The 57671-nt window shown below is 44.1% G+C and carries 53 protein-coding genes and 2 tRNA genes (1 of these 55 running past the window's edge); 34 read left to right on the top strand and 21 right to left on the bottom strand.

From position 1 onward, the window contains the following. Positions 1-154: 154 nt before the first annotated feature. Positions 155-340 carry a hypothetical protein gene (locus IE165_RS16935; RefSeq protein WP_189627840.1) on the bottom strand — a complete coding sequence of 62 codons (186 nt, stop codon included), beginning with the start codon at positions 338-340 and terminating at the stop codon, positions 155-157. Between the two features lie 308 nt (positions 341-648). Between IE165_RS16935 and IE165_RS16940 the strand changes: the two genes are divergently transcribed. Further along, positions 649-795, top strand: a complete 147-nt coding sequence (locus IE165_RS16940; RefSeq protein WP_189627841.1) for a hypothetical protein — start codon at positions 649-651, stop codon at positions 793-795. Between the two features lie 95 nt (positions 796-890). After that, a complete protein-coding gene (mnmL, locus tag IE165_RS16945) occupies positions 891-1838 on the top strand; it encodes a tRNA modification radical SAM protein MnmL/YtqA (protein ID WP_189627842.1) in 948 nt (315 codons plus the stop codon). Positions 1839-1899: 61 nt separating this feature from the next. On the opposite strand, the gene IE165_RS16950 is transcribed toward mnmL, so the two are convergent. Together IE165_RS16950 and IE165_RS16955 are read right to left on the bottom strand one after the other, a co-directional pair. Next, positions 1900-2373 (bottom strand): pyrophosphohydrolase domain-containing protein, encoded by a 474-nt coding sequence (locus tag IE165_RS16950; protein ID WP_189627843.1) that lies wholly within the window; start codon positions 2371-2373, stop codon positions 1900-1902. A gap of 71 nt (positions 2374-2444) precedes the next feature. Next, positions 2445-3818 (bottom strand): pseudouridine synthase, encoded by a 1374-nt coding sequence (locus tag IE165_RS16955; RefSeq protein ID WP_189627844.1) that lies wholly within the window; start codon positions 3816-3818, stop codon positions 2445-2447. Between the two features lie 306 nt (positions 3819-4124). On the opposite strand from IE165_RS16955, the gene IE165_RS16960 reads away from it, so the two are divergent. The 7 genes from IE165_RS16960 (at position 4125) to IE165_RS16990 (ending at position 10827) form a co-directional block, all read left to right on the top strand. After that, the gene (locus tag IE165_RS16960) at positions 4125-4886 is read left to right on the top strand and encodes a lytic transglycosylase domain-containing protein (RefSeq protein ID WP_229826624.1); all 762 of its coding nucleotides are present in this window, start codon (positions 4125-4127) and stop codon (positions 4884-4886) included. A 179-nt stretch (positions 4887-5065) separates the two neighbouring features. Then, positions 5066-7204, top strand: coding sequence for a cytochrome-c oxidase, cbb3-type subunit I (gene ccoN, locus IE165_RS16965; RefSeq protein WP_189627846.1), 2139 nt, complete (start codon positions 5066-5068; stop codon positions 7202-7204). 15 nt (positions 7205-7219) lie between these two features. Beyond that, positions 7220-7411, top strand: coding sequence for a hypothetical protein (locus IE165_RS16970; protein ID WP_189627847.1), 192 nt, complete (start codon positions 7220-7222; stop codon positions 7409-7411). Between the two features lie 4 nt (positions 7412-7415). Further along, positions 7416-8285: a cbb3-type cytochrome c oxidase N-terminal domain-containing protein gene (locus tag IE165_RS16975; protein WP_189627848.1), complete on the top strand. Its 870-nt coding sequence runs from the start codon at positions 7416-7418 to the stop codon at positions 8283-8285. Between the two features lie 42 nt (positions 8286-8327). Next, the gene (gene ccoG / locus IE165_RS16980) at positions 8328-9701 is read left to right on the top strand and encodes a cytochrome c oxidase accessory protein CcoG (RefSeq protein WP_189627849.1); all 1374 of its coding nucleotides are present in this window, start codon (positions 8328-8330) and stop codon (positions 9699-9701) included. A 7-nt stretch (positions 9702-9708) separates the two neighbouring features. After that, complete coding sequence (locus tag IE165_RS16985; RefSeq protein ID WP_189627850.1) at positions 9709-10131, top strand: FixH family protein; 423 nt, start codon at positions 9709-9711, stop codon at positions 10129-10131. A gap of 3 nt (positions 10132-10134) precedes the next feature. Then, positions 10135-10827, top strand: a complete 693-nt coding sequence (locus tag IE165_RS16990) for a sulfite exporter TauE/SafE family protein (RefSeq protein ID WP_189627851.1) — start codon at positions 10135-10137, stop codon at positions 10825-10827. Positions 10828-10893: 66 nt separating this feature from the next. On the opposite strand, the gene IE165_RS16995 is transcribed toward IE165_RS16990, so the two are convergent. The 3 genes from IE165_RS16995 to IE165_RS17005 all read right to left on the bottom strand — a co-directional run bounded on the left by IE165_RS16995 (position 10894) and on the right by IE165_RS17005 (position 16777). Then, positions 10894-12354 carry an efflux transporter outer membrane subunit gene (locus IE165_RS16995; RefSeq protein ID WP_189627852.1) on the bottom strand — a complete coding sequence of 487 codons (1461 nt, stop codon included), beginning with the start codon at positions 12352-12354 and terminating at the stop codon, positions 10894-10896. A gap of 3 nt (positions 12355-12357) precedes the next feature. Next, a complete protein-coding gene (locus IE165_RS17000) occupies positions 12358-15519 on the bottom strand; it encodes an efflux RND transporter permease subunit (RefSeq protein WP_189627853.1) in 3162 nt (1053 codons plus the stop codon). Positions 15520-15616: 97 nt separating this feature from the next. Continuing rightward, positions 15617-16777 (bottom strand): efflux RND transporter periplasmic adaptor subunit, encoded by a 1161-nt coding sequence (locus IE165_RS17005; protein WP_189627854.1) that lies wholly within the window; start codon positions 16775-16777, stop codon positions 15617-15619. 173 nt (positions 16778-16950) lie between these two features. Here IE165_RS17005 and cls point away from each other — a divergent pair, with 173 nt between their 5' ends. Continuing rightward, on the top strand, positions 16951-18426 hold the full coding sequence (cls, locus tag IE165_RS17010; RefSeq protein WP_189627855.1) for a cardiolipin synthase: 1476 nt from the start codon (positions 16951-16953) through the stop codon (positions 18424-18426). Between the two features lie 66 nt (positions 18427-18492). Then, positions 18493-21213: a carboxypeptidase-like regulatory domain-containing protein gene (locus IE165_RS17015; RefSeq protein ID WP_229826625.1), complete on the top strand. Its 2721-nt coding sequence runs from the start codon at positions 18493-18495 to the stop codon at positions 21211-21213. 71 nt (positions 21214-21284) lie between these two features. On the opposite strand, the gene IE165_RS17020 is transcribed toward IE165_RS17015, so the two are convergent. Then, on the bottom strand, positions 21285-22235 hold the full coding sequence (locus tag IE165_RS17020; protein WP_189627857.1) for a YihY/virulence factor BrkB family protein: 951 nt from the start codon (positions 22233-22235) through the stop codon (positions 21285-21287). 6 nt (positions 22236-22241) lie between these two features. Next, entirely contained in the window at positions 22242-24002 is a 1761-nt protein-coding gene (locus tag IE165_RS17025; protein ID WP_189627858.1) for an AMP-dependent synthetase/ligase, read from the bottom strand. A 169-nt stretch (positions 24003-24171) separates the two neighbouring features. Between IE165_RS17025 and IE165_RS17030 the strand changes: the two genes are divergently transcribed. Continuing rightward, positions 24172-24699 carry a hypothetical protein gene (locus tag IE165_RS17030; protein WP_189627859.1) on the top strand — a complete coding sequence of 176 codons (528 nt, stop codon included), beginning with the start codon at positions 24172-24174 and terminating at the stop codon, positions 24697-24699. 53 nt (positions 24700-24752) lie between these two features. Here the strand turns inward: IE165_RS17030 and IE165_RS17035 are convergent, their stop codons facing one another. After that, entirely contained in the window at positions 24753-26492 is a 1740-nt protein-coding gene (locus IE165_RS17035; RefSeq protein ID WP_189627860.1) for a M61 family metallopeptidase, read from the bottom strand. Between the two features lie 136 nt (positions 26493-26628). Here IE165_RS17035 and IE165_RS17040 point away from each other — a divergent pair, with 136 nt between their 5' ends. Together IE165_RS17040 and IE165_RS17045 are read left to right on the top strand one after the other, a co-directional pair. Next, entirely contained in the window at positions 26629-27495 is an 867-nt protein-coding gene (locus IE165_RS17040) for an N-acetylglucosamine kinase (RefSeq protein ID WP_189627861.1), read from the top strand. An 11-nt stretch (positions 27496-27506) separates the two neighbouring features. Further along, on the top strand, positions 27507-28016 hold the full coding sequence (locus IE165_RS17045) for a glutathione peroxidase (RefSeq protein WP_189627908.1): 510 nt from the start codon (positions 27507-27509) through the stop codon (positions 28014-28016). 173 nt (positions 28017-28189) lie between these two features. Here IE165_RS17045 and IE165_RS17050 read toward each other — a convergent pair whose 3' ends face one another. Beyond that, positions 28190-28765: a thymidine kinase gene (locus tag IE165_RS17050; RefSeq protein ID WP_189627862.1), complete on the bottom strand. Its 576-nt coding sequence runs from the start codon at positions 28763-28765 to the stop codon at positions 28190-28192. Between the two features lie 208 nt (positions 28766-28973). Here IE165_RS17050 and IE165_RS17055 point away from each other — a divergent pair, with 208 nt between their 5' ends. Beyond that, complete coding sequence (locus IE165_RS17055; RefSeq protein WP_189627863.1) at positions 28974-29999, top strand: DUF8457 domain-containing protein; 1026 nt, start codon at positions 28974-28976, stop codon at positions 29997-29999. Between the two features lie 57 nt (positions 30000-30056). Here the strand turns inward: IE165_RS17055 and IE165_RS17060 are convergent, their stop codons facing one another. Further along, the gene (locus tag IE165_RS17060; protein ID WP_189627864.1) at positions 30057-30554 is read right to left on the bottom strand and encodes an ABC transporter substrate-binding protein; all 498 of its coding nucleotides are present in this window, start codon (positions 30552-30554) and stop codon (positions 30057-30059) included. A gap of 90 nt (positions 30555-30644) precedes the next feature. On the opposite strand from IE165_RS17060, the gene IE165_RS17065 reads away from it, so the two are divergent. Together IE165_RS17065 and IE165_RS17070 are read left to right on the top strand one after the other, a co-directional pair. Beyond that, positions 30645-30989 carry a YbaB/EbfC family nucleoid-associated protein gene (locus tag IE165_RS17065; RefSeq protein ID WP_262891184.1) on the top strand — a complete coding sequence of 115 codons (345 nt, stop codon included), beginning with the start codon at positions 30645-30647 and terminating at the stop codon, positions 30987-30989. A 10-nt stretch (positions 30990-30999) separates the two neighbouring features. Then, complete coding sequence (locus IE165_RS17070; protein ID WP_189627866.1) at positions 31000-31683, top strand: metal-dependent hydrolase; 684 nt, start codon at positions 31000-31002, stop codon at positions 31681-31683. A 73-nt stretch (positions 31684-31756) separates the two neighbouring features. On the opposite strand, the gene IE165_RS17075 is transcribed toward IE165_RS17070, so the two are convergent. Beyond that, complete coding sequence (locus tag IE165_RS17075; RefSeq protein WP_189627867.1) at positions 31757-32611, bottom strand: N-acetylglucosamine kinase; 855 nt, start codon at positions 32609-32611, stop codon at positions 31757-31759. A gap of 576 nt (positions 32612-33187) precedes the next feature. Here IE165_RS17075 and rho point away from each other — a divergent pair. Both rho and IE165_RS17085 read left to right on the top strand, forming a co-directional pair. Beyond that, positions 33188-34669 (top strand): transcription termination factor Rho, encoded by a 1482-nt coding sequence (gene rho, locus IE165_RS17080; RefSeq protein WP_189627868.1) that lies wholly within the window; start codon positions 33188-33190, stop codon positions 34667-34669. A gap of 64 nt (positions 34670-34733) precedes the next feature. Next, a complete protein-coding gene (locus IE165_RS17085; protein ID WP_189627869.1) occupies positions 34734-35414 on the top strand; it encodes a CDP-alcohol phosphatidyltransferase family protein in 681 nt (226 codons plus the stop codon). A 63-nt stretch (positions 35415-35477) separates the two neighbouring features. On the opposite strand, the gene IE165_RS17090 is transcribed toward IE165_RS17085, so the two are convergent. Beyond that, positions 35478-35846 carry an Hpt domain-containing protein gene (locus IE165_RS17090; RefSeq protein WP_189627870.1) on the bottom strand — a complete coding sequence of 123 codons (369 nt, stop codon included), beginning with the start codon at positions 35844-35846 and terminating at the stop codon, positions 35478-35480. Continuing rightward, complete coding sequence (gene folK / locus IE165_RS17095) at positions 35843-36334, bottom strand: 2-amino-4-hydroxy-6-hydroxymethyldihydropteridine diphosphokinase (RefSeq protein ID WP_189627871.1); 492 nt, start codon at positions 36332-36334, stop codon at positions 35843-35845. Before folK ends, IE165_RS17090 begins: the two co-directional genes overlap by 4 nt. Positions 36335-36422: 88 nt before the next feature. On the opposite strand from folK, the gene sppA reads away from it, so the two are divergent. Both sppA and IE165_RS17105 read left to right on the top strand, forming a co-directional pair. After that, on the top strand, positions 36423-38186 hold the full coding sequence (gene sppA, locus IE165_RS17100; RefSeq protein WP_189627872.1) for a signal peptide peptidase SppA: 1764 nt from the start codon (positions 36423-36425) through the stop codon (positions 38184-38186). 85 nt (positions 38187-38271) lie between these two features. Next, on the top strand, positions 38272-39462 hold the full coding sequence (locus IE165_RS17105; protein WP_189627873.1) for a phosphoglycerate kinase: 1191 nt from the start codon (positions 38272-38274) through the stop codon (positions 39460-39462). Positions 39463-39543: 81 nt separating this feature from the next. Here the strand turns inward: IE165_RS17105 and IE165_RS17110 are convergent, their stop codons facing one another. Further along, positions 39544-42348, bottom strand: coding sequence for a hypothetical protein (locus tag IE165_RS17110; protein ID WP_189627874.1), 2805 nt, complete (start codon positions 42346-42348; stop codon positions 39544-39546). A 645-nt stretch (positions 42349-42993) separates the two neighbouring features. On the opposite strand from IE165_RS17110, the gene mgtE reads away from it, so the two are divergent. Together mgtE and IE165_RS17120 are read left to right on the top strand one after the other, a co-directional pair. Further along, positions 42994-44370: a magnesium transporter gene (gene mgtE, locus IE165_RS17115; RefSeq protein WP_189627875.1), complete on the top strand. Its 1377-nt coding sequence runs from the start codon at positions 42994-42996 to the stop codon at positions 44368-44370. A 113-nt stretch (positions 44371-44483) separates the two neighbouring features. Beyond that, positions 44484-44557, top strand: a tRNA-Asn gene (locus IE165_RS17120). Between the two features lie 268 nt (positions 44558-44825). Here the strand turns inward: IE165_RS17120 and IE165_RS17125 are convergent. The 3 genes from IE165_RS17125 to IE165_RS17135 form a co-directional block, all read right to left on the bottom strand. Continuing rightward, the gene (locus IE165_RS17125; protein ID WP_189627876.1) at positions 44826-45698 is read right to left on the bottom strand and encodes a helix-turn-helix domain-containing protein; all 873 of its coding nucleotides are present in this window, start codon (positions 45696-45698) and stop codon (positions 44826-44828) included. Positions 45699-45740: 42 nt separating this feature from the next. After that, positions 45741-46052: a hypothetical protein gene (locus IE165_RS17130; protein ID WP_189627877.1), complete on the bottom strand. Its 312-nt coding sequence runs from the start codon at positions 46050-46052 to the stop codon at positions 45741-45743. 81 nt (positions 46053-46133) lie between these two features. Then, complete coding sequence (locus IE165_RS17135) at positions 46134-46694, bottom strand: SCO family protein (RefSeq protein WP_189627878.1); 561 nt, start codon at positions 46692-46694, stop codon at positions 46134-46136. A 237-nt stretch (positions 46695-46931) separates the two neighbouring features. Here IE165_RS17135 and IE165_RS17140 point away from each other — a divergent pair, with 237 nt between their 5' ends. The 11 genes from IE165_RS17140 to IE165_RS17190 all read left to right on the top strand — a co-directional run bounded on the left by IE165_RS17140 (position 46932) and on the right by IE165_RS17190 (position 55713). Then, the gene (locus IE165_RS17140; RefSeq protein WP_189627879.1) at positions 46932-47576 is read left to right on the top strand and encodes an SCO family protein; all 645 of its coding nucleotides are present in this window, start codon (positions 46932-46934) and stop codon (positions 47574-47576) included. Between the two features lie 179 nt (positions 47577-47755). Then, complete coding sequence (locus IE165_RS17145; RefSeq protein WP_189627880.1) at positions 47756-47971, top strand: hypothetical protein; 216 nt, start codon at positions 47756-47758, stop codon at positions 47969-47971. Between the two features lie 93 nt (positions 47972-48064). Next, entirely contained in the window at positions 48065-48910 is an 846-nt protein-coding gene (locus IE165_RS17150) for a FixH family protein (RefSeq protein WP_189627881.1), read from the top strand. 104 nt (positions 48911-49014) lie between these two features. After that, positions 49015-49887 (top strand): MbnP family protein, encoded by an 873-nt coding sequence (locus IE165_RS17155; RefSeq protein ID WP_189627882.1) that lies wholly within the window; start codon positions 49015-49017, stop codon positions 49885-49887. Next, on the top strand, positions 49887-51008 hold the full coding sequence (locus tag IE165_RS17160; protein ID WP_189627883.1) for a cytochrome-c peroxidase: 1122 nt from the start codon (positions 49887-49889) through the stop codon (positions 51006-51008). Before IE165_RS17155 ends, IE165_RS17160 begins: the two co-directional genes overlap by 1 nt. Positions 51009-51013: 5 nt before the next feature. Further along, positions 51014-51913, top strand: coding sequence for an MbnP family protein (locus IE165_RS17165; protein ID WP_229826627.1), 900 nt, complete (start codon positions 51014-51016; stop codon positions 51911-51913). 15 nt (positions 51914-51928) lie between these two features. Continuing rightward, positions 51929-52996, top strand: coding sequence for a cytochrome-c peroxidase (locus IE165_RS17170; RefSeq protein ID WP_189627884.1), 1068 nt, complete (start codon positions 51929-51931; stop codon positions 52994-52996). Positions 52997-53006: 10 nt separating this feature from the next. Continuing rightward, complete coding sequence (locus IE165_RS17175) at positions 53007-53957, top strand: transporter family protein (protein ID WP_189627885.1); 951 nt, start codon at positions 53007-53009, stop codon at positions 53955-53957. A 23-nt stretch (positions 53958-53980) separates the two neighbouring features. Continuing rightward, a complete protein-coding gene (locus IE165_RS17180; RefSeq protein WP_189627886.1) occupies positions 53981-54472 on the top strand; it encodes a c-type cytochrome in 492 nt (163 codons plus the stop codon). 192 nt (positions 54473-54664) lie between these two features. Then, positions 54665-54738, top strand: a tRNA-Asn gene (locus IE165_RS17185). Positions 54739-54792: 54 nt separating this feature from the next. After that, complete coding sequence (locus IE165_RS17190; RefSeq protein ID WP_189627887.1) at positions 54793-55713, top strand: PfkB family carbohydrate kinase; 921 nt, start codon at positions 54793-54795, stop codon at positions 55711-55713. A gap of 10 nt (positions 55714-55723) precedes the next feature. Here the strand turns inward: IE165_RS17190 and IE165_RS17195 are convergent, their stop codons facing one another. From IE165_RS17195 to murB, 3 genes are all read right to left on the bottom strand, one after another. Beyond that, a complete protein-coding gene (locus tag IE165_RS17195; protein WP_189627888.1) occupies positions 55724-55969 on the bottom strand; it encodes a cytochrome b5 domain-containing protein in 246 nt (81 codons plus the stop codon). Positions 55970-55984: 15 nt separating this feature from the next. After that, positions 55985-56497 (bottom strand): RNA polymerase sigma factor, encoded by a 513-nt coding sequence (locus IE165_RS17200; RefSeq protein ID WP_189627889.1) that lies wholly within the window; start codon positions 56495-56497, stop codon positions 55985-55987. 268 nt (positions 56498-56765) lie between these two features. After that, on the bottom strand, positions 56766-57671 hold the 3' portion of the coding sequence (murB, locus tag IE165_RS17205; protein WP_189627890.1) for a UDP-N-acetylmuramate dehydrogenase. Its footprint extends 111 nt past the window's final position; the window shows 906 of its 1017 coding nt (coding positions 112-1017); its start codon lies off the right edge, out of view; the stop codon is at positions 56766-56768.

A 57671-nucleotide genomic window follows, 5' to 3' on the forward strand; every position in this document is an offset into this window, starting at 1 on the left:
CCGTAACAGGTGGGAGAGTAGGTCGGTGCCTAATTTTAAACGAAGCCCCTTCAGGAAACTGGAGGGGCTTTTGTGTTTTATGCGCCATCTAATTTCGCATTACCCAATACGCACTACTTTCGATTAACAAAACGGCCTTCAGGAAGCCTGCAATTCACTTTTTAGTATTTTCTAAGCTGTGCATGCTACGTAGCATTCGCTTATCGGCAAACAAATACTTTCCTTTGATGGGCTTCAGAAACGCTCCTTCAGGTGTTTTCTTCCTGTTGTAGGACGTTTTGTTCTCTTCCGTGCCCGGTTTTTCCGTATCGGAGAACAACAGAATCTGCTTGCGCAGCATCAGGTTTTGTTTGACTGATGTCTTAATTGCATCTTCATAGACTTCAGTTATTCATTTTTGCATCAAATTGACAGCAGCGTGCTTCACGATCGGGAGAACGGACGGCTGCGCGCTGTTGGCGTTCTTCAGCATTCCTCAGGAAGGGAACAAAATGTTTGTGACAACCTGTTGTTTAGAGAGGATAGGTGTTTTTTTTAGTTAATTGAATTATCGGCTAAAGAATGCTACGTAGCATTCTTTAGCCGATCTTCGGCGGATCGACGTTGATGTTCAACAAGGTAACATTGATTTTTAAGTTGGTAACATTGATGTCCTACAGAGCCATACTGATTTTCTACAATGGAACACTGATGTTTGGTAACGAGACGTTGATGTCTCTTGACTACGTATTGACGGATGAGAATGTGATTTTGATATCCATGCTTGGATTGTTGAGATTGGGTTTAGCATTGTAAACAGGCACTTTCTACGGGAGGAAGCGGTTGCGTCAAATGAAAAGGGGCTGTACAAGGTCAACCGCTTATGGATAATAATAGTTATCTTTGTGGCGATGAGTACATTATTAGACAGCGGCGTCAAACCATATAATCACTATGGCGCTTATTTAAAGGAAAAGTATAAAGGGCAACGCGTATTTAAGGTTATAGTGGATGGCAACTTTACTTGTCCGAACCGAGATGGAAGTAAGGGCTTCGGAGGTTGTACATACTGCAACGTTGATTCCTTTACACCAGATACTGCACGCAAGATACCATCGATCCGTGAGCAGGTCGAGAGTGGTATTGAAAGAGCCCGGAAGTCCTACGCCGCTGAGAAATTTATCATCTATTTCCAGCCCAACACCAATACTTACGCGCCAACCCATCTACTAAAGATGATGTATGATGAGGCATTGAGTATAGATCCTGATAATACATTGGGACTTTCGGTAGGTACTCGGCCGGATTGTTTGGATTTTGAAAAAATAGCGCTATTGGAATCGTATACTGATCGTTTAGATGTCGATCTGGAAATGGGCATGGAATCGATCCACAATGACACCTTGGAAAGAATAAATCGTGGCTGTTCGCATGACGAATTTCTTGCCGCCATGCGTATGCTGGAACATACCAAACTGGAACTTTGTGTACACACTATTTTTGGCTTTCCGTGGGAAAGCGAGGAAATGATGTTAGCCTATGCGGATGAGATCAATAAGCAGAAACAGATCAAGTTTGTCAAGTTACACCATCTGCACATCGTGGAAGGGTCTATTATGGGCGTAAAATATAAACGTGAGCCTTTTAAGCTCTTTACTATCGAGGAATACACCGACTTTTTAGCGAAGTTTATTCCGCTTCTGCGGCCAGATATTATTATCCAACGCATCTTCGGCATCGCCGATAGGGAACTGTTGATCGCCCCAAATTGGGGATATCCGAAGTCGAAGATTCAAACCCATATTGATAAAGGCCTAGAAAGTCGCGGCGTGAAGCAGGGAAGCCTGTATTTCGGATAGCATAGAAAAAGGGATGCCCCCAAAATGGTACATCCCCCTTTCTTGCCGTATTCGATGTGTCCTACTTGGATCCTGCTAGGATATCACGTAAATTTGCTGGGGAGTAATTGATCGATTTCAGCGTTTTGTTGTCACCTTCTCGAAATACCAAAAATAGACCATCCACTTCCTTGTAATAGGATTGTACACCCTTGGCTAGGTAATGCGCTTGGGTAGCTTGGGCCTCTTCTTCTGATTGGCATGCTTTGCTCATATTGGAGCGCTGAACTTCTTCGAATAGGCTATTGAATTTATCCTTGAGACCAAATTCCAAAACAGCTCCAGATAGTACATATTGGATATCACATAGCGCGTCGGCGATTTCTATCATATCCTGATTTTCTATCGCTTCCTGTAGTTCCTTTAACTCTTCTGCAATTAAAGCAACACGGAGATCACAGCGGGATTGCGATGGAATAGTTGGTTCCTCAAGTATAGGATGTTGAAATGTCTTGTGAAATTCAGCTACGGACGTTAATGTTTTCGGGTCTGTCATGTTTCTTATTTTTTTGTTAAAAATACAAAAAGTTAAGGCAAGAAAAAAGGCACTCGTTGGAGTGCCTTCGGTTACTTTATCAAATGTTTTAGTTGAATAAGCTCACGTTCTTCCAGATATCTCCAGCGGCCGCGTGTCAAATCTTTTTTGGTAAGATTCGCATAAACTACGCGGTCTAGCTTCACCACTTCATAGCCCAAAGATTCAAATATACGCCTAACGACCCTGTTTTTCCCAGAGTGTATCTGTATGCCGATCTCCCGTTTGCTAGCCCCCATTACATAGCTCAGGTCATCAGGTTTAATTAAACCATCTTCCAGTTGAATACCAAATTGGATCTTGTTGAAGTCGCCTTGCGTAAGGTTCTTGTTCAGTTCCACATTGTATATTTTGCTGACGTTATTGCGTGGATGGGAAAGCTTCTCAGCAAGATTACCATCATTTGTCAATAACAATAATCCTGTCGTGTTTCGGTCAAGGCGTCCGACAGGGTAGATTCTTTCCTTTGTCGCTTTGGAAACCAGATGCATCACTGTACGACGTTCTTGCGGATCGTCTGTGGTCGTGATATAGTCTTTGGGTTTGTTCAGCAGGACGTAAACCATCTTTTCGCGTTTCAGACGCTCGTTATTGTATCGTATTTCGTCTGTAGCAGGATCTACCTTGGTACCCAATTCTGTGACGACGACACCATTAACGGAAACTACACCAGATTCAATAAGTTCGTCTGCTTTACGGCGTGAACAGATTCCTGCATTGGAAATATATCGATTTAAACGGATCAATCCATCGTCTTTTGGCTCTGCCGTTGCGATCTTCTTTCTTGGATGAAAAGTTTTTATGCCACTTTCGTTTTCATCAAATCGGTTTTTATAGGGGCGATCTGATTTTTCGAATCGTTTGTTGCTGTCGTATGGCTTGCGTTCGCGATCATCTCTGCCCGCAGAACGGCCTGTGCTGCTCCGTTGATCGGAGTCGCGTCTATCATTTTTCTCGAATTTATTATACGGACGATCATTATCTCTACGCTCACCCTTGTCAAACTTGTTGAAAGAGCGATTGCCATCCCGTTTGTCATTTCTGTCAAATTTGTTAAAGCTGCGATCGCCATCTTTACGTTCGCCTTTATCAAATTTGTTAAAAGGGCGGTCACTGTCCTTTCTTTCACGCTTGTCGAATTTGTTGAAGGGACGATCGTTATCTCTTCTTTCTCCTTTTTCGAACTTGTTGTATGGACGATCGGTGTCGTTCTTTTCGCGTTTGTCAAATTTACCAAATGGCTTGTCGGACGGTTTCCTTGCTGAGCGGTCAGCACTAGATTTACCGAAGCTACTTTTTGACGATGATTGTTGCGAACGACCACTCTTGGACCCGAAGCTGTCGGAGCTGCTTCTACCTTTTTTGGAGTTGTCATCACGACTGTTCCTATTATTGCTGAATGGCATATTTTTTTAGAATTAGGTTACAAAGGTAGTATTTTAATTGGAATACTGAAAAAAAAATGTAGAGCAGTCATTTCCAGTTGCAGGAGGTGTCAGCGGCTTTTTTAAACACGAAGGTCCATGCGGCTGGCTTTGGAAGTTTGGATCGTATAGAAAAGGTTTGTATATTTGTCGGCTGAAAATTGGACCAAGCTATTTTTGATCGATTCGGTGTTTCTTAACGAAGAAATTCCATATCGTGGATAGGTAGCAGTAAGGGATTGAATGATTAAAAAAAAGGTACTATGTTCTTCTATAGTTTTATCAGTGATGTTGCTGTCGAAACTATATACAAATGCAAACGCTTCATCTAAGAGAGACCCGATCAAGAAGGCTCTCCTAGAACAAGTAGAGAAAAAGAAAAAGGCGATCGCGATGTCGCCGGAAAAACAGAAGGAAGCTTACTACAGCTCTATTCGATTTGCCAACAAGCGTCTGCCACTACATAAACATACGGTGGAGACCAAATTTGAAAGGTATCTAGCAACCTTTTCCTATCGCAAGCAACAATCCTACGCGCTGCATGCGAAAGCCGCAAAACATCTTCCGAAGATCGCAACCATCTTAAAATCTTACGGCATCCCTGAGGATTTTAAATACATCCCACTTATAGAAAGTGACATGAATCCGCAAATAACTTCCCATCGCGGGGCAGGTGGATATTGGCAGTTTATGCCCGCTACCGCTCGATTGTATGGCTTGAAGGTTGGAGCAGGACTCGACGAGCGTAAAGATCTCGTGAAATCGACACACGCCGCGGCACGTTACCTAAAAAGCCTATATGGCGAGTTTAACGATTGGACCTTGGTTGCCGCAGCGTATAATATCGGTGGAGGTAGCCTCAAAGCAGCGATCCGTCGACAGGGCACCAGCGATTATTACAAATTGCGGTTAAACCAAGAAACGGGCTCGTATGTCTACAAATTGGCTTCCATGAAACAGGTTATCGAAAATCCGAATAAGCATGGCTATAAGCGTTATGCCAAACTGGATGATAAATACCAAAATATAAACGAACAGAACCTCCTGTAAAAGCAGGATATCTATAAAAAAAAGCCCTCCCGAGGGCTTTTTTTATGCCTTCACTTAATTTAAAAACGTTATAAATAGCCGTTTTTGATAGTGATAAAACTCATTTTTTTCTTGGGTGTCTATCATTAGAATGTCATGTTAAACGCTCTACTTTTACCGCAGAAAACAATAATAAAAGTATGCAGTTAGAGCGTTTTAATTATGACAATAGGATTGTGCGCGACTTTGGGGTAGCCACAATTATATGGGGCTTGGTCGGTATGTCCATCGGCTTGTTGGTGGCCTGTCAATTGATATGGCCAGAGATGAATTTCCTTACGCAATACACGACCTTTGGACGGGTGCGTCCCGTGCATACGAATGCCGTTATTTTCGCCTTTGTGGGGAATGGTATTTTTATGGGCGTGTATTACTCTTTACAGCGTGTGCTAAAAGCACGAATGTTTAGCGACGTGCTGAGTAAGGTCCATTTTTGGGGCTGGCAACTGGTTATCGTTGCTTCAGCAATTACATTGCCCTTAGGCTTAACCTCCTCGCATGAATACGCAGAAATGGAGTGGCCGATCGACATTGCGATCGCTGTGATCTGGGTAGTATTTGGAATTAATATGTTTGGTACTATTATCAAGCGTCGTGAGCGGCATATGTACGTGGCCGTATGGTTTTATATTGCAACCTTCGTGACGGTAGCTGTCCTCCACATTGTCAACTCTATACAGCTTCCTGTAAGCATGTGGAAGAGTTTTTATGTGTATGCCGGCGTACAGGATGCTTTGGTGCAGTGGTGGTACGGTCACAACGCTGTCGCTTTTTTCTTGACCACGCCCTATTTGGGGATGATGTATTACTTCCTGCCCAAGATGGCTAACCGTCCGGTGTATTCCTACAAGCTCAGTATTCTGCACTTTTGGTCTTTAATCTTTATCTACATATGGGCGGGGCCCCACCACTTGTTATATACGTCATTGCCTTCATGGGTTCAATCTTTAGGTGTGGTGTTTTCCATCATGTTGATCGCACCGAGCTGGGGTGGTATGATTAACGGCTTGCTGACACTGCGTGGCGCGTGGGATAAGGTACGGACGGAGCCGATGCTCAAATTTATGGTGGTAGCGCTTACCAGTTACGGGATGGCTACGTTTGAGGGACCAATGTTGTCATTGAAACAGGTGAATGCCATTGCCCATTTTACCGACTGGATTGTGGCGCACGTACACGTTGGCGCTTTGGGTTGGAATGGTTTTATGACCTTTGCCATATTATACTACCTTATTCCGCGTGTATACAAAACGACATTGTACTCCAAGAAGCTGGCCAATGTACACTTCTGGATAGGTACTTTGGGTATCCTGTTCTACGCCATCCCGATGTATTGGGCCGCGGTGGTGCAGGGCTTGATGTGGAAGGAATTTACGCCAGAGGGTGTGCTGAAATATCCCAACTTTTTGGCCACGACGTTGGAGATTATCCCGATGCACATGATGCGGGCCGTTGGTGGTGCCTTGTATTTAAGTGGCGCGATCATCATGACGTATAATTTGGTGAAAACTATCAAACAGGGCAGGCTGTTGGCTGATGAAGCTGCTGAGGCACCAGCCTTACTTCCTTTGATAACCATCGAGCATGCCCCGCATAGGCGATTGGAACGCAAACCTGTGCTTTTCATGGTGCTCGCGTTGATCGCTATCCTGATAGGTGGGATTGTCGAAATGATACCCACGTTCACGGTGAGCAGCAACGTGCCCACTATTGCTTCGGTGAAGCCCTACACCGCACTGGAACTGCAAGGGCGGGATCTGTACCTTCGTGAAGGCTGTGTAAACTGCCATTCACAGACCGTGCGCCCCTTCCGATCAGAGACCTCTCGTTATGGCGAATACAGTAAAGCTGGTGAATTCGTATACGATAGGCCATTCCTATGGGGGTCTAAACGTACAGGGCCTGACTTGCACCGTGTGGGCGGAAAGTATCCGCACAAATGGCATTTCGACCACTTGCTTGACCCCACGATCACTTCTCCAGGAAGTATTATGCCCGCTTATCCTTGGCTCATAGACCAACAGCTGGATAATACACTCTTGCAGGCAAAAATGCGCGCAATGCGCACCTTGGGCGTTCCTTATAGTACGCAGGAGATTGATCAGGCACTCGTCGATTTGGAGCAGCAAGCAGCAGCAATCAGCAAGGATTTAGCGGCTAATCAGGTTGAGGTGCGCCCTGATCGTGAAATTGTGGCAATGATAGCCTACCTGCAACGCTTAGGAACCGATATAAAAGCTGTAGCGAAAGAAGAAGCCACGGCGAACGCAAACCAATAATACAAAGGAGTAACTATGTTCAAGCAAATAACAAACCTACATGGTGATGAGATTTACCTCATCACTTCCTTATGGATTTTTCTGGTCTTTTTTATCCTAGTGGCCTGTATGCTCGTATGGATGAAAAAGGAACATGTGCATTACATGAGCGATATTCCGTTTGATGATGCGGAAGAAAAAAATGAGGAACCACTGAAAAGAAATTGAAATTATGAATACAGTATTATTAGCCATAGATAGCACGGCCAAGGCCGCCGAGTGGTATATGGGATCAGGGAACATATACAACGATGTGCTTATTATCGCACTTATTGTGGTTATGTTAGTGCTGCTCTCCTCATCTATTGTCGTACACCGGGCTTTTAAGGCTATTATAAAGCTTACCATGCCCCAGCTGGCGGCTGAAGAGGAAGCCAAGCGCGCCAAGAAAACAGATTGGCAGGCTGTTTGGAATCGGCTATTGAGCTTGCGCCCCTTGGCAGAGGAGAAAGATTTGGAAATCGATCATGCGTATGACGGGATTAAGGAGCTGGACAATCCTATTCCGGCATGGTTTAATGCGCTGTTCTACTCGACGATGACTTTTGGCCTGGTGTATTTGATGGTTTACCATGTGTTTGGATGGGGATTGAACCAAGAGCAGGAGTATAACAGAGAAGTGGTTTTGGCAGAGAAGGCCAAGCAGGAATATCTAGCGCAGGCAGCCAATCTGATCGATGAGACATCCATTACCGTGGATGAAAGCGGCGCTATGGCGGCGTCCGGAAAGGCGATCTTTATGGCTAACTGTGTTGCATGCCACGGAAATGCCGGAGAAGGGGGGATAGGCCCTAATTTAACGGATGAATATTGGCTGCATGGAGCGGATATTAAGGATATTTTCAAAGTCGTCAAATATGGCGTTGCTGCAAAAGGGATGGTCCCTTGGGAGCAAACCCTTACGCCAGCACAGATTGCTGAGGTAAGCAATTATATATACTCCTTGCGTGGCACCAACCCACCCAACGCCAAAGAGCCTCAAGGGGAAAAGGTCTTTTCAGACGAAACGGCTGTCGCGGACAACGTTGCAGGGGCAGAATAGTACAGTCAAACACCGAACACAGGGACGGAGGTTCCAGAACTAATGGAAAAAACAAATAATCAACCAACGGAAAAGCGCGAATGGATTTATGCTAAAAAGCCGAAAGGAAGGTATTATACCTATCGGCAGTGGGTCGGCTATCCCTTATTATTGTTTCTCTTTGCAGGTCCCTTCATAAAGATCAATGGCTATCCCTTCTTGATGTTCAATATTCTGGAACGTAAGTTTTCAATTTTCGGAACGCTGTTTTATCCGCAGGATCTGTACATTTTTGTATTCGGCATGCTAATAGTCATGGTATGCGTTGTGCTGTTCACCGTGGTCTACGGAAGGGTATGGTGCGGATGGACATGTCCACAGACTATTTTTATGGAACTGCTGTTTAGGCGTATCGAATATTGGATAGAGGGAGATTGGCAACAACAGAAAAAAAGCAACGAAGGGCCTGACTCCGATGCGCGTGCTTGGAAGAAATTTATAAAGCATGGCATTTTCCTCGCATTATCCTTTTTTATATCCAACATCTTTCTGGCCTATATCATTGGTGTCGAAAGTCTTCAGGAAATTATATTCGATCCGGTATCTGCGCATTTTGCAGGATTTACAGCCATCCTGTTGTTTACATTGATCTTCTATGCCGTGTTTGCCCATGTGCGGGAGATGGTCTGTACGACTATATGCCCTTACGGGCGCCTACAAGGCGTTCTATTAGACGATCAGAGTATTACGGTGGCTTACGACGTGAAGCGTGGTGAGCCGCGCCGTATGAAGAAACGTATGGAGCAGCAGGGGACGGTGGGAGATTGTGTAGACTGCAAACTGTGTGTTCATGTTTGTCCTACAGGGATCGATATCCGGAACGGCCTGCAAATGGAGTGTGTGAGTTGCACCGCCTGCATCGACGCCTGCGACGCGGTGATGGTCAAGATCGGCAAGCCCGCTGGCTTGATTGGCTTTTATCCGACGGCCAAAGTATTGAACAAGGACGGTTACAGGAAAAGGAACTTTCGTGCAGTAGCATATTCTACTGTGTTGTGTGTACTTATCGCTGTTTTTGCGTTACTGTTGTTTAACCGGTCTGCAATCGATGGACGTTTGTTACGGGCAAATGGTAGTAGTTACCTGTTGAAAGACGATGACACAGTGGGAAACCTCTACACGCTGGAGCTGGTCAACAAGTCCGGTAAAGAGATGGTGTTTGTACTCGAAAGTGTCGATGCTCGCTATACGCTGCAGCAAGTCAATCCAATCCATTCGCTGAAAAAAGATGGCGCGGCTACGTTAAGTTTTTTCCTGTTTATGGATCGGAAAGAGGTGGAACAGTACAAGCAAAATGTGAAAGTTAAAATCGTGTCGGCGGGTCAATCGGTACATGTGATGAAAACGACATTTATTGCCCCGTTGCCGCCTAAATAAGAAGAAGATGAACTGGGGGATAAAAATAATTATTGGCTTGGGAAGCTTTATGCTGTTTATCGTCGGTGCCGGTGTTTATATGGTCGTCAAGGATACGGATAGCCTAGAGGAAAGCGATTACTATGAGAAAAGCTTAACCTACGACCATGTGTACGCCGAAAGGCAAAATCTGCTGAAAGACCACGCAGAACCTACGGTTCAAGTCTTAGGGGATACCCTGTGCTTGGAATTTAGAGACACGCACAACCAGGGGTTCCTGAAGCTTAAACGTCCTTCGGACAGCTCTTTGGATGTGACATTGCCTTTTGCGACGACTCAAGGGAGCTACAAAATAGCAATTAGCTCCTTTGAGAAAGGCAATTGGCAGATGGAAATATCTTGGAAGAATGACCACACATCCTATTTGTCGGATCACAGCTTATATTTTTAAGCCATGACCTACCATCATCTCGCTTTTTTTATGGGTCTATTTGCCAGCCTGCATTGTGTGGCGATGTGTGGCCCCCTTATTTTGGCTATAGATAGACAGCTGGGGTTTAACTGGCGGATATTTATGCATCGTGTGCTCTATCAGCTAGGACGGGTGTTAATGTACGGTCTTTTGGGATTGCTGCTTGGCTCTGTAGGGAGTCTAGCGGTGATGCGGGGCTGGCAACAAGGTTTCAGTATGCTGATGGGGATTGTTTTGCTTCTTATAGGACTATTATTTCTGTTTGGCAAGCGCAATACATCCGTTGCGGCATGGCAGACTCGTGCACTAGCTCCTTTCGCCAAACTGATGGGGAGGTGGCTGAACATGCCTGGCGGCGTTTTTTTAGCGGGACTGCTGCATGGACTTTTGCCATGTGGGATGGTCTATATGGCACTGGCATCCGCAATGAGTGCTGACTCGATGATGGATAGCTCCTTGTTCATGCTGTTTTTTGGTGTGGGTACTTTGCCTTTACTGGTGCTGTTTTCCTTTATCGCAGGCATGCCGAAATCGCTGTTCAAGCGAGGCTTTACTCGGCTAATGCCCTTTTTATATCTTTTGATGGGTGTTTGGTTTATTCTGCGCGGGGCAAATTTGGATATTCCGTATCTAAGCCCTTTGTTGCATGTGGAAGGAGCCATCCATTGCGCATAGAAAGAAATGGCGGTACAAGAGCTGTTTTGCTGTACCGCCATTTCATGTTTTTAAAGTAGCTGCTATCTATCGCCAGCCGCCACCCAACGAGCGATACAGATCCACATAGGCCTGCAGTTGTTTGGCCCCGAGATCGACCAGAGAAAGCTCACTATCCAACGCATTGCTTTGTGCCGTGATGACTTCTAAGTAGGTTGCATATCCCCCTTTGAACAGTAAGGAAGCATTTCTGACCGCTAGTTGAGAATTTTCCACCCTTTTTCTAGCGAGCTTCAGCTGTTCCACCTGCTTTTCCACAGTCACGACAGCATTTGAAACCTCAGAGACCGCTTCCATGACGGTCTGTTGCAAGGCAATCTCCGCTTTGTCGCGTTCCAGTTTTGCGACTTCATACTCGTTTTTTAGCCGGCCATTGCGAAAGATCGGCGCCGTCAAGTTGCCAGCTATGCCACCCAAAAGCGCACCCGGAATATTGAACCAATTTTTCGGTAGCATGGCATTGACACCAAACACCCCATTTAAGGAAAGCTGTGGATAGCGCAAAATTTGCTGTATGTTCATTTGCGCGTTCGCTGATATAAGCATGTATTCGGCACGTTTGATATCTGGACGGTTGCGAACAATCTCTACAGGGGAGCCCAATGTGATGCCATTGTCCGTATTCATCAAGCTATCTATCCTTTTGTTGCGTCCTACTGCAGCTGGCATTTGGCCGATCAGCACCCGCAGTGCGTTTTCCTGTAAAGCGATTTCCTTTTCGATTTCCGGTACAAGAGAGGCTGCCAGTAAGCGTTGTGACTCCGTTTGCTGGATCGCCAAGGCAGTAATCTCGCCAGCGTCAAACTGCAACTTGATCATGCGAAGGGTGCTGTCATTCAATGTCAAGTTTCGTTTGGCGACCTCTATCTGAGCATCTAGCATGATCAAATTGAAATAGCCCTTTGCAATATCGGACACAAGCATGGTTTGTATCGCATTTTTGGCTTCGTAAGAGTCTAGAAATTCCGCAGTGAGCTGATCCTTCCTATTGGCTATTCGCCCCCAAATATCCAGTTCCCAACCAAACTCCACACCCGAGGCAAATTGCGATTGATAATTGAACAGCTTTTCCGGAGCCTCAGATCCTTCTTGAGTATACCACTTGGAGGATGGCGCGCCGTAAAAATCTCTTGATCGATATTGCCGGTTTACCGTGGCTATATTCCCATCGAGTGAGGGAAGGTATTCGAGGCGATTTTGACGTAGATTTCGGTTGGCGATTTCGATATTTTTCAACGCTGTGCGCATATCATAGTTATTTGCTAGCCCGCTATCGATAAGGGATAAGAGCTGAGGGTCATGAAAGAAATCCCGCCAGGATATATGTCCAAAGATAACGGTGTCATTGCTATAGGTAATCGTGTCTCCTCGAAAATCCTTGGGTAGACCCAGCTCAGGTTGTTGATACGATTTGCCGACTTTGCAGGCGGATACTGTAAAGAGCAAAATTGCAATAACCCATAGATGAATAAATTTTATATACGTCATGTCTTACTCCTCCGTTTTAAATCGTTGTTTTACCTTTTCGTCCAGCGTCTTGAAGACGACGAAAAGCATGGGGATGATAAATATGCCGAACACCACGCCAGCCAGCATACCGCCGGCGGCACTAAAGCTGATCGAGTGGTTTCCGATGGCTGATGGGCCTACGGTCCACATCAACGGTATTAGGCCAGCAACAAAAGCTAGAGATGTCATTAAGATAGGCCTTAAGCGAAGTTTAGCACCCATGATGGCGGCGTTATAAACGCTCATTCCTTTATCGCGTTGTTGCACCGCAAATTCGACAATAAGGATCGCGTTTTTTGCCAGCAGTCCGATGAGCATAATGAGCCCCACCTGTACATAGATATTATTTTGCAATCCGGCCAAAAAGACTGTTACAAAAACACCGATTAGCCCCACCGGTACGGATAGCAGCACCGCCCAAGGTAAGATGTAGCTTTCGTATTGTGCGGACAGCAAAAAATAAACGAACAGCAAACTGAGACCGAAAATCAGTATCGTCTGGGAGCCCGACTGGCTTTCCTCAAATGACATACCGGTCCACTCATAGCCATAATTTCCGGGAAGCTGCTGATCTGCAAGCCGTTCAATTGCATCCATGGCATCTCCGGTGCTAAAGCCGGGCGCTGGTGTAGCATTCACCGTGATGGCGTTATAGAGGTTGTATCGCGAGATCGTTTCAGGACCTATCACCTTCTTGAGTGTCATCAACGTACTAACGGGAACCATCGCACCGTCCTTGTTTCGAACGAATATCGAGTTTAACGATTCCGGATCGGTACGATAATCGAAATCAGACTGCATATAAACTCGATACGTTCGCCCGAAACGGTTGAAGTCGCCGGCATTGATACGTGCAAAATACATCCTGATGGTGTTCATCATTTCCCGTATATCAACACCTAAACTTTTTGCTTTCACGACGTCGATATCAGCTTCATATTGTGGGAAATTGGAAGCGAAGGATGTGTAGGCATTTGCTATCTCAGGAAGGTCATTGATTTGATTGATAAAGGTATCGGCCACTAAATCGAAATCGCGGATGTCGCCTCCTAAACGGTCCTGCAGCACTAGTTCCAAACCGGCGAAATCACCAAATCCTTGCACGGTTGGCCGGGGAAATACTTTGAAAGTGGCCTCATTTATCTGTGCTAGATCGGCACTAACACTATCCATGAAAGCGTTTATGGACGGAATATCTCTCCGTTCTCGATGCGGCTTAAGGTTGATATATCCAGCAGCAAAAGCGGGGCTCGTGCCTCCATCGAGGGCATTAAAGCCAGATACCGTTGTCATGCCCGCGACATCATCGTATTTTTGCAGAATGCTGTCGGCTTTACGCAGTACGGCGGTTGTACGCGAAAGGGAAGCACCCGGCGGCATCACCAATGCGTAGGTTACAAAGCCGTCGTCTTCGGTAGGGATAAAGCTTTTCGGCGTCTTGATCAACAAAAATACGCCTATGGCCGTAATGCCAATAAGGCTTAGCCATGCTACTTTTTTATGGCCGATTAAATATTTCACAGCGATAATGTATTTCGCCGTCAATCGATCGAAGGCTACATTAAAAGCCTGGAAGAATCGATTTTTATACCGATTGAACTTATTTTGTTTTATCGGCGCGTCCGGACGATCTTCATCCGACTTGACCGGTTTCAGGAGCAGGGCGCAGAGTGCAGGGCTTAACGTAAGCGCATTGAGAGCGGAGATAAGGATAGCCGTGGCCAAGGTATATGCAAACTGCCGATAAAAAATGCCGGCGGGTCCTTCCATGAATCCCACGGGAAGGAATACTGCGGCCATGACCATGGTAATGGAGAGGATGGCGCCCGTTATTTCAGACATTGTTTGTAGGGTTGCTGCCTTTGCTTTCATCCCGGTATCATGCATCTTCTGGTGTATGGCCTCTACGACCACAATGGCATCATCTACCACGATTCCGATAGCCAGTACCAGGGCAAACATGGTCAATACGTTCAACGAAAAGCCAAATAAACTTAAGAAGAAAAAAGTGCCGACCAAGGAAACGGGAATAGCGATTGCCGGGATCAACGTCGATCGGAAGTCCTGTAGGAAGATGAATACAATAATAAATACCAGAATAAAAGCTTCAAAGAGCGTGTGTTTTACCTGGCTGATAGATTCATCGATCTGATCACGCACGCTGTAGGAGATCTCATAATGTATCCCTTTGGGGAACGATTTAGACATATCTTGCAGCACTTCGCGTACCTGCATATCTATGGCGTGTGCGTTCGATCCACTGGTTTGCGTGATGTTAAGTGTCAAGCCAGGAAATCCGTTTACTTTGTTGTCGCTACCCAAGTTGGTCGCACCGAATTCTATCCGCGCAATATCTTTTAAATACAGTACCGAACCATCCTTATTGGTTTTGATGACCATATTTTCAAACTCTTCCGGTTTGGAAAACCTTCCTTTATGCTTAATGACGGTTTCGAACACCTCGTCGGATGTCTCCCCGAATTTACCGGGTGCAATCTCGAAGTTTTGATCGCTTAGGGATTTGGTAATATCTTGGGGCACTAAATTATAGACGGCAAGCTTTTCCGGGTTAAGCCACACACGCATGGAATAATCGCGGGCACCGATACGAGAGACTTGCGCTACACCATCCACCCGCAACAAGGGGCGGATCATATTGATCTGTGCGAAGGCCTGTAGGAAGGTTTCATCATACACAGAGTCCTTGTGGTCCGAGTAGAGATTGATCGTCATAATGGCACCACTCTGCCTAGGTTGCACCGTGATACCATTTTCATTCACCTCTGCCGGAATGGTGCTGATTGCTTTGGATATCCTCGTTTGCACATTGACGGAGGCAATATCGGGATTGGTTCCCGTTTTGAAAAATACCTGTATTGAACCGGCGCCAGAGTTACTGGCTGAGGAGCGAATATACGTCATGTCCTCCACGCCGTTGATAGCTTCTTCTACGGGGAGAAGCACACTTTCGGCAACTGTTTCTGAATTTGCGCCTGGATAACTCAACGAAACAACCACGCTCGGTGGTGCAATTTCCGGAAATCGGCTTATGGGAAGGGTTTTTAGCCCAACCAATCCTAAGATGACCAAAATCAACGAAACGACAGTAGCCAGAATAGGTCTATTGACAAATGTTTTTAACATATAAGTTTTTTATAGGGAGAATGGCCCTGCCACTACGCATTGAACTGCTAGGGGGGGGCAAGCAAATATAAACATATTGGAAAATGCGCCTATCTCTTTATGGGATAGGCACAACGCTCGAGCCATCCGTTATCTTATCCAAACCAGCGAGCAGTACACGGTCTCCACGGTTTAGGCCAGATTCCACGATATAATTGTCTTTGCTTTTCCCTTTTATCGTAATTGAACGCCTTTCGGCTTTATTGTTCTTGTTCAAGACGTACACGAAAGTGCGGTCTTGGAGCTCGCTTGTCGCGATTTGCGGGATTTGGATCACCCCACGCTTTACTTCAGAAATCTTCAACGTACCCGTGCTTCCACTACGAAGAATGTTTTCGGTATTGACGAACGATGCACGTAACGAAATGGCTCCTGTTGTGCGATCTACCTGTCCGTTTACGGCATCGACCCTTCCTTTCTTCACATATTCTTCGCCATCGGCCAGTATGAGTGTTGCCTCCGGAAAGCTCAATTGGTTGTTGCGTAGCTTGATGCCGGCAGCACTATCTTGTTTGGCTTTCAACTTGGTGAAATACAGAAAATCCGATTCATTCATCGAAAAATAGACGAAAACTTCCTGTACATCAGACAAGACCGTCAACGGCTCACTATCCCCTTTGCCTACGAGATTGCCTACGCGTTTCGGAATCCTTCCGATGTAACCGCTGACTGGGGCGGTCAATATGGTGAACTCTTTGTTTATCTGCGCGCTACGCACAGCTGCGGTCGCTTGGTCCAATGAGGCCATGGCCACATCGTATTCTGACCTAGCGGTTTGCAAACGAACTTCGGAGATGACATCGTTGTCTACCAATGGCCGTAATCGTTCAACCTCGAGTTTCGCATTCTCCAATTTTGCTTTGGCGACATTTTGCGTTGCCACCATATTATTAAGTACTTCTTGATAGGCAGACGCATCTATTTTAAACAACTTCTGTCCTTTTTGTACAAAAGCGCCTTCATCTACATAAATTTCTTGCAATATACCCTCCACTTGCGGACGCACTTCCACATTCACTTTCCCCTCAATGGTTCCCAAATAATCTTTGACGGTTACCGCATCACTGATGTCGACCGTATGAACGGGTAATGCGAGGGGCTTATTGCTGTTTTCTTTTTCTTCGGATTTGCTGGTACTGCAATTCGTTAGGCCTATGGAAGCCGCGAGAAGTGTACAAACAAAAGCAAGGTGTTTTAATTTTGAATTTTTTAAATTCATCTCTTCTTATTAACTTGTATGACCTGTAAAAATTGTAACGGTTTAGTTACATAATGTATTGCAAGTATAACGCTTTTTATTGGCATAATGTTGCCGCTTTAACAATTCTTAACGTTGCCTATTTGGCTTGTAATTCAATTTAGTGTTTAATAATTCGTTTTGGCCGACCGTTGATGGAATACGTACAAATAGCCTTTAAATTCGCCCAGCAATGGTATTGGGTACCATTGTTTTTTTTGTATTTTGGTGTTATTAGCACTATCCTTATTGAAAACAGAAATCCAACGAAGACGATTTCTTGGGTGCTGGTTATTGCGTTTTTGCCAGTGATTGGCCTGCTAATTTACTATTTATTTGGTCAAAAATTCCAAAAAGTTAAGCGAATCAAACGTGTGAATGAGGCGCAGGCAGATCGGTTGAAGAAGGAATGGCAAAATTTGGAGCCATTTATGGACAAGGACATTGCGCGGATCAACAGCAGCATCGGCGATCTCGCGCGTGTATTCAGTTTCCTAAAAAACGAACGCCTATCGTCGCCGACCGTAGGGAATAGGGTAAAACTGCTGATCAACGGGGAGCAAAAATTTCCAGATTTGCTGGCCACGATAGCTGCGGCAAAGCACTCGATACACCTTGAATATTACATATTTGAGCTAGACGAGATTGGCCTGTCGATTTTAAATGCGTTGGAGATTAAAGCCCGAAACGGTATACACGTCCGGTTATTGGTAGATAGCATTGGCTCGCCTGCTTTGGTTAAGTACCTTAGCAAGTATGGCACGTCTGCTATCGCTTTTCGTTCTTTTATGCCCGTGACGTTCACTTCGCTTGCCAACAGCAATTACCGAAACCATCGTAAAGTAGCGGTGATAGATGGTGCGGTGGGGTATGTTGGCGGAATCAATATTTCTGATCGCTATATAAATCGGCCTGATCGTGCGCGTCAGCTCTACTGGCGCGATACGGCTGTCAAGATCGAGGGGCCTGCGGTCAATATGTTGCAAATCGGTTTTTGGAATTCGTGGAATCTGGCGGATGGACATCCATTTTTATTGAGCGATGGTTATCTGCGAAACATTCCGAAGGAAGCGAAGAAGGGGATTGCGGCTACGGCGTTTGTATCGAGCGATCCGGCATCTATAGCACCGTACAATATGGAAGCCATGCTCATCGCCATTGGCGAAGCTGACAAAAAAATACAGCTCGTAACGCCCTACTATATCCCTAGCGACGAATTGGCGACAGCACTACAGGTAGCTGCTGCGGCAGGATTGGAAGTCGAGCTTATGCTGCCGGAGACTTCTGACTCCTACATCGTGCAGCACGCCAGTTTATCGTTTATCAAACCTCTCTTGCAACGCGGCGTAAAGGTCTACTTTTACCAAAAGGGGTTTATACACGCCAAAACAATCAATATTGATGGAAAGCTTTCTTTTATCGGTACGGTCAACCTAGACACACGCAGTTTTTACATCAACTATGAGATAGCCGCTGTTGTTTCGGATCCTGTTCTCTGCCATGAATTGGAGGATCGGTTTGAGTTGGACAAGGCGGACTGCCAGCGGATGACGCTTTCCGAATGGAAGAAGCGGAAAGCTTGGAAACGCGGGCTTGATTCCGTCTGCCGTTTGCTGGCGCCATTGTTATAAGCTGTTAAATTCTTTAGTATTGCAATAAAAATCAATATATTTAGCTTCTTGAAAATGTGTATATTGATGAAAAAAATTTCTATTGCGATACTTGCCGTGCTGTTTTTGTGTGCGTCGAGGCAAGTTATCGGCCAACAGTTACCGACGATTCCTATTAATACCGTTGTAGAAAAAGTACAGAAATATTTTGGTGTTTATCCGGTGGAAAAAGTGCATTTACACTTTGATAAGCCGTATTATGCCGTGGGTGATACCCTTTGGTTTAAGGCTTATCTAAACCATAATCTTTACGAATACGCCCCAAGCAAGATCATCTATGTAGAGATGCTTAACAGTAAAGACTCTTTGATACAGACCTTGCGCGTGCCGTTGAAAGATAATGGTGGGAAAGGGCAGCTTGTGCTGGATCCACAATTCGTTGCGCAGGATAACTATCGTTTCCGTGCTTACACCAAATGGATGGCAAATTTTGATCCGGCCTATTTTTACAATAAAATCGTTCCCATTGGCGATGCCATCAATAAGAAACTTGGCGCAGAAGTGAATTTTATTCCGGAGGGGAGTAACAAAACAAAGGCGAGTATTCAATTTAGGGATCGGTCGGGTAACTTGCTGAGCCGGCGGAAGCTTACTTGGGAGGCCATTGACGGCTGGGATCCTTTCGACAAGGGGAAGGCTGAAACCGATGATATGGGCCGTGTGCAGATCAACCTCACGATCAAAGATCGCGCGTATCTGAAAAAAGGTCGGCTTATCGTGAAGATCGATGGGACCAAGTTAGACCCTGCACTGGTGGGCAACTATTCGCTGCAGCAGTCGCTATGGGATGCCGATGTGCAATTTTTTCCGGAAGGGGGAGACTTGTTGGCCGGTATTGCCAAGAAAGTAGCTTTCAAAGCAAGCAATACCGTAGGCAGGGGATTAAAAGTGACGGGGAAAATCATAGATAGCAAAAAAAAGGAGGTGGTTTCTTTTACGGACTTGACAATGGGTATGGGATCATTTGATTTCGTTCCAGTGCTTGGCGAGAAATACAAGGCGGTTGTCTCTTTCGAGAATGGCGAGCAACGGACCTTTGATCTGCCGGAAGTCAAAGCCGAAGGTATTAACGTCGTGCTATTGAATGATGATGGCGCCAATCTGCAGGTAGGATTGGTCGCAAATGATGCATTCTATGAGAAAATGACAAATCAACCGTTCTATATATTGGGACAATCCAATGGACATTTGGTTTACGCGGCTCAAGCCACATTAAAAAATTCATCAGTTCTGGTGAATATACCGAAGGATAAACTTCCAAATGGTATCGTTCAACTCAGTGTCATGCAGCCTGATGGTAAATTGATTAGTGAGCGTTTAGCATTCAATGCATCGCAGCCACAATTGGATATTACGGTGAAAACGGATAAAACCAATTACAAGCAAAAGGAAGCTGTGGCGTTATCCTTGCACGTGGCGCCGCAGGATTCGCTGAAGGGCAACTATTCGGTTGCAGTGATCGATGAATCCAAAGTACCGTATAACGATGATCAGGATTTGGGGATATTGAGTAACTATCTATTAACGTCGGATCTGAAGGGTTACGTGGAACAACCCAATTATTACTTCAATGCAAAAAATGAAAATCGTGTAGAGGCATTGAACAATCTTTTGATGACACAAGGTTTTCGGCGTTTTTCTTATGCAGACCTGCTTGCGGAAAAGTTGCCCCAGGCTCGTTTTCTGCCGGAGCAGGGCATATCCATTAGCGGCACGCTAAGGCTGAATACAGGGCGCACTTTCCCCAACGGAGGATTATTGCTGTCTATACCTGCACGTAACCTGAGAAAAGATACCTATACCGACGTAAACGGACGCTTTTCTTTTGACAATCTCGTTTTTCCAGACTCATCAAAGGTTACCGTCAGCGCTCGCGGTAATGATAATTTCCGTAGTTTGGTAATCAATATGGACGGTACGGAGTTTCCTGGCATTGATCAGGGAAACCCCTATATAGGCAACAACGTACAAAACATCGATAACGAAATGAAAGCTTACCTGACCAACAGTAAGAATGAATATCGAACATCGATTCTGATTGATGAGGTGGAGGTAACAGGCGTGCAGCGCAAAATGGTTACGAGTAAAGAATTTTCGGCGTTATCGGGACTTTCGATGCCCGAGCATCGTATCGATGGCGAGCGCATCACGGGCTGTAATGTGCTAACGATGTGTTTGAATACGTTATTGACCGGTATAACGTTTGACAACCAAACGCTGAAGTACTATGTGTCGAGAAATTACAACCAAGGAAGTCGGGTACCGGTACAATTCTTCCTGAATGGTATGCCAATCGACGAGCCATCACTAAATTCTATACAGCCAGCAGAAATTGAAGCTATTGAAATATTCTTGCGGGACGAGTTGGGGACCGTGAGCCGTACGTATCAGAACGACGGTGTGGTATCGATTATAACGAAAAAAACGGATCAGAAGAAACAGCCAAGGATGTCGTTGGCCGAAATAGAAAGCTTGCTGCCCAAGACCAATATCATCGATATGATACCTTTGGGCTATGTGAAAGAGCGACAATTTTACGCACCGAAGTATGAAACGCCGGACAGTAAAAATACAAACGACTATCGAACCACCGTGTATTGGAATCCAGAGGTAACCTTGGACGATGCCGGCAACGTGACGTTGAATTTTTTCAATGCGGATGGCAACGGGCAGTACAAAGTGGTGGTGGAAGGCCAAGATCAAGCGGGATCGATTGGGCGAACTGTTTACCGGTATCAGGTAAATTAACTTGTCAAGCTAGATGCTGTTTGCGGATAGCGGTAGCGCTCTGTTACACCTAACAGAGCGCTATATTTTTATCACTTGTTTTTGTTGGTGTCGATTTCCAACTCTGTTTGTTGAACCAAGACGGCATACGATTTTGGAATAATTCCTTTTCCATATTTCATCGCATATCGTTTCGTAAATTCGGCACCAAAATACAAGATCGCCGCGGCATAATACACAAAGGCGAGCAGGATGATCACCGAACCAGCGGCGCCGTAGGAACTCGCGGTGGCGTTATTGGTAAGGTAATAGGATATGGCCGATTTGCCGAGCAAAAACAATAACGTAGTAAAGATAGCGCCCCAAAAAATATCACGCAGACGAACTTTTGCGTCGGGCAGGAAGGCGAAGATAAAACCGAATAGTGTAGCAATAACCACGAAAGAAACGCCGGAGTTAACCATGCCAACGAGTTGTATATCCCAATCGGGTAGATACTCGATGGCGTACTTCATCAATACGCCGATAATGCTGCTCAATATTAACGAAGTCATCAACAGAAATCCTAAGCCTAGGATCATAGAAAATGAAATCAGCCGATCGATAATGATTTTTAGCCAGCCTTTTTTCGGTTTTGCTTTGACCCGCCAAATCTCATTGATAGAATTCTGTATGTCTACGAAAATGGTTGTTGAAGAAAACATCAATGCCCCCACACCGATGTAGACGCCAATGCTATTTTTGTTTTCGAAGGATATACGTTTGATAGCGGCATCAAGCATATTAGCAATATCACGACCGAAAAGCTGGTTCAATTCGCCCATGATTTCATCACGTGCCCCTGTTGGCCCTTCCAATTGGCTGCCATATAAAAATCCAAGTGCCCAAACCAGGATCAGGATTAACGGGCCAATAGAGAACACGGTGTAATAGGCTAAAGAAGCACTTTTTTTGAGGCATTTATCGTCCATAAAATCGGTAATGGCAGCAAAAAGCAATAGCCCAAACCCTTTTAATTTATGCCAAGGTGTTTCTTTTTCCATCGATTCCTATTCTTCGTATATCTTATTGATTATTGCTTCGAAATTTTTAAATATTACCTTTCTTTTCAGACTCAGTTTGGGCGTCAGTTCGCCGCCGTCAATTGTCCATTCTTTCGGAAGTAGCTCAAATTTCTTAACTTTTTCCCATTGTCCAAAATCATTGTTAAGCCTATCCAATTCTTTTTGATACTTATCTATAACCTCACTGTTTTTGATCAATTCTTCCTTGGAGCTAAACGAAATACCCTTGTGTTTAGCCCATTTTTCCAACTCTTCAAATGCGGGTACGATCAGCGCGGCTGGAAAACGTTGGTTTTCACCTATTACCATGACTTGGGCGACGAGCGTTGACTCCATAAATTTATTTTCCAAGGCCTGTGGAGCAACATATTTCCCGCCGGCTGTTTTAAACATCTCTTTTTTACGATCGGTTATTTTCAGGAATCCATCTTGTGTCAACTCGCCAATATCGCCCGTATGGAAAAACCCTTCTTGGTCGATCGCCTCCCTTGTCGCTTCGTCATTTTTGAAATATCCGGTAGTGATGCTGGGACCCTTAACTAAAATTTCTCCATCTCCGGCAATTTTAACCTCAAGGTTTTTGAGCACACGACCCACCGTTCCGAATTTAACGTCCGTTTCTACATGGGAGTTGACGGCAATGACAGGTGAAGTCTCGGTTAGGCCGTAGCCTTCCAGCACTTTTATCCCTGCAGCCCAAAATACACGTCCCAAACGTTCCTGTAACGCTGCCCCACCTGATATAATTAATTCGATATTGCCACCCAATGCTTCCTTCCATTTTGAGAAGATTAATTTTCGGGCGATCCCCAACTGTATATTGTAGTAGAAACCGTTTTTTGGAGGTTCTTGATATCGATGCCCCAAGTCTAAGGCCCAGAAAAATAGACTCTTTTTAATACCAGTCAACAACTTCCCTTTTTCCACAATTTTGTCATATACTTTTTCCAGCACGCGCGGTACCGTAGTGAATATTTGAGGTTTTACGTCATTGATGTCTGCAACGATGTTGTCCAGGTTTTCGGCATAGTAAATCTGTATTCCTTTGGAGAGGTAGAGATAAACCACCATGCGTTCGAAAATATGGCATAAAGGAAGGAAGCTTAGCGCAGTTTTAGCATGTTTGGGTACCAAGTGCGAGCAAGCTTCGACATTGCTGAGAATATTTCCGTGCGTCAAAAATACGCCCTTCGGTTTGCCCGTTGTGCCAGATGTATAGATAAGCGTCAATAGATCGTCGCTATCTACAGCAGCGCGGATAGGGGCTAGGTCAATATCCAATGCCTTGCCCTGATCGATGAGCGACTCGTAGGAGGCTTTTCCTGCTACCTTGTCAAAGGTGTATATGTCAATTTCAAGCTGATGATCATCGATCGCCTGATCTACTTTTTTTGTCAGATCAGCATTGCTAACGAATACCAGCTTGGCACCGGCATCTTGCACGATGTAAGATAAGTCTTGTGCCGATAGGGTTGGGTAAAGTGGAACGATAGCCACGCCAAGCTGATTGCAGGCGAAATCGACGATATTCCATTCCGGCCTGTTTCCAGACATAAGAGCGACCTTATCGCCCTTCTGCATCCCCTTGTTGACAAGGGCCTTGCTTAGATTGTCGACAGCCGTAACGAAGCGGTCCGTGCTATATTTAACCCAAGCTCCGTCGTGTTTGCCTGCAACCATGGTGTCTTGCGCATACTGGGATTGGTATCTGTCTATAATGTCGAATAATCTAATCAGCTTGTTCATATGCCTCAAAAATTAAGTGGTTTATAAAATGCGTTATTGTTACTAATATAATATTTTACAGCTGAAAGAGCGAATTGTTCGAAAAAAATGTAAGTAAATCATAACAGATTTTAACTTTTGAACGTTTAAAAAAATATTACTTTTGGATACATCAAAACTTTATATACACATGAAGAAAGCAAATTGGCTGGTATTGACCTTGGGTATTGTCTTCGTTTCCTACGGAAATGTTTCTGCGCAACTGGACACGCAGCATGCAGTTGGGGGGCGTTTTGGGAGTGCTACGGGATTTTCGTACCGCTATACCTTGGCCGAAGATAGAGCGGTCCAAGGAATTATGAGTTTGCAAAGCAATTCTAAATCGAGGCGTTTTCGTTTGGTGGGCCTATATGAGTTCCATAAGCCCTTGGCAGAAAACTTTACTTGGTTTTACGGCTTTGGGGGAAGTGTTGGAAGTTTTCGGTACAAGGAGTTGGTAGAAAGCACGACGAATCCAGATGGTTCCATCACGACGAGAAGGACCGATCCAAAATCCGAGCTCGCATTAAGTATCGATGGTATTATCGGTGTGGAATATGCTATACCGACCACACCATTGTCCGTATCTTTGGATGTAAAACCTTATTTTGATTTTTTGCAGGAGAGTACGATCAAACTAATCGATCCTTTGGGTTTGACCATTCGGTATAAATTTTAACAGCCATTTTACAGGTCGGATGAGCTTTGCCGTTGCTCATCCGATTAGCTGTGTTATGTGTTTATGGAAAGCCAGATTTTACCTAGCGCTGTTTCCTGTTCGCTGGCATTCTGTCTGGGCTGTATGCTCCAAAGTTGTCTGCTGCTCCTGCGTAAGGGGCTGTGGATGGTACGTATGCGGCCGTCACGCGCGACCAGCAGGTCGATGATGTCGTGTTCATGGGCTTGCCCCAGCAAGAATTCCATTTCTTTGCCCTCTGTATCGAGACGGATACCGTTTATAGCAATCAGTTCATCGTTGACATTCAGTCCCGCATCCCAAGCGGCAGATCCACGTTCCACATTTTTTATGAATAGCCGACCGTCTTGTTGTTGGTAGCGTATACCGAGCGACAGATCTTGGCTATCTCTGTTTAGATCGATCATCTCGTATCCCACCGCGTTAAAGAAGCGGTTGTAATCCAGTTCCCTATTGTCGTGTGCAGCATCAAAAATATCGGTAAGGTCGAGGCCAGTAACCGCCTCTGCCAATTGTTGAAATTCGTATTCTTCAAAACCCCGCTGCTCTTTTTTATAAAACAGCTGGTAGGCCGCGCGCATCACATCATCCAGCCGTTTTTTGCCCGCTGTCTGCGCAATGATGTAAATGTCTAGCGCTGCGGCGAGCATGGCTCCTTTATTATAATAAGAAATGCTGCTGTTGATGGAGTTTTCATCTGGTCGGTATTGCTTGATCCATGTATCGAGGCTAGCTTGCGCCGCTGATTGTATGCGGTGTCCCGCACGGTTGTACACCAGGTTGAATTCGTTGGCCAAGGCATTTAGGTATTCCTTTGCAGAAAAGAAACCACATCGGCGGACGACCAAGTTGTCGTAGTAGGCCGTGAAGCCTTCCATAATCCACAACCCTTCTGTATAGTTTTCCTGCTCATAATCGAAGGGACCCAAGGCTATGGGGCGCAGTCTTTTTACGTTCCACAGATGAAAATATTCATGGGCAACCAAGCTCAGGAAATTTTTGTAGGACGAATCTATGTGGTAAGCGTTTCTGCTGGCGCCCAATACGGTAGAATTCAAATGTTCCAATCCACCACCACCGTTTTGATAGTTGTGGGTGATGAAAACATACCGGCTATTTGGGTTTTCTCCCCAGATTAAAGTTTCCGTTTCGATAATGTTTTGGATGTCTTCGGTCAGCTGCCTTTTATTATAGTTGCCGCCGCCCACCATGGCAAATTCATGGGGCACGCCCGCTGCTTCGAAATGCCAAATATCTTGGTTCCCGATTTCTATGGGCGAATCAAACAGGATGTCGAAATTATCGGCGAAGTAGCTATTGGCCTCCATGGGAAGTTTGCGAAGTCCTGTGGACACCTGTTGCCAGCTCTCCGGCAGGTCGATACGAACGGTACAGGCATGGTGCAGCAAACCGTCCGGATAGAGAAACGTTCCTGCTGGGCTGATAAATGCATGGTCTGCATCGATAAAATTAGTACGTACAGATATTTCGAAACCGTAGACCCTGTAACGGATTTTAAGCTTCCTTTTGGGATTTTCCACGCGCCACGTGTTCTTGGCGATTTTTGTAAAAGCAACGGGCTGTTCATCCGCGAAAGCCTCAAAACCTTCCAGGTGCCTTGCAAATTCCCGTATCAAATATGATCCGGGCGTCCACACGGGCATTTTTAAATCCACATAATCCTGCTCTACCTGCTCGATATTCATTTCGATCTCTGCATAATGCGCTTGCGGTTCCTGAAAGTAAATTCTAAAGTCTATAGCGGACGTTGACATGGGCAATGTGGATTTTTTAAGTTATGTGCACAAAACTAATCTTATTCTAGCGGACATCCAACGGATAATCAAAAAGCCTGATAAAATTGTACGGCAGAATTTGTATCTTTGAGTATAGATTATTTGGATATAACGTATGATTTTAGTGGCCGATAGCGGATCTTCGAACTCGGACTGGATGCTTAATTTACCTGATAGCAAGCCTTTGTCTTTCCGTACGAGAGGGTTGAATCCCTTTTTCGTAAACGAGAAGGAAATTGCCAAGGTGATGAAGGAGGTGCCGGAAATTTTGCCCTACGCGAACGAGATAAATGAAGTTTATTTTTTTGGTGCGGGTTGTGTCACTCCGGATAGGCGCGAGATTGTATCGAATGCGCTTACCGAAATTTTTCCGACCGCTTTCGTATCGGTAGAAAGTGATCTGTTAGGATGTGCATATGCCACATGTGGAGATAAAAAAGGGTATATATCAACGATAGGAACGGGTTCGGACATTGGTTTTTTTGATGGCGAGCACCTTCGTACCGGCGTTCACGGTGTAGGATATGTACTAGGTGATGAGGGCTCTGGCGCATGGTTTGGCAAACAGCTTATCACGTCCTTCTTATATGATAGCATGCCCAAAGACCTGTCTGTCAAGTTTGCGGAGCGTTACCGGTTGAACAAAGACATTGTTATCAAAAACGTTTACCAGCGGGAACGTCCAAACGCATATTTGGCGTCCTTTGCCGAATTCATGGCGGATAATAGGCTTCATCCCTACATTGATTCCCTGTTGCGTAACGGTTTTGATGAATTTGTGCGAACCAATGTGATGACATATCCGGATTATTGGGAATATAAGGTACACTTCGTGGGACGTATTGCCTATCACTTTGACCTTCAGCTACGCGAAGTATGCGAGGTACTGGGCGTTAAGGTTGGTTCCATACTAAAAAGTCCAATGGAACATTTGTTCCATTTTATTGTTGATAGAGAAACTAAGTTAATACAAGAAAGATAAGTATGGCACTAATGAACACACTTTTGCTGCTGCTCAGCATGTTTGCACCCGCAGCCACCATTTACGATTTTAGCTTTACATCGATAGATGGCAAAACCGTCAATTTATCCGATTTCAAGGGTAAACAAGTTCTGATTGTCAATACTGCCTCAAAATGCGGGTTTACCAAGCAGTATAAAGATCTGCAGGCGCTGCATGAGCAGTATGGCAAAGATCTCGTTATCATCGGCTTTCCGACAGACAACTTCGGCGGACAGGAGTTTGGATCAAACGAAGCGATTCAAGACTTTTGCGAAAAGAACTATGGCGTAACCTTTTTGCTTTCTGAAAAAATCGACGTGAAAGGAAAAGATATCGACCCATTATTTACGTATTTGACAACGGCGGAAAATGCCGACTTTACCGGCGACATCAACTGGAACTTTGAAAAATTTCTAATCGATAAAGACGGTAAATTGGTGCATCGCTATCGCTCTAAGGTAAATCCCTTGGATACCAGCATCACGAGCAATATCAAATAAGTGGATATAGTAATTAAAAAAGACGGCGTACAAATGTGCGCCGTCCTGCGTATATGGTCTAAACCATTTATAAGCTAACTTTGTTCCGAACAAAGATAGCAAGGAGTTTGCTCGCATCCAATCTACTGTCTGTTAAGTTTTTGTTAAGGTTTTTAGTGGAATTCGGCTGTGCGTTATAAACCGAAGTAACAAGATCGACAGCGCGGCTCATAGCTTTCCTTTTCTCCGAGTAAAACCCTTTCTTCATTTGACGTGATCCGGTAGGAATAGGTGGCGGGAGCGCCGCACTGCACACATACCGCATGCACTTTCGTCACGTGTTCGGCGATGGCCATCAAGGCGGGGATAGGGCCAAAGGGCAAGCCTTTGAAGTCCATGTCAAGTCCTGCGACGATAACACGGACACCTCTATTGGCGAGCTGCACACAAACATGAGGCAGCTCATCGTCAAAAAATTGGGCTTCGTCGATGCCCACCACCTTCGTTTCTGCACTCAAAAGCAGAATGGCTGCGGAATGTGAAATTGGCGTTGATGGGATGCTATTCTTATCATGTGAGATCACAGAAGCATCGCTATATCGAATGTCAATGGCAGGCTTAAAAATCTCGACTGGCAGCTTGGCAAACTGCGCGCGCTTCATGCGCCGGATAAGCTCTTCTGTTTTTCCGGAGAACATGGATCCACAAATGACCTCTATACTCCCAACCTGGGTGTTTTTTTGGATAAAAGTATGTTCGGAAAACAGCATCTATTTGTTTTAATGGGTGATAAGCAGCGGATTAACGGAGGCTAAAACTTCTGCTTGAACCGTGCTAATATCGAAATTATATCTTAAATTTGAAGGAGGGAAATGAGCCTGGACATGGAATGGTATAGCTATCAGTTCTTTTCCTTTTCCACAGACCATCTATAATGGCCTGAAGGTACTGCTCCTACAAAATATAAAAAAGACAAATATGGCGTATACAAAAGATTCTATTTTTTCGAAGATCGGTGAATTGTTGGTTGAACTTAATGAAGGCTACGCAGGGCTGTCCGAAGGCAAACAAGAGGATCGGGCGACTGCGATCGTATTGATGGAAGCACAAGCGAAATTTTTAGCAACGCATTTCGAGGTTTTCGGACAGCTTTCAAGAGATAGCGGTTCTCATGCCTCATCGAATGCTTCGATCCCAACAGTCGATCATACTGTGGATCACGCGCAAGCAGCTGTTTTGCCGGCCGAGGAAAAAGAGGAACAGAAAGAGGAGATTGTTTTTACGCCGCCGGTAGTTTCTTCCACTGATGCCGAGGATAAACAGCCAATTGAAGAGGAAATTGTTGAAACGGATAAAAAAGCGGGGGATCCAGCTACGGACAGCGAATCGGTGACAGCAAAAAGTGAATCCGAAGTGGAAGAAAAACCGGAGCAGGCCGAAAGAGATTCGACATCACAAACGCTATTTAGTCCACCTGTCTCGCATAATGAACCCGTAAATCAACCGGTAGCTGTAGAAGAAGAACGGGATGCGTCAACGCAAAAGCCGGAAGAGAAGCAGCCGCAGGCACCAGCACCATCTGAGGAACGTGTGGTTGTGCAAGAGGTGATTCAAGAGCCCAAGCAAATTGTGATTGAAAATAGCCCCGCCGCAGAGGAACGAAAGCCTGCGAGACCCCTCACGCTCAATGAGATGCTGCAACAACAGCGTACAGCAGCTCTCGGCCAATCGGCTACCATTGCTTCCCAGCCATCAAAAAGCCAAGAGCGCGTGGTTGATCTGAAGTCTGTGATCAATCTCAATGACAAGCTTTTGTTTATCAAAGATTTGTTTAATGGTTACTCTTTGGCCTACAGCGAGGCCATCGAGCTTTTAAATCGGTATAATAGTTTTGCCGAGGCCGATGTGTTTCTACAGACAAACTATGCGTTGAAGAACAACTGGGGGGACAAGCCTCAAACAGTAGAGAAGCTATATGCGGTGCTTCGTAAAAAATTTATGTAACGTTGTTACGGATAAAAGACAGGCTTTCCATAGCGGAAAGCCTGTCTTTTATCGATGTTAAACAATGTCAAATTTGACCCAATCTTGGCCCTGTCGTCCGTAAATAAAATATTTTGGCTGAATAATCTCTGCACAGATTTCCACATCACGAAGAAAATCGTCGTTGTGATCACCAAGATCGCTTTTCTGTACAATGAAAATTTGATTGGAACGAAGGGCGTTTGTCCGGTTTAAAAGATCATCTTCCATTAGTATGCCCATTTCTCCGTAAAGGCTTTCATTGTTTTGGATAATCAATAGGATATCGGGATTATCGAATTTTTCGGCGAGCAGTTTCCCCCCTGCAATCTGCACCATGTCGGAAAACTTTTCATTATACACCGGTTGAAATCCCGTATCTTGCCGGACCAGCAGTACCGATGGACGCTGTTCGAGCGGAATGAATTTAAGTTTGTGGAGCAGGATACTAATTTCTTCGTCGAGGACTGATGCTTCCTGTGGTGCTAGTTGTTGTTTCTCGGCCAATAGGGCTGTATAAAAATGAAGTTCTGCCATGCTAATCTTTTGCTGGGGCAAAGTTACGGAAGCAAGGCTTAAGAACCTAATCCATCCATTGTATGTGAATGAATGGCATATATTTTGTAAATTGCTTACTGGAAAAAAAGAAGTCAACATATGTTCGATAAATTAATGGAGGCCCAGCAGAAGGCCGAAGAGACTAAAAAAAGGTTAGACCATGTCACTGTTTCAGGCGAGGCAGAAGGTGGGAAGATCAAGGTAATCGCCACCGCGAATAAGGAGATCAAAGAAATCGTGATCGATCCAGCATTTCTCGCTGCGGCGGATAAAGAAGAGTTGGAGGAACTCCTTGTAGTAGCATTAAATAAAACCCTTGTCCAAGCGGAAAATGTGAGCCAGTCAGAGATGCAGGCCATGTCACAGGATTTGCTTGGCGGATTAGGTGGATTAGGGAATTTGTTTAACAAATAGCAGTTAACCTATGCATGTAACATACTATGGGCAGTCGTGTGTAGCCTTCGATTTTGGTGGGACTAATGTGTTATTGGATCCCTTTATTTCTTACAACGACTTGGCCAAACATATTGATGTGGACACGTTGCGTCCCGATTATATCTTTTTAAGCCATTGCCATCAAGATCACGTTGCTGATCTCGTGAAGGTACAGCAGAACAGTGGTGCGAAAGTAGCTGCCATCGTGGAAACGGCCGCTTGGGTCCGTAAACAGGGAGTTCCAAAGGAGCGGGTGATCGAATATAACTTTGGAGGGACATTGCGCCTCCCTTTCGGAGATGTGAAAATGGTTTATGCCTTGCATACCAATAGCACGCCAGCAGGCGAGTATGCTGGTGTAGCAGCAGGCTACGTATTCTTCGTGGAGGATAAGAAGATCTATTTTGCGGGAGATACGGGACTTACCATGGAAATGAAGCTTTTGGAAGACTTGGAACTCGATTGGGCTTTCCTGCCTATCGGTGGGCACTACACCATGGATGTTGATGATGCCATAAAAGCCGCTCGTTTTGTCAACTGCAAAAATGTAGTTGGTATACATTACGATACATTTCCGCCGATCAGCATCGACGCAGCAGAAGCTAAGGCAAAATTTGAGGGCAATGGTCTGCAATTGTTCCTTCCCGGAATCGGCGAGTCGATGGCGTTATAGCTTTCTGGAAAGCAAACCGCGCAAAAGAAAAGCCATTTCGAAAACGAAATGGCTTTTCTTTTTACAGGTGCATTTATTTTTTTGCTCTGTTGATATGGAATACGACGAGGTCGTCTATCGGAGACCGCAAAATTTTGCCCACCTTCATGTTGTAGTGGTTGGCCTTTTCCTCCAGTACATTTCTGAAGTTGTAACCAACCGACCCAATGCAATTGAACGTATAGTTTTGATAATCTGGATACTTGCTGACCAGATTGCTAAAAAAGGCCTCAAACGCATCGTCTACAATTTGACGGGTATATTGAATGTTGACATTGTTGTCATAGACAAACTTGCTAAAGCTTGCACAAAATCTATTGGCCAATGGTTTCGTGTACACATTGTCCATTATTTCATCCGGCGTGAGTTTGTAGGTCTCGAAGAAAGATTTAGCAACGTCCTCCGGCATCAATCCGCGGATAAAATCCGTGAGTAATTTCTTGCCGATATAGCTCCCGCTTCCTTCGTCGCCCAAGATATAGGCAGCCGAATCTATGTTATACGTGATTTCCTGACCATCGTAGATACAGGTATTTGTTCCAGTTCCCAAAATAGCAGCAAATCCTGGTTGGTCGCCCAATAACGCACGGGCTGCGGCCAATAGATCGTGCCCAATCTCCACTCGGGCACTCGGGAATACTTTTTGCATAGCTACTTCCACGATCTTTGCTTTCTCTTCATTGTGCACACCTGCACCGTAATAATTTACTTCCTCAATTTTGTCCAAAGGAAGGTCTCCAGGAAGACCCTTTTTCAACGAATTAACAATGTAGTCACTGTCAACGAAGTAAGGGTTGTATCCCTCCGTGTTGAAGTATATTTTTTTGTTTGAATCATCCAACAAACACCAGTTTGTTTTTGTTGATCCGCCGTCCGCAATGATAATCATTATAGATTTGGTTTTATTGTGTTATTTTTTGTTTTCTTGCTGATTCTAAAAGCTAAAAGCTCTTCGAAAATACATTTTTAAGTTTATAAATACGAATATCGCGAGCGAAAAAACTTTATTTCCAAGAGCGTTGTGGTAGATTATGGTGAAAAAACTGCTTCTAAACCCCTCTAACGTTGGTTTTGCTGGCGTACGTTTTTTTTGAAAGCTTAGTGTATTTTGTACAATAACCAGCCTGTTGTTCGTTGTATGCGTATACCGAGAGAGTAACCTGAAACCAAAAAAAAAATAAAATTTATCTAAATTCAACTCCGTTATAAAACATTTTTGTTTAATACACGTTAATAAAGTATCCGTTCGAAAGTAAAAAAAATTATATAATTTCTTTGAATATACAAATGTTATGTTATTTTTGTGCCAATTCTCAGATTTATCCTTTTTTGAGGTGATCTAATGTAACTTTCATAAGTGAATCTTTACTACGTTTGGCAGGTTTTCGATTCGAAGCCACATCAGCTAAAATAGAGCGGATATATCAAATTGCAATAAAATCCTATATCTCATAATAAAAAGTTAATGGATATTAATGAACTAAATACCAAGCTCGTGTCGGAGTTACGCGAGATTGCAAAAGTATTGGGCATCGGTGATGTCGATAAACTACGCAAGCAAGAGTTGATTGATCGTATTTCACTAATCGCTCAACAATCCGTTCAGGACGAGCCCAAAGAAGTAGCCGTGGCAGAAGAGGCTGAGCGCCCTCGGAAACGCGTTCGTACGTTGAAGACGGAACCTGTCGCCGTTACGAAGAGAACACCGACGGAGGAAATCAGGACCGAAAGCCTAACGCTTGACGAACCAGGGTCACGCGCTGCTACTCCGACAGAGCAGGTGCCTGCCCCTGCGAAAACAGAGAGTGCTGCACCTGTGCAGCCTACAGATTTTGACAATGTCATCGTGAATGAAGGCGTGCTTGAAATAATGCCTGACGGTTATGGTTTCCTGCGTTCTTCCGATTACAACTACTTAACTTCACCGGATGATATCTATGTTTCCCAATCACAGATCAAATTATTCGGTTTAAAGACCGGCGACAATGTGCGCGGAAGTATCCGTCCCCCAAAGGAGGGCGAGAAATATTTTCCACTTGTACGGGTGGAGTCCATCAATGGACAAAATCCGGCCGAGATCAGGGATCGGGTACCTTTTGATTATTTAACACCGTTGTTTCCGGATGAGAAACTGAATCTTGATTTGGGCATGGGCAACCATTCCACACGAATCATGGATCTTTTCACACCCATCGGTAAGGGGCAACGTGGTTTGATCGTTGCGCAGCCAAAAACTGGTAAAACAAATTTATTGAAGGAAGTCGCTAATGCCATCGCGAAGAATCATCCGGAGGTTTACTTGATCATTTTGTTGATCGACGAACGTCCGGAAGAGGTGACGGATATGGCAAGAAACGTGCGTGCAGAGGTTATTTCTTCGACCTTTGATGAGCCTGCGGATCGCCATGTCAAGATTGCCAACATTGTTCTTGAGAAAGCAAAGAGAATGGTGGAATGTGGCCATGATGTTGTTGTCCTTTTGGATTCCATTACACGTTTGGCACGCGCCTACAATACAGTTGCTCCTGCGTCCGGCAAAATTTTATCCGGTGGTGTGGATGCAAATGCCCTGCATAAACCGAAGCGTTTCTTTGGTGCGGCACGGAATATCGAAAATGGAGGTTCATTGACTATCTTGGCGACGGCGTTAACGGATACCGGATCGAAAATGGATGACGTGATCTTTGAAGAGTTTAAGGGGACGGGAAATATGGAGTTGCAGTTAGATCGCAAGCTTGCCAACAAACGTATTTTCCCAGCAATCGATCTGACTGCGTCCAGCACGCGCCGCGATGATTTGTTGGTGGATCGAGATACGCTCCAACGTATGTGGGTACTACGTAACCATCTGGCGGATATGAACTCCACAGAAGCCATGGAATTTTTGCTTACGCAAATGCGTGGTACAAAATCCAATGAGGAGTTTTTGATAAGTATGAATGGTTAATACCAGCATTATTTGATATTTTTAAGCCATCCTTCATAAAAGGATGGCTTAACTTTTTTATTGCATGAAAAAACATCTTCCCAATACACTCACCTGCTTGAATTTATTTTCTGGATGCTTAGGTGTGCTGTTTGCCTTGAAAGCATCATACCTGCCGATGTTTTACTGTGTATTGGCTTCGGGCGTATTTGATTTTTTTGATGGTATGTTGGCGCGTGCCTTGAACGTAAAGTCACATATCGGCAAAGAACTGGATTCATTGGCGGATATGGTGAGTTTTGGATTTTTGCCTGGCGCAGTTTTATATATGCTGCTTCAAGAAGCAAGCTCATCAACCTATGTGCCTTATCTCGGTTTCGTTGTGACGGTTTTCTCTGCTTTACGGTTGGCGAAATTTAATGTGGACGATCGCCAAACCAACGATTTTATAGGACTAAATACCCCTATGAATACGTTTGTTATTGCCGCATTACCCTTTATCTCTCAAGATGTTGGTGCCATACGCAGCGTATACGTGTTATTGTTTTTAGTTATCCTGCTGAGTTTTCTTCTTATCTCTGAAATTCGATTGTTCAGTATGAAGCTTGTCACGTTGGCTTGGCGGCCGAATAAATTTAAGTATATCTTCGTCGTGCTGAGTATATTTTTAATTCTTTTCCTGAAATTTACCGCACTTCCGATTGTTTTGTTTCTTTATATCTTGCTTTCATTTCTTCATTTTGCCAATGGTTCGAATCAAGCTTGAGTGCTTATTTAAATGGTGTTACCTCCGAGGCAAGGGGGTTAGGTAGCTTTGGCTTTTTACCTGCTATGGAGATAGAGCAAGCTCGTTCATATAGGTTTGTATTTCGGTGAGTAGCGTGTCAAATTGGGGAGAGAGCTCGGCAAACAACCTTTCTAACGCTTCGATGTTGTCCCCTTGTTTGGCAGCTGTCTCCAGTTCTTGCAATGCCGATTGAAGTTTCGTAGCGCCTATATATTCCATAGTGGGCTTGATGTGGTGAGCCTTGCTGGCAATCTCTGGGTTATGCGCGCTGCGCATCGCTTCCTCTAGCGCATCCCGGTCTACCGGTATCTGCACGAGATAAAGCGCTAGAAACTGATTAATGAGCGCAGCGTTTTGCATTAAATTTGTTTGGATTGCTACAGGATCAATAAGGGTATATTTGTTCGTCATTCGGCAATATTTAATTGATGTACAGGTAAGGAGTCGTTGCAAGCGGCAAGAAGTTCTTCATTAGATCTTTTGTTTACGGGATGTATGTAGGTCGGCGCAATTTCCACAAGCGGCATGAGTGTAAATTTTCGTAGAGGGATGTAAGGGTGTGGGATAGATAAATTTGGTTCGGCGATGATCTCGCTGTTGTAGTACAAAATGTCAATATCTATCAGGCGGGCTCCCCATTTCTGCAAACGTACCCTCCCCAGGTCGCTTTCGATCTGCTGTAGCGCTTTTAATAGTGTGGGTGGCGACAACCTCGTGGATATCAGTAGCACTTGGTTAAGAAATGGCGGCTGATCCAACACACCCCAGGCCGCTGAGGAATAGATAGAAGATGCTTGCTGTATGGTTCCTACCTGTTGCTCTATTTTTCGGGCAGCGATGTGCAGCTGCCTAAGCGGCTCGCCCAAGTTGGCGCCCAATAGTATAAAAGCATCGTTCATCCTTTAAATATAGTGCATATCTACATAAATTTCGCATTCTTCAAAAGAAACAATTAAATTAGGTCTTTGAAACAAGCAATCATATTATATGAGATCATTTTTTAAGTACGTACTAGCCACCGTTACCGGAATAACCATTGTGGTGATCCTATTTTTTGTTTTAGTAATCGGATTAGTGCTGAGTACGGTCAGTCAATCGGGAAATAAGGATGCCGATGTTCCTTCCAATGCCGTGCTGTATGTATCGCTTAACCACGAGATAACAGAGCGTACCAGTGAAAATCCGTTGGATGGGTTGAATGTTCCGGGGTATGGTCGCATGAAATCCTTGGGGTTAAATGATATTGTAGGTCGAATCGCTGCAGCAAAAACAGATGACCGTATAAAAGGGATTTACCTAAATCCGAGTTATGTAAACACGGGTATGGCCAGTTTAAAAGCCATTCACGCGGCGCTAAAAGACTTCAAGTCATCGGGCAAGTTTATCGTTGCGTACAGCGATGCATACACGCAAAAAGGCTATTATCTTGCTTCGCTTGCGGATAAGATTTATTTGAACCCTGAAGGAAGTTTAGAATTTAACGGTTTGTCCAGTTCGATTGCCTTCATTAAGGAAGCCTTGGAGAAGCTAGGTATTGACATGCAAGTGGTGAAAGTGGGTACATTTAAATCTGCTGTTGAACCTTTTCTATTAAATGAAATGAGTCCTGCCAATAGGCAACAGGTAACGTCCTATTTAGCGAGTATGTATGGGTCGTTTTTGTCAAATATTTCAACGGCACGACATATCAGTGTCGATTCGTTACGCAATGTAGCGGATAATTACTTGATTCGAAATGCGGAGGACGCCGTAACGTACAAGTTTGTCGATGATCGTCTGTACAAAGATGAATTGCTGAGCGAAATCAAAAAACGATTGGGGGTAGAGGAAAAGAAGGATATTCCAGCAGTTTCTTTGTTGGATTATACGGGTGGGAGCGAGACGGAACAGACGGGAGATCGTATAGCCGTACTCTATGCTGCAGGGGATATCGTTGACGGTGAAGGAGACGACACCAATATTGGTGGCGACCGTTTTTCCCGGGAGCTTCGAAAGTTGCGGAGGGATGATCGTGTGAAGGCGGTTGTGCTTCGTGTGAATTCGCCCGGTGGATCTGCATTGGCGTCAGATATTATCGCGAGAGAGGTAGAGCTTACCCAAAAGGTAAAACCTATCGTGGTGTCTATGGGCGACTATGCCGCTTCGGGAGGCTATTATATTTCTGCGTTGGCAGACTCTATTTTCGCCGAAGAGGAGACATTGACCGGGTCTATTGGTGTTTTTGGTTTGATCCCGAATCTGCAAGGGCTTTTAAACAACAAACTGGGTGTCCACTTTGATGAGGTGAGAACAGGCCGGTTTTCCGGTTTGATGTCAGTTCCAGATAGGCCGTTGACGGAGGAGGAACGGGCGATTATCCAGGGTGATGTGAACAACGTCTACCGTACCTTTATCGGCAAGGTTGCGAAGGGAAGGAAGCTAACGACGAATGCGGTCGATAGCATTGGGCAAGGTCGTGTATGGACCGGCAAGCAAGCCAAAGGCCACGGATTGGTGGACGAGGTTGGGGGATTGCAGCGCGCTGTTTCTGCTGCTGCTGCCAAAGCCAAACTTAAACAGTACAAACTTTCTTATTATCCCACGGTTAAAGACCCTTTTTCGTCGATCTTAGGGACATCGAAGGAACGTATCAAGGCGTGGATGCTGGCTGACGAACTGGGCGAGTATAGGCAATATGTCGAACGGTTACGGACGATTACCAAATCTTCGGGCATACAGGCCCGAATGCCGTATACGATTGAAATACGATAAAGTTAAGGAGGGGATTTTCGATTTCCCTCCTTTTTTCTATATTTATGGCTGGAAGTAAAAGGTCAACTTAAATTTTAAAGTATTTATGAAAACAATTGATGATTTGAATTTCTCCGGTAAAAAGGCATTGATCCGCGTGGATTTTAACGTGCCTTTTGATGAGAATTTTAATATAACCGATGACAACCGTATCCAAGGCGCCGCGCCCACGATAAAAAAAGTATTGGCTGACGGTGGCTCGGTGATCCTGATGTCTCATTTAGGACGTCCGAAAGATGGGCCAACGGATAAGTATTCATTGAAGCACATCGTTGCGCATTTATCGACGGTATTAGGTGTTGATGTGCAGTTTGCCAATGATTGCATCGGCGAAGAAGCTGTGGAAAAAAGTGGCGCATTACAGCCTGGCGAAGTTCTTCTATTAGAAAACCTTCGCTTTTACAAAGAAGAGGAAAAAGGTGATAAAGATTTTGCCAAAAAATTGGCAACGCTCGGTGACGTTTATGTAAACGATGCCTTTGGTACGGCGCATCGCGCTCACGCTTCGACCGCCATTGTTGCGGATTTTTTTCCAGGAAGTAAATATGCGGGTTATTTAATGGCCGCAGAGATCAAGAATGCCGAGAAGGTCATGAACCACCCCAGCCGTCCATTTACGGCCATTATGGGCGGCGCGAAAGTGTCGGACAAAATCCAATTGATTGAGGCATTGTTAGACAAAGTGGATAACCTTGTCATTGGCGGCGGCATGGCTTACACATTTGTGAAAGCACGTGGTGGAGAAATTGGTAAATCATTGGTGGAGATCGATAAGTTGGATTTGGCCAATGAGCTTGTTCAAAAAGCGGAAGAAAAAGGGGTTAATTTAGTATTGCCAACGGATGCTCAGATAGCCGATGGCTTTTCTAATGATGCAGCAACCTATGATGGGCCAAATGACGCCATTCCAGCAGATAAGGAGGGGCTTGATATTGGTCCCGAATCGTCGGCTCACTTTGCGGAAGTGATCGGAGCTTCGAATACCTTACTTTGGAACGGGCCAATGGGCGTGTTTGAATTTGATACCTTTGCAAAAGGCACGAAAGCAGTCGCCGATGCAGTTGTAGCGGCAACAGAGCGCGGAGCTTTTTCGCTTATAGGAGGCGGAGATTCAGCCGCTGCGGTATCAAAGTTTGGAATGACCGAGCATGTGAGTTACGTAAGTACCGGCGGCGGTGCATTGTTGGAATACATGGAGGGCAAAGTGCTTCCGGGCGTTCAAGCATTGAACAACTAACGCAATAGCTACATTGTAATAAGCATAAAAGCCGTAACATGCAAATTGTTACGGCTTTTTTGTGCGGCTAGGTTTCACTATTTAATAGGCGTAGCTAAACCCGAAAGTCGGAAACAGCTTTTGGGATGCCGATACATCATTGATATACGTTATCCTTGCCGCTACGTTGATATCAGGCAGTACATAACGAAACACATTGAGGTCTGCTGATATCCCCATTCCAAAGCTCTTTGGTGTAGCAGATCTATGGATGTTTTGGAAATCTGAAAATAGCAATCCCTGAAAGCGTTTGATGTAAGCCAGAGAGCCAATGCTCCAGTCTGGATAGAATAAAGGCATGCGATAGCTCGCCAGCGCGGTGTTGTGCACGATATCCGACCTGAAGTTGCCCCATCCCGATACCAGGGGGATATCGTATACGCCTTCATATCGTCCGGTGCTGCGTTGGGCGGCGAAGCGTACTTGCAGACTGTGATTGGATACCAATCCAGGTAGGTAAAAATTTGTTCTTACCGAAAAAACTTGACCGCTCAGCTGCTCTTCAAAGGGCAGGTGGCGATAGGTGATACTTATATTTTGACCCCAGCGTGGGGCGAGGTCCAGCCGGCTTCGCATACTGTTCCTGTTGAAATAGGCTTGGTAATTTAGGGGAAATGCAATGGTTTCATTGAAATTTCGGAGCGCTATACTGACATTATATCGCTTCGTAAACGATGTTCCGAAATTCGCACCATAGCTATAAACCATGTTTTGCCGGTAAATAGACAGTGGTATGCCGACTTCAAGTGTGGCATGATGGTCACGGTAATCGTACATAATAACCTGGTTGTTCTGCGCAACTGCATTTCCCACGAGTCCACGATTGGCATAACGTGCAGTGAATACGGGAAGGTATCTCCGGTAGGCCACTTCTGCCGAGTAGGTGCTCTTGCGTATGTCGGGGTCATACTCGTAGCCTAGTTTAATCTGACCGGTGTTCAACACATCGTTTGAAAGCCAAAAAAGACCGGGAATATAATTGTTGAAGCTTTCAAAATTAGTTCCGCTGATCGACAGACTATGAAAGTTGACGAGGTTTGTGGTGGGGTTGTAAGGTGTTATCTGCAGGTTCTCTTCCACTTTTCCAAGATTATCCTTTTGCTGAAGTTGATCCAGGGTCGGTTGTATGAACAATGTTGGCCTCTGATCGAGGACGGCTGTTCCCTGAGCTAGCTTTTGCGAAGCCAACTTGTAACCATTATACCGGTAATCGTTGTAAATCATCTGTTTGTTTTCTACATCAATAGCGGCATTGAACGCGCCAAATCGAGCATCAGTCAATTGATATTGCTGTCCGTGCTGATCGAGTCGATAGATGTTATCCCTGCCGTTATAATGCGCTTTAAAAATGATATCATCGTTGTGGTACAACGGGCGTTCGAGCTGTTGATTGCTCCAATCAAGCAACAATCGTTGCTGCCGTGTCTGCAAGTCTATTTCGATCAGATTCGTTCCCTTCTGCGATACTGCAATTGCAATGATTTTATTTCCTACCGCATCAAATTTTGGTTGCTGTATATGCAAGCCCTCGGCGAGGCGGTAGGTGTCCGAAACCGACCCATTTTTGGCGTCAATCAATAGCAAGCTACTTTTATTAGCGGTGTTTACTTCAACGACGGCGATGATACCTTTCGTGGGGTGAAGTGCAGGGGAGTAATACCTCGATTTGTGCGTCAATGTGCGTAGTTTTTTGCTATCTAAGTCATACATGTTGATAACATTATAGGTCTGCTTGCCAAATCGGGGATCCTTTCGGTATTCGTCCCAGACCAGTTGCGTGCCGCGCAAATGGAAATAGGGCGTAATCTGAATGCCCGTCTTGACAAGACCAATCTCGTTTCCCATGCTGTCCAATTGGATGATCTCGTTAACCAATTTTGGACTTGATTTCAGCACCAATAAAGTGCCGGATCCACTTTTTTGGGGCAAAAGATAATCGCTGGGAAACCTACTTGTTGTTGTTTTTATTTCATTTTCTATAGATTTTTTATTGTCCATATTAGACCAATTTTCTTGCAGTTCTTTCAAAGTTTCACCAAACATTTTTTTAGGTTTGATACCGGATACTTGCTTGAAAGCGCGTTGAAAATTAAAAGGGCGAAGGAGCTTTTTTCGCATCTGTTCCATAATTTTTTCATGGCTATCAATACCGTTATGGTTCGTCAAGTATGTATTCATCAACAGGCCGATCGTGTAATGCGAGGGAACATTATCTTTGAAAGATCCCAGCACATATTTATTGAAATCATAATGTTCATCCGATAATATATTTGCGCGAATGGGCATAACCCAAGACGGTAACCTGCCGCGTCCGCCGGAACTATGGATGGTTTCAATTTGTACAGCGTCACCTTCGAAATACCATGCTGGCAGATTCAGCGCGTAGAGGCCAAGCGCCAATTGTTCAAAAAAAGGGCCTCTGATACGGCCTGTCAATTTGTCAAATTGTGCAACATGCCTTAGTTCGTGAAGGGCCAAATTGGGAAGCCATTCCTGATTATCTGCAGTGGAGGAGGGGACCGGGTAAAACTCTGATTTTCGCGGAGCAAGCTGTACATAGCCATTTTGACTGAGGTGATTCCCTTGCAATACTAATGTTATGGGGCGGGTGTTTTTGTTTAAATCATCGCTGCTGTATCGCCGTAGTGAGGGTAGCTGCTTTGCTAAGTTAAGTGCAGCAGAATCAAATGTGCTTGGAAACAGAAGTCTGTAGTTTTTCGTTTTAATTTGATGCCATTTGATGGAGGAGTGCGCTTGCTCATTTTCTATAATTTGACCGAATGCACAACGTGTATTTATCAATGATGTAAATATGGTTATTATGCTGATAATAATTGCTTTATTCATCTGATTACTTTGTAATAGTATGTTTTACTAAAAATATTAGTATAAATTGGGTTATTTATGTGTTTTTTTACTTTTAATATTTAAGTTCAATATACTGATTATCTTTTTTTTATGATTTTTTTTAATTGGTCTTTTTATTAAATTTTGCGCTTAAAAAAATGTCTTTTTGCAATGTCCTCAGTAGATCCCAGCTAAGTTTTGCTTCGTTTTTTTTCGGTTATTAGTTCGTCAACAAGATAAAAAAAATAATTGTCTTTTCTGTGCTACATTACGAGGGATAGACGCACACCTTCACCACGCCATGAAGCGCAGATGAAAAGGTTCGGCAAGATGTGGCCTATATAGGGTTGCCTGTTTTTGCCAGCATGACTTGGGGTTGATGCTAGCGTGTTCGATCGATTTATAGGGATTTGTTCCGGAGACTTGAATTCCAGTTGATCCGCTTGTCAATATCTAGGGTTTTTTGTGCTGTCATCTTGGCATGTTTACGCAAAGTGCTCGGTAAAAATTAAAACTGTTCCTGATGGAATTTGTTATCGATAGTTGGTGTATGTGGCTGAAAATAGTATTAGTTATTTTCAACTAAAAAGTCGACTTTTGCTGCAAACAAAAATACCCATGTAGGAATTAAAATTTAAGTTTGTTATGGAAGAACTAGAAATGCAAGTGGAGCTTGTGGAGAATTGGATCGAATCGAATCGCCTTTCTGAGCTTCAAGATTTTCTTAATGAGCAGAACATCTCCGATGTCGAGGAGCTCATCGATGAACTTCCAGAATACGCCGCACTATTTATCGAAACCCTTAATATTAATCGTGCGGTTCACGTTTTCAGTATCCTCGATTTCCCTACGCAAGAGCGTATCTTCAAAAAACTTTCCGCAGCTAAAGTTCGTGAGCTCATAAATGAGATGCCACCAGATGATCGTACATCATTCTTTAGTGAATTAAAGGGTGATGTGGTGAAGCACTTAATTATCATGCTATCCCCAGAAGAGCGCAAAGAAGCACTTTCTTTGTTGGGTTATCCGGAGGACAGTGTTGGACGTCTTATGACACCAGATTATATCACGGTGAAACCCCACTGGAGTATCACCCGTGTCCTGGAGCATATTCGTCGATACGGGAATGCTTCGGAGACTATCGACGTGTTGTACGTCATCGATAGTGAAGGCCGACTAATGGATGACATCAAGATTAGGGATATCCTCATTTCGGATTTGGATACGAAAGTAGAGGATCTAATCGACAGCCGGCTGATCTCTCTGCATGCCAACGATCCTCAAGAGGAGGCTGTAAATGTTTTCCGGATGAACAACCGGGTGGCGCTTCCCGTGGTGGATGAGCAAGGTATTATGTTGGGTATGGTGACGATCGATGATATCCTTTGGGTTGCCAATGAAGAATACACAGAAGATATGCAGCGGATAGGTGGTACTGAAGCATTGGATGAACCGTACCTAGATGTTTCAATTTTCCATTTGGTGAAAAAGCGCGGTGGATGGCTGATCGTACTTTTTTTGGGGCAGCTGCTCACGTTTAACGTTTTGGAATTTTACGAGGATAAGCTTACCACAATTCTGGTGTTGTTGATGCCGCTTATTATGTCCAGCGGAGGGAATAGTGGTTCGCAGGCTTCCACGTTGATCATTCAGGCGATGGCCATGGGGGAGGTTACGCTGCGCGACTGGTGGCTCGTTATGCGACGCGAGATTTTGTCCGGTTTTTTGCTCGGTCTGATTCTTGGAACGTTGGGGTTCTTTCGTATATCGGTTTATCAAGCTTTTGCCGATGCTTATGGTGATGCTTGGCTGCTGTATGGATTTGCAATCGCCTTTTCCCTTGTTGGTGTCGTTCTGTGGGGGTCACTTGTCGGATCCATGCTTCCCTTTGTACTTCGTCGCTTAGGGGCAGATCCGGCCAGCTCTTCGGCTCCATTTGTGTCTACATTAGTCGACGTGACGGGCTTGATTATCTATTTTACGGTAGCCACGCTCGTGCTTGGTGATCTTGTTGTTTCATAAAAAAAATCTTATTGTATTAGAGCTAGTTGCAATTTTCTATCTGAAATAATTTGCAGAGCTCACCAAAACTTCCGATAATTGCATCACCGAAACGGAAACGTTGGTGCTAAAATTCCTGAATAGCTCAGCAGGTTAGAGCATCTGACTGTTAATCAGAGGGTCGCTGGTTCGAGCCCAGCTTCAGGAGCAACACAAAAAAGGTCTTTTTTTTAAAAAAGGCCTTTTTTGTTTCGGTGAAAATTAGATACGTACGCACTCGCTGCCCTGATCCTAATATGCGATACTCGCAAGAGAGCCGAGTCGATATGTTTTAGTTTTGCATTCCATCGATCTTTTTAAGGTGGCAGGATAGACCTCGAAAAACAGTAATCTAGCCCGCCAAAACGAAAGATTGGGACATCCTGTCCTGAATTAGTGGTCCTACTCCATACTATATGGCGACCAAAAGTATTTCCTTATCGCTGTGTCTTTCTAAACTCTTCTGGGCTAAGTCCATGCTTCTTTTTAAAAAAAGTAATGAAGTAAGAAGAACTGTCGAAGCCAAGTTCAAATGATATTTCCGATACCGTTTTGAACGTGTGACAGAGCAACCTTTCCGCCTCCATCCGTATTCGGTCTCTTGTTATTTCTCCGACGCTCCTGCTCCGCCGTTCTTTGCAGATACGGTTTAGGTAATTCGTTGATATGTTCAACTTTTCGGCATAAAATGAAGGGAATCGTTCTCTTTTGTAGTACTGTTCCAACAATTGTTCAAAAAGTCGTACTTTACCCTCTTTCTCTCTATTGTAGGGAGCATCAACAGCTATACCATGGTGTCTCCCCATAATCCCCAATACGATATTCAGGTAGGAGCGCAATATCGTTCTTGAATCAGCTCCTGAACGCTTGAATTCATCGTACATTGCATCCATCATCATGCGCCAACGGGGCATATCTTCCGTATGCTCCAACTGTTTACATACGCTATTACTTTTTAGAAATGAAAAATCGTATAAAACATTGTCGTTATATCGCTTCGAAAAAAAAGCGTCCGTAAACAATACCACCCAGCCTTTGGCTTGTTTATCTATTTCAAATGTACAGACACTGGTAGGGCTTACACTCAATACTTCTCCTTTATGGATTTGTGTAGAAGACTGATCTACAACAAACCTTCCGGCTTGATCTTCTAAAAAGATTATCGTGTAAAATCTTCTCTGGTTTGGCAACGAGAAAAGACTACAGTAATGCTGATTATAAGATTGGAGCGAAGTGATGAAAAAACCTAAATCGGGACTTTCAAAATCTTCCAGTGTCAAAACTCTTATTTCTTCTGTCTTGACAACCATAATAATATTACCTTAATTTAAATAATCGATAGATCAGTTAAATCAGGCAATAGGCGGTTTGAAGATAGAAAAGCAAAAGCCATCTGATAAGGTGGCCTCAGAAACCGGTTGCGTTAAAAGGTTTCCAATATCTTTTTGAACAGGCGGCGTATTACTTGAAGTGAAGATGGATAATATCATCGTTACTTCGAGCAACTTAAGTTTCACAGGTGCATCGTTATGCTGCTGATCTTCTTTAATTTTTTCCTCTAAATAACACGAGCCTTTACATACTGGAATAGTGTCAAATCTATTGATACATAACTGGCTTTCGATATAGTCCCGATTGAGCTGAAAGCTTAAAAAAATCCACATACTACTCGTTGACTGTATGAAAACAGCTATAAGCAACGATATGTACATGAATCTTTTCAAAATGCTGCGAATGTATTAAATTTATTTTTCTTTTCGTAAAATAGCAATATCTGCTAATAATCTCTTGGTCTCTTCGCGTGAAGTTCCGTCGTATACACCTCGGATATGTAGATCCTTATCGACCAAAAGAAATCCACCGCTGTGTGTAAATCCGCCAGGGGCCGTACTATCCGGATAGGCAATAGCATAATAGGATTTCTCCGCAAGATGAAATACATCTTGTGGGCTTCCATATAGAAAATGCCACTTCTCTCTTTTAACCCCGATCTTGTCAGCGTAGGCTTTCAATGCCGGAATGGTGTCGCGCTTGGGGTCAATACTGAAAGAAAGGAGGACAATATCTTCCATTCCCATCGTTTCATCGTACACTTCCTTCATCTGCGCGTTCATTTGTGGACAAATGGTTGGACATGACAAGAAGATAAATGAAGCAATATGGATCTTACCATTTAGGCTCTGATCAGAGATGGGTGTACTGTCCTGATCAAGCATGCTAAATTCATCGATCTTAGGATAAATTAGTTCACTCCCTTCCGTAACCGGATTGCCGAGATAGGGAAGTTTTTTTTGCTGACAGCCCATGGAGCATATAGTCAAAACTAAGAATAAGACGAAGCTTACATATTTCATTGAGATAAATACTATCCTATTTTAAATACCAAATATACATTTTATTGCTGTTAAATATCGATTGAATACCTCAAGTGTCCCTTACAACATCCGATATGCACGAAAACCTAAACACGTAGCACGCTTATGTAAACCACTAAAGCCATATAGTATGGTAACTTTGCAAAGTTAATAAAGCAGCAGAGCGCAATGTCTTTTCAAATTTTCAAAATCCTGCCATTGGGCATATTATTTCTCGCCTCTTGTGGTCAACAACGCGATGATAAGGATCTTCCTATTATGGGCGAGAAAGAAATCGTTTCAATGGTGAAAGATGGCAAGACGTTTAATGACACGATCTACCACAGCATACCTGAATTCCGTTTTGTGGACCAGGATAGTGTATGGATTTCCAATGAAGATGTTGCTGATAAGATCTACCTGGCGGATTTCTTTTTTACACGTTGTCCGACTATATGTCCGCTACTTGCTAGAAATATGTTGACCATCGCAAAAGAGTTTGAAAACGAGGAGCGTTTAGTGATATTATCGCACACCATTGATGCGAAACACGATACGCCGGCTGTGCTAAAAGATTACGCCACTAAACTTGGTGCACCGTCAAACTGGCACTTTTTAAATGGCCCACAGGAGGCTGTCTATCACATTGCAGGAAAAGAGGGTTACTTTTCGTATGCGGAGGAAAACCCCGACATTCCCGGAGGCTTTGATCATAGCGGTGCATTTACATTGGTGGACACTAACGGACACGTAAGAGGAGTTTACGATGGCACCCGTGAAGATGAAGCGAAAAAGGCGATAGCAGACATCCGTAAATTATTAGCGCAATTTTAAAGATATAAACTAAATTGAAAAGGATTATTTCATTTCTACTACTTTTATCTCTTGCTTACCAATGTTTGGGAAGTATGGGGGTATTAGTGTGGTTTGAAAGCAACCGATCCTATATCGCAAACGTATTGTGTGAAAACAGTGCAAAGCCGGAAATGCATTGCAATGGTCAATGCGTACTCATGAAAAAGCTCAAAGCATTGGAAGAGAAATCATCCGATAAAAGTCTTCCGCAGAATGCAAAACACGAAACTTTTCTCTGCGTGATGCAGGAATGGCCGGTAATGCCCGAAAGCATATCCATCCAGTTAGTAAACAAATACGTAGCCTATTATAAAGCCTACTACAGTTTTATACATTTCAAGAATAACTTCCGCCCTCCTCGATTCAACGCCTAATTTTTTCTATAAGAATCAATAGTGCTGTATTGACCTAAGAGGCTTTAAACTCGGTGGGTAATACAGCGATTTTGGCATTGAATAAAATCGAGCATGAAACCATTTTACTTTGGAAAGTCATCCATGCTTTTTAGCGTAATGGCTATGGCATTGATATATAGTTTGACCGGGTGCGGAAACAATACACAGAACCAACAGCAAGAGGGCGCGGTTGACACGGCAGGTGCTTTGGTTGATATAGCCGCTTTAACCAAAATTGCAGATACGACACTGACAGACAAAAGGATAAGTGTACTGGTACAGGACAGCCTGACCAGCAAAAACGAAACCATCTACATTCAGGTCACGGGTCAAGACGGCAGTCCAGTTACAGACGCCCAGCTTGACTATAATGTTGTCATGGATATGGGCATGATGTCGCACGGAGGACCATATTACCCTTTGGTTGATCTCGGTAATGGTCTTTATAAAGCTGAGGTAGTCTTTATCATGGCCAATATGAAGGATATGGGCAAGGGTTGGATATTGAATGCTGTCCTCAATAAAACAGATAGTTTATCCTTTCTGCTGCCCGTTTCAGAGGCAAAGTATGCAAGGACTATCCCTGTTGGTACCAAAGATGATGGACGTGTGTTTGTTAGTCTATTGCTACCCAATGAAGTAAAAACCGGAAGTCAGCCCATTGACTTCACACTGCACAGGATGGCGCATGAGGTTTTCCCACCGCTGGATAATTATACGGTAGAAATAGAGCCTTTTATGCCGGATATGGGACATAGTTCTCCTGATAATAAGGCTGCCGTAGGCAAAGGTAATGGACGGTACAGTGGGACAGTCAATTTCACCATGAAAGGCCCGTGGACAATCAAAGTGAATCTCTTCAAAAAAGGAGAAAAAGTATCACAGGAGGAACTGATATTTCCTGTAGAAGTTAACTAACAAATCAATATATACAATAACAAGAAAAATGAAACCGTCATGATCTTCAAAAATTCTCAATGCAATCATGACAGCTTCATTGCCTATCAATAAAAATTAAATAAATGAAAAAGCAGAATTTATTTTTTGCAGCCATTGCTGCGCTGGTTTTCACATCCTGTGAAAAAACCGAAATTAAAGAAGTTGAAAAGATTGTCTACGCAGACCAAGCGGGATTTTTATCGTTGACATTTGATGCCAAATATGGCGATTCAGATTTTGAACTAAATAAAAAATATCCCTATCAATTAATTAATTCGAGTGGAACCTATGATATGGAATTCGAATTTAGCCGTCTACGTTATTGGGTGAGCAATGTCAAATTGATCGATAAAGACAATAAAGAACATGCGATACCGGAATCTTATTATTTGGTGGAGGAAACCAATGAAATAGCTGTACAGCATTTGGTGGGTGGAGAAAAATACCCCGCAACAAAGCGAGAGGAAGTGATGATCAAAGATATCCCTTCAGGAGAATATATAGCTATCAAATTCTCTGTCGGTGTCGATCAAAAATATAATGACAATATTGCTTTGACTGCTGGCGAACTGGGTTCGTTGAATGGTATGGGAGTTAGTGACGGGTGGATGTGGTTCACCAGTTACAAATTCCTAACCGTCGCTGGAACTATTCATTGGGCAGGTGGTACACCGACTTCAAAAGCGCTGTCTTGGGAAACGGGTTCAAATGCTTTGTTTGATGGTGCTGAAAAAACCGTAGAACTGACTGCGCCGCTAAAAATTGATGCCCAAAATTCTGGAAAAATCACTTTCAACGTGGACGTAAAAGAGTTACTATCGGCGAACGATCTACCGTGGGTCAATAACAGTATCAGTCAAAACAAAAAAGACCTCATGATAGCTCTTCGGGATACGTTTTTGAGCAAGTCGTTGACATTCAAAGAGGCAAGTGCTGTTTCCGTGGTAGCAAATTAATGTATATAAGAATAAGAAAAATACAGATCATTGGAGTCTTCGCCTTTTTGGTGGGATTGTTCGTCCTATTGTCCTGCACGAAGGATGATAAACTTTCTGTTACCGAAGAGGAGGAGACTCCTTTTGTTTTTCGTCAGCCTGCTTTTTTCCCAAAAGCGGTCGAATCCGCTATTGATCCCAAGACTGGTCTACCGTCAAATCCACTGACCAAAGCGGGGGTTGAATTAGGCCGAAGACTTTTCTACGACCCTCTTTTGTCTGCTAACAAACAAGTGTCATGTGCAAGTTGTCACCATCAAAACAAAGGCTTTTCCGATGGAGTGGCTATTACCACAGCTGGTGTTTCAGGTAAGCCTTTGGAGCGGCATTCGCCCACGTTGATCAATCTGGCATGGACAGACAAGGGTTTCTTTTGGGACGGTGGATCGACCAATCTGGAATCTCAGGCATTTGGTCCGCTGACTCACGCAGATGAGATGGGAATGTATCTGCCTGTATTGGTTGAACGTTTGCGTTCGGACGCTACTTATGTAACGTTGTTTCAAAAGGCATTTGGAGAACTACCAAGCGAGCATCGAACAGCTATGGCTCTTTCTCAATTTCAGCGCATATTGATTTCTGCAGATGCTCCGTACGACCTATACCGAAGAGGAGAAAAGCCAGAGGCGTTATCTCCCGAGCAACTTCGTGGGCTAAATCTGGTGCGTCAAAAGTGCAGCAGTTGTCATGCAGGAGAATTATTTACCGATAACAGATTTCACAATAACGGAATAGACAATGACTTCGGCGATGGATCGCATGAGGGTATTTATTGGGGCAGATACCGCATTACCTACAACCCACTGGACTTGGGTGCTTTCAAGACGCCTACATTACGTAATGTGATGGTGAGCGCTCCTTATATGCATAACGGGAGATTTAACACCATTGATGAAGTACTGCATCATTATCGTTTTGGCATCAAAGACACACCTGTTACCGCTACTGCATTATACCAGAACAATAATCAGGTAGGGATACTCATGACAGACCAAGAAGTCGAAGAGATTAAGGCTTTTCTGCATGCACTGACTGATGAAAAATTCTTAAACAACAGGGACTTTTCAAATCCCTTTAAATAAAAGATATGAGAGAGAAAATGATAAAAAAAGACTGGAGGAGCATTTTGATTACATGCATAACGTGTTGCCTACTGCTATCAGCCTGTAAAAAGGACGATGATATTATCGATGAAAATAAGATGGGCGAGTTTTCTATTGAATTTGACCACATCGTCGGTGAAGACCGGTTTTATATCGACCCCACCTATCTGTATAGAAATGCTAAAGGCGAGCTGTTTAGTATACGAATCTTAATGTACTATATCAGCAATATCAAACTTTACAAAGCAGATGGAAGTAGCTATACTGTACCACAGGATGATAGTTATTTTTTAGTGAATGCAGATGATCGAACCACACGTTTTACTAAGGTCAGCGTTCCGGAAGGCGATTATACAAAAGTCGAATTTATGATCGGTGTCGATCAGGAACGCAATATGATGCCGATGGAGCGTAGAACGGGCGTGCTTTCTTTTAATCCCGGAGAAGGACATGCGGGTATGTTCTGGACATGGAGCCAGGGATATATATTCTTTAAACTGGAAGGGAATAGCAACGTGGTTTCCGACGATCAGCAAGGTGACCCTACAGGAAATAAGCAATTCAAGTATCACATCGGTGGTTTTGGATATCCATTTGATGATCCGGAAGCGATGAATAATATTAAGGTGATCACCGTTGATCTTACCCAGACAAGTGGTGACCATCTGGCGCATGTACGGGAAGGATTAAGAAGCAATGTACATTTAATGGTGGATGTGATGCAGATATTTAATGGCCCGAACCAATGGAGCATTGCGAATAAACCCAATGTGATGTTCAACAAAGAAGATAGCGGTAAGATTGCCGGGAATTTTGCATCCCTATTTACACACGACCATAGTGAAAACTATGTGAAAAGTGAAGCACAGCTATCCGCTAACTAACCATACCAAAAAGAGATGAAGAAGATATGGGTACTTACTTTAATTCTAGGCCTGATATGGGCCTGTAAGAAAGGAAATGATATCATAGAGGAAGAGGACATATTTGCGGGTTTTGTACAACCTTCCAATTTTCCGAAACCTGCTTATGACCTTTCTCGCAATCCAGTGACCAAAGACGGTTTCGAATTAGGAAAAAAGCTGTTTTATGAGCCACGGCTTTCCCGCAACAATACCATTGCTTGTGGAAGCTGCCATATACAAGGTGCCGGATTTACGCATCATGGGCATGATGTAAGTCATGGGATCGATGACAGATTGGGGACACGTAATCCAATGCCCATCATGAATCTAGCCTGGCACACGGAGTTCTTTTGGGATGGCGGTGTATTTGATTTAGATTTTTCTCCCGTAAACGCGATACACAGTGCAGTAGAGATGGACGAGACCGTAACCAACGTCCTGCTAAAATTAAGGGCACGTCCGGAATATCCCGCTCTCTTCAAGAAGGCTTTTGGGACAGAAGAAATTACTGACGTCCTGTTTTTTAGAGCACTCTCACAGTTTATGCTGATGGCGACCAGCAGTGATTCCAAATACGACAAGGTGATGCGCAAAGAAGATGGTGCATCATTTACAGCGTCGGAAGCACGGGGTTACCTGTTCTTTAAGAATAACTGTGCAAACTGTCACAAAGAACCTCTTTTTACGGATCTGAGCTACCGCAACAACGGAATTCGTCCCAGCCGTAGTGATGATAAAGGGCGTGCGATAGTGACCGGAAATGTGATCGATGAATACCGATTCAAGGTACCATCCTTGCGCAACCTTTCATTCACAGCACCATACACACATGACGGGCGTTATCTGACCGTGAGCAGGATGCTCGACCATTACCGTCACGATATGGTAGATTCCCCTACATTGGATCCCTTGTTCCGTAAAGCGGACGGTAGCTTGGGCATCACCATGACCGAAGAAGAGAAAGCAGATCTGATGGCTTTCCTAAAAACACTGGAAGACCCGACCTTTCTGTCAAACAAAATACTCGCAGAGCCATTTGGTTCTGATTTTATCGTCAATTAATGATTAGGATATGAAAAAGAAAATTATACTATTGGTTTTGTCCGCTGTTGCACTTTTTGCAAATATACCGCAGTCGGCAGCCTGTGATGTCTGCGGATGCGGTGTAGGAAGCTACTATATGGGCATCTTGCCGGACTTTAATAAACGTTTTATTGGCTTACGTTATCAGCAGAATAGGTTGCAGACGCACTTGGGTTCAAACGGCATCCGTACGCCTAACTCAACGAATGAAACATATCGTACAATGGAACTTTGGGGGGCTTGGAACTTTGGGGAGCGCTGGCGCGTGATGGCGATCGTTCCGTATAGTTTTAACGAGCGTACTATCGGTAACGGCAACACCGAAACGGGAAGTAAGAACGGTCTCGGCGACGTTGTTGTGATGGGGCATTACAAACTTTTGGATGATGTCCGCACGACGGGTTCCAACAAACTGCTGATGCAATCCCTTTGGATCGGTGCTGGGATCAAGACACCTACAGGCGAGTATGATACCAGCGAGCAATCTAGTGCAGAGATGGGGGCACCAAACACTTTCCAGTTAGGGACAGCGAGTACCGATTTTATGATCAACGCCGCCTACGACATCCGGTTGATGGATGCCGGTATCAACGTGAATGCGACCTACAAGATCAATACCGAAAATAAGCACGAATACCGTTATGCCAACAAGTTTACCCTAAATGCTCTGGCTTACTATAAATTTAATATGCAGAACAAGGTGCGGATTTCTCCCAATGCAGGTGTACTCTATGAGATACAACCCAAAGACGTGCTATACAACCGGTTTGACGTAGCCCAGTCCGGTGGACACTCCACTATGGGCATTGCGGGTATAGAGGTCAATGTCGGCAGATTATCTATTGGCGGAAACTTTCAGACACCGATCAGCCAAAACCTTGCAGATGGACGTATAAAAGCGGAGAATCGTTTTATGACCCATGTATCGTTCTCCTTTTGATTTCACTACTAAAATAAATAGATATGAAGAGATTAAGTGTTTTGTTAACCGTTGGTGTTCTCGCTACGGCTATTGCCTGTAACAACAATCCAAAAACAAACAGTTCGGAAGCTCAAACAGAGCCGAATACAACGGATGCGCCCAAAGAAATGGTCATCCATGATTACCTTAAGGAGGGCAATAAAGGAGTCGGACCTATAGCATCGTTTACTCAACTTGCCTTTGACCAAAAGGTAGCAGATGAGGGCAACAAACTTTTTATTGTCAAATGCACGATGTGTCACGAGTATGCGGAAGATAAACTTGGCCCTGCGTTAAAAGGCGTAACGAAAAAAAGAACGCCGGAATGGATTTTAAACCTGATGCTGAATACGGACGAAATGTTTGAAAAAGATCCGGATGCATTAGCCCTGAGAGATAAGTATGAAAGTATGATGGTTAGTGTCGGTCTAAATGAACAAGAAGCAAAATCCATATTGGAATATTTAAGGCAGGAAGATGCCAAAGCGTATTGATAACATGTTTTAATCATAGTGCAAACTTTAAGGGTTATGCCTACGCTACATCGCGATGGGCAATTATGCAGACTTTGGCTACGCAGACAATGGGCGAGTCATATTTTTTTCTGTTTTTATTTGAATATGAAAATCAAATTTCTATCTTTGTATCACTTTAGAAAACACCATTTGGCGTGCTAAGGTTCAAATTCCTGAATAGCTCAGCAGGTTAGAGCATCTGACTGTTAATCAGAGGGTCGCTGGTTCGAGCCCAGCTTCAGGAGCTAAAGTTTACCGGCTGATTGGCCGGTTTTTTTTTGTCTAATAAGTCTATCAAGATGAGCTTAGTTATAGTTGGGACGGTTGCATTTGACGCCATCGAAACCCCGTTTGGAAAAACAGATAAAATTGTCGGCGGTGCTGCTACCTTTGCCGGATTGGCCGCTTCTTACCTTTATGACCATGTTAAGTTGATCAGCGTTATCGGTGAAGATTTTGGCGACGACAATATGCATATATTGAAATCCCGCGGTATCGATGTCGAGGGTGTGGAGATTGTTGCGGGTGGGAAGTCATTCTTTTGGGCAGGAAAATACCACAACGACATGAACAGTCGCGATACGTTGGTAACCGAATTAAATGTCTTGGCAAACTTTGATCCGAAGGTTCCAGCATCTTATCAAGACTGTACCCACCTGTTGCTAGGTAATTTGACGCCGCAAGTGCAAATGCAGACGTTAGAACGTTTGGAACAAAAGCCGAAGTTGGTTGTTTTGGATACGATGAATTTTTGGATGGACGTTGCTTTGGACGATCTGAAGAAAGTGCTCCTAAAAGTTGATGTTTTGACCATCAATGATGCGGAAGCACGGCAATTATCGGGCGAGTATTCACTGGTAAAAGCTGCGGATGTTATTTTAAAGATGGGGCCTAAATACCTGATTATTAAGAAAGGGGAACATGGTGCACTTCTTTTCGGAGACGGGCAGGTGTTCTCTGCGCCGGCATTGCCCTTGGCAGACGTTTTTGATCCTACCGGGGCAGGTGATGCTTTTGCGGGAGGCTTTATCGGCTATTTGGCGAAAGTGAAATCCGTTAACTTCACAAACATGAAGAATGCAATAATTTATGGGTCTGCATTGGCCTCGTTTTGTGTGGAGAAATTTGGAACGGAAAAATTGCAGCATCTTTCTGCGGCGGATATCAAAGAAAGGATACAGCAATTTGTTTCTTTAGCAAAATTTGAGATTAGCGAATAAATCGTTAATCTCAAATTAACTTGCCTATGATTGGGAACCTTTCGAAGACCCACTCGCCATGTGGCGCATCCTCCATCTCTGCCGTGAGGTCTTGCCCAGCCCAATGTTCGTAATGTCTCCCATTTTTCCACAAACGGCTGCCTCCGACATCGTATATAAGTCCCTTGTAGCTGATCCAAATCTCTTTTCGATCTTGACCATTCCTTAACGCTAACTGCGCAGTCGAATAAGTAGGTAGATGTTCTTTTTTGTCCACCTTTCAAAGGTAAATCTAATCTCCGGATTTATAAGCATGCAGTGTTTTTTTCATGGCTTTACGAGCGACATGGATACGGGTCTTCACCGTTCCAATTGGAATGGCCAAGTAGTCCGAAATCTCATGGTACTTATAGCCTTCGAAATACATGCTGAAAGGGACGTAATAATCGTCGCTAAGCGTTGACAAAGCACGGTTTATATCGTCCATGACAAATTTGTTTTCTCCGCTGTTGCTGCTGGCTGAAACAACGAGGTTAGCATTGGTAATTTCTTCTTCTTTCGTAATAAAAGAGTTCGTTTTAATTACCCTTCGGTAGTTGTTGATAAAAGTGTTCTTCATGATGGTGTACAGCCACCCTTTAAGGTTTGTCCCTTCTTTAAAGTTGTTGAAATAGGTTACAGCCTTCAGTAGCGTGTCTTGCACCAAATCATTTGCGTCATCCTGGTCTCTAGTGAAATTTCTTGCATACGTCTTTAGTGAGTCCGCCTGTTGGGTAACCAACGTGTTGAATTCTAATTTGTTCATACTAGATTGGATTAAAAGTTTTCAATGTACCGATTTAACTGACGTGCATCGGTCATGTAGGGTTGTAATACCCTTCATGTCATACGGTTTTGCAACAAATTATGCAAATGGCGTGCTAAACTTCCTCCTGTGGATGAAGTCTAAATGAAATTTCCATTAAAAAAATGTGAAAAGAAGAACTTTTGTTGGATTCCAATAGGTTAATAACCAATCTTGTAGCTCGATGCGTTACTTGCAGACAGTCAACTTCAACAAATGTGGAAAACTTTTACAAAACATTAACTTCGCGTTCCAACAGTATTCCGAATTTTTGGTACACATCGTTCATTATTTTAGACGATATAGTATATATTTCTAGACCTGTGGCATCTCCCAAGTTGGTGATTACCAGCGCTTGGTTTTTCCAAACAGCGGCATTTCCCTCGGTTTTTCCTTTCCATCCGCATGCCTCAATCAACCAACCCGCCGCTAGCTTTTCGCGGTTCTCGTCGATAGGGAACGAAACTAATTGGGGATATGTTGCCTTGATCTGCTCGAACAAAGTGCGAGGGATGATCGGATTTTTGAAGAAGCTTCCAGCGTTTCCAACGGTAGAGGGGTCGGGTAGTTTTTCCACACGGATATGGGAAACGACCTCTGCGACATCCTTAATACTTGGCGAATGAATTTTTCTCCGTTGAAGTTCCTGCTCAATGGCACCGTAAGCGGTATTCAGGCTTTGATGGAGGGAGAGTTTGTAAGTTACGGAAGTGATGATGAAACGACCTTTATACTTCGTTTTAAAGATACTGTCACGATAGGTGAAATGACAGTCTTGATTATTAAAGGTTGTGAACGTTCCTGTTTCCGTGTCAAAGGCCTGACAGGAATAAAAGACATCCATCAATTCTGTGCCGTAAGCTCCAATATTTTGTACGGGGGAAGCACCGACCGTTCCCGGTATTAGCGCCATGTTTTCCACGCCGGCAAACCCGTGATCAATGCAGTACCATACAAAGTCATTCCACACCTCGCCAGCCTTGGCCGTCACAAATATATAGTTTCCTTCGATGAAATGTTGTATGCCTTTACTGGCCATATGGACAATTAGCCCCGGGTAGTTTTGCGTAAAAAGGACATTGCTGCCTGCACCTAATATAAAAAACGTGTCTCGCAGGAGGCCTTTTTCGTACAA

The organism is Sphingobacterium griseoflavum (assembly GCF_014653155.1).
GTDB lineage: Bacteria > Bacteroidota > Bacteroidia > Sphingobacteriales > Sphingobacteriaceae > Sphingobacterium > Sphingobacterium griseoflavum.

Bases quoted from the DNA above. Each gene is read 5' to 3' on its own strand.
- IE165_RS17175 (WP_189627885.1), top strand. From the start codon at position 53,007: ATGAAAAAGAAAATTATACTATTGGTTTTGTCCGCTGTTGCACTTTTT.
- IE165_RS17125 (WP_189627876.1), bottom strand. From the start codon at position 45,698: ATGGTTGTCAAGACAGAAGAAATAAGAGTTTTGACACTGGAAGATTTT.
- IE165_RS17090 (WP_189627870.1), bottom strand. From the start codon at position 35,846: ATGACGAACAAATATACCCTTATTGATCCTGTAGCAATCCAAACAAAT.
- sppA (WP_189627872.1), top strand. From the start codon at position 36,423: ATGAGATCATTTTTTAAGTACGTACTAGCCACCGTTACCGGAATAACC.
- IE165_RS17110 (WP_189627874.1), bottom strand. From the start codon at position 42,348: ATGAATAAAGCAATTATTATCAGCATAATAACCATATTTACATCATTG.
- IE165_RS17150 (WP_189627881.1), top strand. From the start codon at position 48,065: ATGAAACCATTTTACTTTGGAAAGTCATCCATGCTTTTTAGCGTAATG.
- IE165_RS16995 (WP_189627852.1), bottom strand. From the start codon at position 12,354: ATGACGTATATAAAATTTATTCATCTATGGGTTATTGCAATTTTGCTC.
- IE165_RS17135 (WP_189627878.1), bottom strand. From the start codon at position 46,694: ATGGGCTGTCAGCAAAAAAAACTTCCCTATCTCGGCAATCCGGTTACG.
- IE165_RS17160 (WP_189627883.1), top strand. From the start codon at position 49,887: ATGTATATAAGAATAAGAAAAATACAGATCATTGGAGTCTTCGCCTTT.
- cls (WP_189627855.1), top strand. From the start codon at position 16,951: ATGGAATACGTACAAATAGCCTTTAAATTCGCCCAGCAATGGTATTGG.
- IE165_RS17005 (WP_189627854.1), bottom strand. From the start codon at position 16,777: ATGAATTTAAAAAATTCAAAATTAAAACACCTTGCTTTTGTTTGTACA.
- IE165_RS17145 (WP_189627880.1), top strand. From the start codon at position 47,756: ATGAAAAAGCTCAAAGCATTGGAAGAGAAATCATCCGATAAAAGTCTT.
- IE165_RS17190 (WP_189627887.1), top strand. From the start codon at position 54,793: ATGAGCTTAGTTATAGTTGGGACGGTTGCATTTGACGCCATCGAAACC.
- IE165_RS16960 (WP_229826624.1), top strand. From the start codon at position 4,125: ATGTTGCTGTCGAAACTATATACAAATGCAAACGCTTCATCTAAGAGA.
- IE165_RS17025 (WP_189627858.1), bottom strand. From the start codon at position 24,002: ATGAACAAGCTGATTAGATTATTCGACATTATAGACAGATACCAATCC.
- IE165_RS16970 (WP_189627847.1), top strand. From the start codon at position 7,220: ATGTTCAAGCAAATAACAAACCTACATGGTGATGAGATTTACCTCATC.
- IE165_RS17000 (WP_189627853.1), bottom strand. From the start codon at position 15,519: ATGTTAAAAACATTTGTCAATAGACCTATTCTGGCTACTGTCGTTTCG.
- IE165_RS17155 (WP_189627882.1), top strand. From the start codon at position 49,015: ATGAAAAAGCAGAATTTATTTTTTGCAGCCATTGCTGCGCTGGTTTTC.
- IE165_RS16990 (WP_189627851.1), top strand. From the start codon at position 10,135: ATGACCTACCATCATCTCGCTTTTTTTATGGGTCTATTTGCCAGCCTG.
- IE165_RS16940 (WP_189627841.1), top strand. From the start codon at position 649: ATGTCCTACAGAGCCATACTGATTTTCTACAATGGAACACTGATGTTT.
- IE165_RS16935 (WP_189627840.1), bottom strand. From the start codon at position 340: ATGCTGCGCAAGCAGATTCTGTTGTTCTCCGATACGGAAAAACCGGGC.
- IE165_RS17070 (WP_189627866.1), top strand. From the start codon at position 31,000: ATGCATGTAACATACTATGGGCAGTCGTGTGTAGCCTTCGATTTTGGT.
- IE165_RS17130 (WP_189627877.1), bottom strand. From the start codon at position 46,052: ATGTGGATTTTTTTAAGCTTTCAGCTCAATCGGGACTATATCGAAAGC.
- folK (WP_189627871.1), bottom strand. From the start codon at position 36,334: ATGAACGATGCTTTTATACTATTGGGCGCCAACTTGGGCGAGCCGCTT.
- IE165_RS17020 (WP_189627857.1), bottom strand. From the start codon at position 22,235: ATGGAAAAAGAAACACCTTGGCATAAATTAAAAGGGTTTGGGCTATTG.
- rho (WP_189627868.1), top strand. From the start codon at position 33,188: ATGGATATTAATGAACTAAATACCAAGCTCGTGTCGGAGTTACGCGAG.
- IE165_RS17180 (WP_189627886.1), top strand. From the start codon at position 53,981: ATGAAGAGATTAAGTGTTTTGTTAACCGTTGGTGTTCTCGCTACGGCT.
- mnmL (WP_189627842.1), top strand. From the start codon at position 891: ATGAGTACATTATTAGACAGCGGCGTCAAACCATATAATCACTATGGC.
- IE165_RS17085 (WP_189627869.1), top strand. From the start codon at position 34,734: ATGAAAAAACATCTTCCCAATACACTCACCTGCTTGAATTTATTTTCT.
- IE165_RS17060 (WP_189627864.1), bottom strand. From the start codon at position 30,554: ATGGCAGAACTTCATTTTTATACAGCCCTATTGGCCGAGAAACAACAA.
- IE165_RS17035 (WP_189627860.1), bottom strand. From the start codon at position 26,492: ATGTCAACGTCCGCTATAGACTTTAGAATTTACTTTCAGGAACCGCAA.
- IE165_RS17040 (WP_189627861.1), top strand. From the start codon at position 26,629: ATGATTTTAGTGGCCGATAGCGGATCTTCGAACTCGGACTGGATGCTT.
- IE165_RS17050 (WP_189627862.1), bottom strand. From the start codon at position 28,765: ATGCTGTTTTCCGAACATACTTTTATCCAAAAAAACACCCAGGTTGGG.
- IE165_RS17140 (WP_189627879.1), top strand. From the start codon at position 46,932: ATGTCTTTTCAAATTTTCAAAATCCTGCCATTGGGCATATTATTTCTC.
- IE165_RS17055 (WP_189627863.1), top strand. From the start codon at position 28,974: ATGGCGTATACAAAAGATTCTATTTTTTCGAAGATCGGTGAATTGTTG.
- IE165_RS17030 (WP_189627859.1), top strand. From the start codon at position 24,172: ATGAAGAAAGCAAATTGGCTGGTATTGACCTTGGGTATTGTCTTCGTT.
- IE165_RS17170 (WP_189627884.1), top strand. From the start codon at position 51,929: ATGAAGAAGATATGGGTACTTACTTTAATTCTAGGCCTGATATGGGCC.
- ccoN (WP_189627846.1), top strand. From the start codon at position 5,066: ATGCAGTTAGAGCGTTTTAATTATGACAATAGGATTGTGCGCGACTTT.
- IE165_RS17105 (WP_189627873.1), top strand. From the start codon at position 38,272: ATGAAAACAATTGATGATTTGAATTTCTCCGGTAAAAAGGCATTGATC.
- IE165_RS17045 (WP_189627908.1), top strand. From the start codon at position 27,507: ATGAACACACTTTTGCTGCTGCTCAGCATGTTTGCACCCGCAGCCACC.
- IE165_RS17200 (WP_189627889.1), bottom strand. From the start codon at position 56,497: ATGAACAAATTAGAATTCAACACGTTGGTTACCCAACAGGCGGACTCA.
- ccoG (WP_189627849.1), top strand. From the start codon at position 8,328: ATGGAAAAAACAAATAATCAACCAACGGAAAAGCGCGAATGGATTTAT.
- IE165_RS17015 (WP_229826625.1), top strand. From the start codon at position 18,493: ATGAAAAAAATTTCTATTGCGATACTTGCCGTGCTGTTTTTGTGTGCG.
- IE165_RS17165 (WP_229826627.1), top strand. From the start codon at position 51,014: ATGAGAGAGAAAATGATAAAAAAAGACTGGAGGAGCATTTTGATTACA.
- IE165_RS16985 (WP_189627850.1), top strand. From the start codon at position 9,709: ATGAACTGGGGGATAAAAATAATTATTGGCTTGGGAAGCTTTATGCTG.
- mgtE (WP_189627875.1), top strand. From the start codon at position 42,994: ATGGAAGAACTAGAAATGCAAGTGGAGCTTGTGGAGAATTGGATCGAA.
- IE165_RS16975 (WP_189627848.1), top strand. From the start codon at position 7,416: ATGAATACAGTATTATTAGCCATAGATAGCACGGCCAAGGCCGCCGAG.
- IE165_RS17075 (WP_189627867.1), bottom strand. From the start codon at position 32,611: ATGATTATCATTGCGGACGGCGGATCAACAAAAACAAACTGGTGTTTG.
- IE165_RS16955 (WP_189627844.1), bottom strand. From the start codon at position 3,818: ATGCCATTCAGCAATAATAGGAACAGTCGTGATGACAACTCCAAAAAA.
- IE165_RS16950 (WP_189627843.1), bottom strand. From the start codon at position 2,373: ATGACAGACCCGAAAACATTAACGTCCGTAGCTGAATTTCACAAGACA.